Annotated in this window: 52 protein-coding genes and 1 tRNA gene (1 of these 53 only partly in view); 28 read left to right on the top strand and 25 right to left on the bottom strand. The window is 60.5% G+C overall.

Annotated elements, in window-relative coordinates; all coding sequences use genetic code 11:
- The 9 genes from B4F27_RS05370 to pyrH form a co-directional block, all read right to left on the bottom strand.
- Position 1 carries a 1-nt sliver of an OmpH family outer membrane protein gene (locus tag B4F27_RS05370; protein ID WP_037944231.1) on the bottom strand. 551 nt of this gene lie to the left of the window's left edge, so a 1-nt sliver of its 552-nt coding sequence is all that appears in the window; its start codon straddles the left edge of the window (only 1 of its three bases is visible, at position 1); the stop codon falls past the left edge of the window.
- Positions 2–8: 7 nt separating this feature from the next.
- Complete coding sequence (gene bamA, locus B4F27_RS05365) at positions 9–2,279, bottom strand: outer membrane protein assembly factor BamA (RefSeq protein WP_039912291.1); 2,271 nt, start codon at positions 2,277–2,279, stop codon at positions 9–11.
- 250 nt (positions 2,280–2,529) lie between these two features.
- On the bottom strand, positions 2,530–2,652 hold the full coding sequence (locus B4F27_RS05360) for a hypothetical protein (protein WP_005853414.1): 123 nt from the start codon (positions 2,650–2,652) through the stop codon (positions 2,530–2,532).
- Between the two features lie 120 nt (positions 2,653–2,772).
- Entirely contained in the window at positions 2,773–4,116 is a 1,344-nt protein-coding gene (gene rseP / locus B4F27_RS05355) for an RIP metalloprotease RseP (RefSeq protein ID WP_286759074.1), read from the bottom strand.
- 13 nt (positions 4,117–4,129) lie between these two features.
- Positions 4,130–5,302: a 1-deoxy-D-xylulose-5-phosphate reductoisomerase gene (gene dxr, locus B4F27_RS05350; protein ID WP_286759073.1), complete on the bottom strand. Its 1,173-nt coding sequence runs from the start codon at positions 5,300–5,302 to the stop codon at positions 4,130–4,132.
- A gap of 10 nt (positions 5,303–5,312) precedes the next feature.
- On the bottom strand, positions 5,313–6,107 hold the full coding sequence (locus B4F27_RS05345; protein WP_064216563.1) for a phosphatidate cytidylyltransferase: 795 nt from the start codon (positions 6,105–6,107) through the stop codon (positions 5,313–5,315).
- Between the two features lie 23 nt (positions 6,108–6,130).
- A complete protein-coding gene (uppS, locus tag B4F27_RS05340) occupies positions 6,131–6,871 on the bottom strand; it encodes a polyprenyl diphosphate synthase (RefSeq protein WP_286759072.1) in 741 nt (246 codons plus the stop codon).
- 66 nt (positions 6,872–6,937) lie between these two features.
- Positions 6,938–7,501, bottom strand: coding sequence for a ribosome recycling factor (gene frr / locus B4F27_RS05335; protein WP_005853404.1), 564 nt, complete (start codon positions 7,499–7,501; stop codon positions 6,938–6,940).
- A gap of 99 nt (positions 7,502–7,600) precedes the next feature.
- Complete coding sequence (gene pyrH / locus B4F27_RS05330) at positions 7,601–8,329, bottom strand: UMP kinase (protein WP_009826990.1); 729 nt, start codon at positions 8,327–8,329, stop codon at positions 7,601–7,603.
- Positions 8,330–8,428: 99 nt separating this feature from the next.
- Here pyrH and miaA point away from each other — a divergent pair, with 99 nt between their 5' ends.
- The 5 genes from miaA (at position 8,429) to B4F27_RS05305 (ending at position 15,180) form a co-directional block, all read left to right on the top strand.
- On the top strand, positions 8,429–9,319 hold the full coding sequence (miaA, locus tag B4F27_RS05325; protein ID WP_286759071.1) for a tRNA (adenosine(37)-N6)-dimethylallyltransferase MiaA: 891 nt from the start codon (positions 8,429–8,431) through the stop codon (positions 9,317–9,319).
- Between the two features lie 103 nt (positions 9,320–9,422).
- Positions 9,423–10,211, top strand: a complete 789-nt coding sequence (locus B4F27_RS05320; RefSeq protein ID WP_286759070.1) for an AraC family transcriptional regulator — start codon at positions 9,423–9,425, stop codon at positions 10,209–10,211.
- A 261-nt stretch (positions 10,212–10,472) separates the two neighbouring features.
- Positions 10,473–11,558 (top strand): ABC transporter permease, encoded by a 1,086-nt coding sequence (locus B4F27_RS05315; protein WP_074634964.1) that lies wholly within the window; start codon positions 10,473–10,475, stop codon positions 11,556–11,558.
- Positions 11,559–11,571: 13 nt separating this feature from the next.
- A complete protein-coding gene (locus B4F27_RS05310; protein ID WP_286759069.1) occupies positions 11,572–12,996 on the top strand; it encodes an ABC transporter permease in 1,425 nt (474 codons plus the stop codon).
- Positions 12,997–13,092: 96 nt separating this feature from the next.
- Entirely contained in the window at positions 13,093–15,180 is a 2,088-nt protein-coding gene (locus B4F27_RS05305; protein ID WP_286759068.1) for an ABC transporter ATP-binding protein, read from the top strand.
- A 73-nt stretch (positions 15,181–15,253) separates the two neighbouring features.
- Here B4F27_RS05305 and B4F27_RS05300 read toward each other — a convergent pair whose 3' ends face one another.
- Both B4F27_RS05300 and B4F27_RS05295 read right to left on the bottom strand, forming a co-directional pair.
- Positions 15,254–15,781, bottom strand: coding sequence for a hypothetical protein (locus tag B4F27_RS05300; protein WP_286759067.1), 528 nt, complete (start codon positions 15,779–15,781; stop codon positions 15,254–15,256).
- A gap of 173 nt (positions 15,782–15,954) precedes the next feature.
- A complete protein-coding gene (locus B4F27_RS05295; RefSeq protein ID WP_064215715.1) occupies positions 15,955–16,539 on the bottom strand; it encodes a lytic transglycosylase domain-containing protein in 585 nt (194 codons plus the stop codon).
- A 219-nt stretch (positions 16,540–16,758) separates the two neighbouring features.
- On the opposite strand from B4F27_RS05295, the gene B4F27_RS05290 reads away from it, so the two are divergent.
- Complete coding sequence (locus tag B4F27_RS05290) at positions 16,759–17,283, top strand: single-stranded DNA-binding protein (RefSeq protein WP_005853386.1); 525 nt, start codon at positions 16,759–16,761, stop codon at positions 17,281–17,283.
- An 85-nt stretch (positions 17,284–17,368) separates the two neighbouring features.
- On the opposite strand, the gene aroB is transcribed toward B4F27_RS05290, so the two are convergent.
- A complete protein-coding gene (gene aroB, locus B4F27_RS05285) occupies positions 17,369–18,484 on the bottom strand; it encodes a 3-dehydroquinate synthase (protein WP_286759066.1) in 1,116 nt (371 codons plus the stop codon).
- Positions 18,484–19,074 (bottom strand): shikimate kinase, encoded by a 591-nt coding sequence (locus B4F27_RS05280; RefSeq protein ID WP_286759065.1) that lies wholly within the window; start codon positions 19,072–19,074, stop codon positions 18,484–18,486. Before B4F27_RS05280 ends, aroB begins: the two co-directional genes overlap by 1 nt.
- 80 nt (positions 19,075–19,154) lie before the next feature.
- Between B4F27_RS05280 and B4F27_RS05275 the strand changes: the two genes are divergently transcribed.
- Genes B4F27_RS05275 through B4F27_RS05265 form a run of 3 tightly spaced genes read left to right on the top strand, consistent with a single transcriptional unit; the run spans position 19,155 to position 21,843 of the window.
- Complete coding sequence (locus B4F27_RS05275) at positions 19,155–19,304, top strand: hypothetical protein (RefSeq protein WP_005853380.1); 150 nt, start codon at positions 19,155–19,157, stop codon at positions 19,302–19,304.
- The gene (locus B4F27_RS05270; protein WP_286759064.1) at positions 19,301–20,869 is read left to right on the top strand and encodes a hypothetical protein; all 1,569 of its coding nucleotides are present in this window, start codon (positions 19,301–19,303) and stop codon (positions 20,867–20,869) included. The genes B4F27_RS05275 and B4F27_RS05270 overlap by 4 nt, the downstream gene beginning before the upstream one ends.
- A complete protein-coding gene (locus tag B4F27_RS05265) occupies positions 20,869–21,843 on the top strand; it encodes a site-specific tyrosine recombinase XerD (protein WP_286759063.1) in 975 nt (324 codons plus the stop codon). The genes B4F27_RS05270 and B4F27_RS05265 overlap by 1 nt, the downstream gene beginning before the upstream one ends.
- Here B4F27_RS05265 and B4F27_RS05260 read toward each other — a convergent pair.
- Entirely contained in the window at positions 21,780–22,607 is an 828-nt protein-coding gene (locus B4F27_RS05260) for a metallophosphoesterase family protein (protein WP_286759062.1), read from the bottom strand. The two genes, B4F27_RS05265 and B4F27_RS05260, sit on opposite strands and share 64 nt — an antisense overlap.
- Before the next feature lie 64 nt (positions 22,608–22,671).
- Between B4F27_RS05260 and B4F27_RS05255 the strand changes: the two genes are divergently transcribed.
- Positions 22,672–23,976 carry an HlyC/CorC family transporter gene (locus tag B4F27_RS05255; protein ID WP_064215721.1) on the top strand — a complete coding sequence of 435 codons (1,305 nt, stop codon included), beginning with the start codon at positions 22,672–22,674 and terminating at the stop codon, positions 23,974–23,976.
- Positions 23,977–23,985: 9 nt separating this feature from the next.
- Here B4F27_RS05255 and B4F27_RS05250 read toward each other — a convergent pair whose 3' ends face one another.
- On the bottom strand, positions 23,986–25,353 hold the full coding sequence (locus B4F27_RS05250) for a DUF2254 domain-containing protein (RefSeq protein ID WP_286759061.1): 1,368 nt from the start codon (positions 25,351–25,353) through the stop codon (positions 23,986–23,988).
- 173 nt (positions 25,354–25,526) lie between these two features.
- Here B4F27_RS05250 and B4F27_RS05245 point away from each other — a divergent pair, with 173 nt between their 5' ends.
- The gene (locus B4F27_RS05245) at positions 25,527–26,129 is read left to right on the top strand and encodes a nucleotidyltransferase family protein (protein WP_286759060.1); all 603 of its coding nucleotides are present in this window, start codon (positions 25,527–25,529) and stop codon (positions 26,127–26,129) included.
- A 116-nt stretch (positions 26,130–26,245) separates the two neighbouring features.
- Here B4F27_RS05245 and B4F27_RS05240 read toward each other — a convergent pair whose 3' ends face one another.
- Positions 26,246–31,936, bottom strand: coding sequence for a Hint domain-containing protein (locus B4F27_RS05240; protein WP_414717684.1), 5,691 nt, complete (start codon positions 31,934–31,936; stop codon positions 26,246–26,248).
- Between the two features lie 1,262 nt (positions 31,937–33,198).
- Here B4F27_RS05240 and B4F27_RS05235 point away from each other — a divergent pair.
- From B4F27_RS05235 to B4F27_RS05205, 7 genes are all read left to right on the top strand, one after another.
- A complete protein-coding gene (locus B4F27_RS05235; protein WP_286759058.1) occupies positions 33,199–34,230 on the top strand; it encodes a LacI family DNA-binding transcriptional regulator in 1,032 nt (343 codons plus the stop codon).
- 114 nt (positions 34,231–34,344) lie between these two features.
- Entirely contained in the window at positions 34,345–35,646 is a 1,302-nt protein-coding gene (locus B4F27_RS05230; RefSeq protein WP_037944212.1) for an ABC transporter substrate-binding protein, read from the top strand.
- 117 nt (positions 35,647–35,763) lie between these two features.
- Positions 35,764–36,630 (top strand): carbohydrate ABC transporter permease, encoded by an 867-nt coding sequence (locus tag B4F27_RS05225; protein WP_005853360.1) that lies wholly within the window; start codon positions 35,764–35,766, stop codon positions 36,628–36,630.
- A gap of 10 nt (positions 36,631–36,640) precedes the next feature.
- Entirely contained in the window at positions 36,641–37,471 is an 831-nt protein-coding gene (locus B4F27_RS05220) for a carbohydrate ABC transporter permease (RefSeq protein WP_286759057.1), read from the top strand.
- 12 nt (positions 37,472–37,483) lie between these two features.
- Entirely contained in the window at positions 37,484–38,488 is a 1,005-nt protein-coding gene (locus B4F27_RS05215; protein WP_286759056.1) for an ABC transporter ATP-binding protein, read from the top strand.
- A 50-nt stretch (positions 38,489–38,538) separates the two neighbouring features.
- Positions 38,539–40,095, top strand: coding sequence for a mannitol dehydrogenase family protein (locus B4F27_RS05210; RefSeq protein ID WP_286759055.1), 1,557 nt, complete (start codon positions 38,539–38,541; stop codon positions 40,093–40,095).
- Positions 40,092–41,018 (top strand): carbohydrate kinase family protein, encoded by a 927-nt coding sequence (locus B4F27_RS05205; protein ID WP_286759054.1) that lies wholly within the window; start codon positions 40,092–40,094, stop codon positions 41,016–41,018. Before B4F27_RS05210 ends, B4F27_RS05205 begins: the two co-directional genes overlap by 4 nt.
- Before the next feature lie 171 nt (positions 41,019–41,189).
- Here the strand turns inward: B4F27_RS05205 and B4F27_RS05200 are convergent.
- A tRNA-Leu gene (locus tag B4F27_RS05200) sits at positions 41,190–41,273 on the bottom strand.
- A gap of 123 nt (positions 41,274–41,396) precedes the next feature.
- Between B4F27_RS05200 and B4F27_RS05195 the strand changes: the two genes are divergently transcribed.
- Both B4F27_RS05195 and B4F27_RS05190 read left to right on the top strand, forming a co-directional pair.
- Positions 41,397–41,975, top strand: coding sequence for a YqaA family protein (locus B4F27_RS05195; RefSeq protein WP_132996653.1), 579 nt, complete (start codon positions 41,397–41,399; stop codon positions 41,973–41,975).
- On the top strand, positions 41,975–42,442 hold the full coding sequence (locus tag B4F27_RS05190) for a disulfide bond formation protein B (RefSeq protein ID WP_286759053.1): 468 nt from the start codon (positions 41,975–41,977) through the stop codon (positions 42,440–42,442). Before B4F27_RS05195 ends, B4F27_RS05190 begins: the two co-directional genes overlap by 1 nt.
- Positions 42,443–42,460: 18 nt before the next feature.
- On the opposite strand, the gene B4F27_RS05185 is transcribed toward B4F27_RS05190, so the two are convergent.
- The gene (locus tag B4F27_RS05185; protein ID WP_286759052.1) at positions 42,461–42,898 is read right to left on the bottom strand and encodes an Lrp/AsnC family transcriptional regulator; all 438 of its coding nucleotides are present in this window, start codon (positions 42,896–42,898) and stop codon (positions 42,461–42,463) included.
- Between the two features lie 111 nt (positions 42,899–43,009).
- Here B4F27_RS05185 and rocF point away from each other — a divergent pair, with 111 nt between their 5' ends.
- Positions 43,010–43,930, top strand: coding sequence for an arginase (gene rocF / locus B4F27_RS05180; RefSeq protein WP_286759051.1), 921 nt, complete (start codon positions 43,010–43,012; stop codon positions 43,928–43,930).
- 21 nt (positions 43,931–43,951) lie between these two features.
- Entirely contained in the window at positions 43,952–45,001 is a 1,050-nt protein-coding gene (locus B4F27_RS05175; protein WP_286759050.1) for an ornithine cyclodeaminase, read from the top strand.
- A 13-nt stretch (positions 45,002–45,014) separates the two neighbouring features.
- Here the strand turns inward: B4F27_RS05175 and B4F27_RS05170 are convergent, their stop codons facing one another.
- Both B4F27_RS05170 and dksA read right to left on the bottom strand, forming a co-directional pair.
- Complete coding sequence (locus tag B4F27_RS05170) at positions 45,015–46,184, bottom strand: FAD-dependent monooxygenase (RefSeq protein WP_286759049.1); 1,170 nt, start codon at positions 46,182–46,184, stop codon at positions 45,015–45,017.
- Positions 46,185–46,297: 113 nt separating this feature from the next.
- Entirely contained in the window at positions 46,298–46,720 is a 423-nt protein-coding gene (dksA, locus tag B4F27_RS05165; protein WP_037945012.1) for an RNA polymerase-binding protein DksA, read from the bottom strand.
- A 163-nt stretch (positions 46,721–46,883) separates the two neighbouring features.
- Between dksA and B4F27_RS05160 the strand changes: the two genes are divergently transcribed.
- The 6 genes from B4F27_RS05160 (at position 46,884) to B4F27_RS05135 (ending at position 52,111) form a co-directional block, all read left to right on the top strand.
- Positions 46,884–47,723: an AAA family ATPase gene (locus B4F27_RS05160; protein WP_037945011.1), complete on the top strand. Its 840-nt coding sequence runs from the start codon at positions 46,884–46,886 to the stop codon at positions 47,721–47,723.
- Positions 47,724–48,058: 335 nt separating this feature from the next.
- Positions 48,059–49,423, top strand: a complete 1,365-nt coding sequence (locus B4F27_RS05155) for a DUF2927 domain-containing protein (protein WP_005853333.1) — start codon at positions 48,059–48,061, stop codon at positions 49,421–49,423.
- Positions 49,424–49,441: 18 nt separating this feature from the next.
- A complete protein-coding gene (locus B4F27_RS05150) occupies positions 49,442–49,615 on the top strand; it encodes a hypothetical protein (protein WP_005853331.1) in 174 nt (57 codons plus the stop codon).
- 3 nt (positions 49,616–49,618) lie between these two features.
- Positions 49,619–50,806: a vWA domain-containing protein gene (locus B4F27_RS05145; RefSeq protein WP_009826960.1), complete on the top strand. Its 1,188-nt coding sequence runs from the start codon at positions 49,619–49,621 to the stop codon at positions 50,804–50,806.
- Between the two features lie 84 nt (positions 50,807–50,890).
- On the top strand, positions 50,891–51,316 hold the full coding sequence (locus B4F27_RS05140) for an OsmC family protein (protein WP_286759048.1): 426 nt from the start codon (positions 50,891–50,893) through the stop codon (positions 51,314–51,316).
- A gap of 111 nt (positions 51,317–51,427) precedes the next feature.
- Positions 51,428–52,111 (top strand): M48 family metalloprotease, encoded by a 684-nt coding sequence (locus B4F27_RS05135; protein ID WP_286699081.1) that lies wholly within the window; start codon positions 51,428–51,430, stop codon positions 52,109–52,111.
- On the opposite strand, the gene B4F27_RS05130 is transcribed toward B4F27_RS05135, so the two are convergent.
- The 5 genes from B4F27_RS05130 to B4F27_RS05110 all read right to left on the bottom strand — a co-directional run.
- Positions 52,108–52,653, bottom strand: a complete 546-nt coding sequence (locus B4F27_RS05130) for an RSP_2648 family PIN domain-containing protein (RefSeq protein ID WP_037944182.1) — start codon at positions 52,651–52,653, stop codon at positions 52,108–52,110. The two genes, B4F27_RS05135 and B4F27_RS05130, sit on opposite strands and share 4 nt — an antisense overlap.
- Positions 52,654–53,880: an RSP_2647 family RNA methyltransferase gene (locus B4F27_RS05125; RefSeq protein ID WP_286759047.1), complete on the bottom strand. Its 1,227-nt coding sequence runs from the start codon at positions 53,878–53,880 to the stop codon at positions 52,654–52,656. It lies immediately after the preceding gene.
- A gap of 57 nt (positions 53,881–53,937) precedes the next feature.
- A complete protein-coding gene (locus tag B4F27_RS05120; protein WP_005853320.1) occupies positions 53,938–54,555 on the bottom strand; it encodes a DUF6778 family protein in 618 nt (205 codons plus the stop codon).
- Between the two features lie 148 nt (positions 54,556–54,703).
- Positions 54,704–54,976 (bottom strand): hypothetical protein, encoded by a 273-nt coding sequence (locus tag B4F27_RS05115; RefSeq protein WP_286759046.1) that lies wholly within the window; start codon positions 54,974–54,976, stop codon positions 54,704–54,706.
- Positions 54,973–57,671: bifunctional [glutamine synthetase] adenylyltransferase/[glutamine synthetase]-adenylyl-L-tyrosine phosphorylase (locus tag B4F27_RS05110; protein WP_286759045.1), on the bottom strand; the 2,699-nt coding region annotated here is incomplete at its 5' end. The genes B4F27_RS05115 and B4F27_RS05110, both read right to left, overlap by 4 nt.

The raw sequence follows: 57,671 nt of genomic DNA, 5'->3' as shown, positions 1-57,671 counted from the left end.
TAACGGCCTCAGAAATCGGTCCGCAGGGTCACTTCGAACTTCTGTTCTTCGTCGTAGTCCTCTTTTTTCAACGCTTTAGAGACGTTGAACTGCAAAGGACCAACCGGCGTATCCCAGAAGAGCGATACACCGATCACGTGGCGGAACGAACCGGATTCACCAACGATAGACGAGCCCGTAGGGATCTCTACATCGTCGAGGTTCCAGACGTTGCCGACATCATAGAAGACGCCGCCGCTGATGCCGTATTCTTCGGGCAGGCCAAGCGGGAATTCCGCCTCAAGACTACCCACCACAAAGAGGTTACCCCCAAGGGAGTCGTCAGACCCGTTGCTTTGATCGCGCGGGCCGATCCCGCCGGTTTCAAAGCCGCGCATGATCGACGGGCCGATCAAGAAGCGGTCGGAAACGCGGTTGTTGCCCTCGCTCCAAGCCAATGCCCCACCTTGCAAGGTGGCACGCAGGGTAACTTCCTCGTTGAAGATACGCTTTTCACCGATGGCTTTGGCGGTGGTTTTCACGAACTTGGTGTCGCCCCCTAGACCTGCGAAATCCTGCCCGAATTGCAGCAGCACACCCGATGTCGGGTCCAGACCGGCGCGGCGGGTGTCGTAGCTGTAGTTATACCCGATCGAAGAGGTCACCTGACGGCCCGCGGCGATGTCATTAGCAACGACGAAACCGGTTGTGGTATCGTCCCGCTCTGACATCTCAAGATCGTCATAGGTATAGTTGAGGCTCAACCGCCCGTTTTCGCTGACAGGGAACGACAGGGTCGGCTGGAAGACGATACGTTCGGTGTCGAAGGAGTTATAGGACGAGCTTGTTTCGGCATAATCGAGGTTCAGGCCGAACGCCACATCACGCCCCAAGAGGCTCGGCTCGATAAAGTTGAAGCCATAGCGCTGTGCATCTTCAGCCGTGCTGACGGTCAGCTTGAGCTTCTGGCCGCGTCCCAGGAAGTTATCCTCGGCAAAGCTGACCGCGACGCCGATCCCGTCACTGGACGAGAACGACCCACCGAAGTTGAGCGAGCCTGTCGGCTGTTCCACAACATTCACGTCTACGACGACCTGCTCGGGGGAAGACCCCTCGCGGGCGTTGACTTCGGCGCTTTCAAAATAACCAAGGGCGCGGATACGCTCGGCGCTTTCACGGATCTCGCGCGGGTTGAACGGGTCACCCTCTACGCTGTCGAACTGGCGGCGCACAACGCGGTCAAGCGTGGTGGTGTTCCCTTCGATGTCGATCCGTTCGACAAAGACACGTGGACCACGAGAGATACGATATTCGACGTTCAGCGTCAGGTCGCGATCATTGCGCGTGACAACCGGTTCTACCCGCAGAAAATCAACGCCGTCACGGATGGCTTTGCGTTCCATCCGAGCGATATCCGTCTCGACCAGCGACGGTGAATAGACGGCACCGGATTTGGTCTTGATCACGCCACGATAATCGTCAGCGTTCACCCCGTTGATGGTCGAGGTCACGGTCAGTTCGCCGAACTTGAACTGTTGCCCCTCTTGCACGTTAAACTGCACAAAATAGCCGTCGCGTTCTTCGGTCAGCTGAGCGTTCGCCGCCGAAATGCGCATGTCGACATAGCCGCGCGACAGGTAGAAATCGCGCAGCATCTGCTGGTCGGCCTCGATGCGTTCGGGCACAAAAGTGTCGCGTTTGATCAGACGGCGGAACAGGCCCGCTTGCTTGGTCCCCAGCACGCGGCGCAGACGACGGTCCGAATATTGGCGGTTGCCGACAAAGCTCAGGCGTTCAATCTCGACGTTGTCGCCTTCGAAGACTTCAAACACCAGATCAACGCGGTTCTGGTCGCGGCGGATGACCTTGGGCTGGACGCGGGCGGCGATACGGCCGTCGTTGCTATAGGCCTGCGCGATGGCATTGGCGTCTTTTTCGGCTTGGGTCGGGTTAAAGACGCGGCGTTCGTCTGAATCAACGACCGAAGCCAGCGCTTCGTCGTCGATGCGCGCGTTGCCTTCAAAGCTGATGCGGTTGATCGTGGGGAATTCTACGACCGTGATCACCAATGTCCCGCCGCGCGGTTCAAGTGCTACGCTTTCAAACAGGCCGGACGCCTGAAGGTTCTGGTAAGCATCGTTCAATTCGCCCGCGCTGATCGCCCGACCACGCGCGATTCCTGCGCGGCTTAGGATGGCGCTGTCGCCGATCCGTTCGTTGCCGTCGATCTGAACTGTGTTGAACTGATAGCTTTGCGCGTCAGCATGTGGCGCTGGCACCAGCCAAGCGACTGATAACATTACGCAAAAAGAAGCGCTGCGCAAGGATTTCGCAAAAGGAGTGAAAACCGCTGTTTCGGTGGGCTTATTCCACCTGTCGTTGTGCATCATTTGCCCTACCCGCTGTCAAAAAACTCTTTCGTCCTGACTAGACAGGTTAGCGGCCTTTGTCAAAACGAAGAGACCGCCATACACCTATATAGTGTGTATGACGGCCAGTTGGATCACGATAGAGTGCGGGAGGGCACTTGGGTAGGGAGAGAGAGCGGCGTTATGCGCCGATCCACGCGCCGGCGGTCAGCGCGATGATCAGGAAGCCGAAGTACAAAGCGCGGTCCCAGTTCAGATCAACCAAAAGGCTCAAACCGCGATAACTTGTCTTGAACGTCTGCATACTCGTATCCTTTGTAACTTGGATCGACTATCGCAGGCGATTGCGGCGCTCGTTTGACCAATTAAGGCAGCAATAAGACTTTTGTAACTTTTTACCCCCTTTTAGGCGGCAAAATATCGCCTAAGGGCAGAATAAATCGTTACCCAAGGCAAAGACCATTAACCCCAGTACCAAGGTCAGACCAATGGTCATCAGGATGCGCAGCGCGCCATCGCTGGGTGGTTTGCCGGTCACGGCCTCATATGCGTAGAACACCAGATGCCCGCCATCCAGCGCCGGAATCGGGAAGAGGTTCAGCAGACCGACCGCCGTCGACAGCACCGCGATAAAATAGATGAAGCTTTGCGCACCCTGCGACGCCATCGCGCCAGAGGTTTGCGCGATCCCCACCGGACCGCTCAGGTTACAGGTGCTGATATTGCCGACGATCATATGCTTGAGACCCGACAGCGACCCGCTGATGATCCGGCCTGTGTTCTCTACCCCACCCCAAAGCGCTGTCAGTACGCCAGGGTTCGTCGTGGCGGTGTCAAAGGCGGTGCCGCCCACGATGCCAATGCGCATCTGCGACTTGAAGCTGCCGTCTGGCTGCGGTTCGTCCGTCACTTTGGGGCGCAGGGTGATGTCCAGCATTTGCCCGTCGCGCCAGATATCAAGTTCAAGCGGTGTGCCTTCAGACGCTTCAACAGCGGTCTTCAACTGGCGGAAGGCGAAAATCTCTGCCCCGTCAACCGAGGTGATCACATCGCCGCTTTTCAGACCGGCCTCATAGGCCGCCGATTGCGGCATCACCTGCTTGACCAGCGATGGCATGACGTAAGGCCCATCCACGGTCACGACGTCCCCGCCACGGTTCACCTCATAGGGCAGCGGTTGGTCCAGCGGAATACTGGCGAAAGCATCGGCATAGGCGGTGGCATCGGACACCGGCGGCAGGGTCACCCCGCCGATAGAGACGATCTCGTCCCCTTCCACCAGTTCATTCTGTTCAAACGGCAGCGGGTGCATTTCCCCGACGGTCATCGGGTCACGCGGAACGCCGACCGACAGGCCGATGGCCGCGAAGACCAGAATGGACAGGGCAAAGTTGAACACCGGCCCCGCAGCGACTGTGGCCGCACGCGCCCATAGCGGCGCCCCATGCATGGTGGCACGCAACCGCTTCGGGTCCGCCTCGGCCGCTTCCATCGCGGCCACATCCTTGCCCGAGGCCGCATCCGCATCGCCCGCGAATTTTACGTAGCCGCCAAAGGGCAGCGCCGCGATCTGCCACTTGGTGCCGCGTTTGTCGTAGCGGCTGTAGATCACAGGGCCAAACCCGAGAGAGAAGACATCGGCATGGATGCCGGACCAGCGTCCGACGATATAATGACCGTATTCATGGATCGCGACGATCACCGACAGGGCAATCACAAAAGCCAGAAGCGTCCAGATCAGCCCGCCAAACTGCGGGATTAATGCCATAATATCCAAAACTCTACCCTGCCCTCTTTGTTATTGCGGCCCATGCGGCCTGCCTTGCCAGATGGTCCACCTGTGCGACGTTATCAAGTGTGATGGCCGCATCGATCACCCCATTGTCAGGGAAAAGCGCTTCCATCGTGTCTTCGACGATCTCGGCCATCTGGGGAAAGCGCAGCTTGCCGCCGATAAACCCGTCAAGCGCGACCTCTTTGGCGGCATTGAACACCGCACCGGCCATGCCACCACGCGCCATCACCTCGCCCGCGAGGCGCAGGGCGGGCCAACGGATGTCATCGGGGGCGCGGAAATCAAAGCTGCTGATCTTTGCCAGATCCAGCCGCTCTACCGGCAAATGCGTTCGGTTGGGGTGATGCAGGGCAAAGCCGATGGCGTGGCGCATGTCGGGCGGGCCGATATGCGCCATCAAGGCACCGTCATTGAACCCCACCAGCGCGTGGATCATAGATTGCGGATGCACCAACACTTCGATCTGGTCGGGGTTCACGCGAAAATATTCGCGCGTTTCGATTACTTCCATCGCCTTGTTGAACATCGACGCGCTGTCGATGGTGATGCGCTGGCCCATGTCCCAGTTCGGATGGCTCGACGCCTGCTCTAGCGTGGCATCGGCGAGCTTTTCCAGCGGCCAATCGCGAAACGCCCCGCCGCTGGCAGTGATGATGATCCGTTCCACCGCCGAGATATCCTCGCCGATCAGAGCCTGAAACACGGCGGAATGTTCGCTATCGACCGGCAGCATGGTGGCCCTATGTGCCGCGGCGGTGTCCAGCATCAGCTGACCGGCGCAGACCAGCGACTCCTTATTGGCAAGAGCCAGCGTCGCCCCTTGCTTCAACGCCTCCACCCCCGGTGCCAGACCCGCGGCGCCGATGATGGCGGACATGACCCAATCGGCAGGGCGTGCGGCGGCTTCGTTGATGGCTTGGGGTCCGGCGGCGGCCTCCACGCCCGTGCCCGATAGCGCGTCGCGCAGGTCGTCCAGCAGGTGCTCATGGGCCGTGACGGCAAGCTGCGCGTTCAACCGCTGCGCATCTTCCGCCAGCTGCGCTATATTGCTGGCACCGGTCAGCGCGACGACATCATAGGCGTCGGGTGCGCGCGCGATCAGATCAATAGTGTTCTGCCCGATAGAGCCCGTGGCCCCGAAAATACTGATTTTCTTCATAGGGTTGGGATCAGCTTAGCGCGGGGGTGATGGTCAGGAAACGACCAATGATCAGCAGGAACAGCGCTGCTCCCAGCATACCGTCGAACCGATCCAGCAAGCCGCCATGACCGGGGATCAGGTTAGAGCTGTCCTTGACCCCCAAGCGACGCTTCATCCCGGATTCTGCCATATCACCCATCTGCGACGCCATCGACATGGCGACAGAGACACCGACCAGCTGCAAGCCTACACCGGTGTTGATCGAGAACAGGAAACCGACAGCCGCGGCCCCGATCCAGCCCGCCGCCGTGCCGGACCATGTTTTCTTGGGGCTGACCTTGGGCCAGAACTTCGGCCCACCGATGGCACGTCCGGCGAAATAGCCAACGACATCGGTGATCACCACAACCAGCACCAACCACATCAGCCAGCCAAAGCCGAAATCATCGCGCACCTGCGTCAGCCCGAAACCGGCCAGCATGATCATCACGGTGAAACACATGAATATGGTGCGGTGCTTTTCCAACTGGCCAAAGCCCACCAAAGCGGGGGCCAGCAGCACCGGCAGGGCAAAGCCCACGGGCAGGTAGATCGCGGCGAGCGTCGCCGCGCCCACCAGCAAGCCCATCTGCCTCCGTGCGCTGCGGTTTGACGGGTTCAACATCCCCACCAGTTCCCACGCCATGACGCCGCAAATGATCGCGACGAGAACGTGGAACACGGGCCCGCCCAGATAGATCCCGCCCAGACCAACCACAATCATCGCCAGCGCCGAACCGACGCGCGCCGTGAGGTCGGACCAGCGTTCCGAAGAAGGTGTCATAGTGCTTTCCTTTCGTCGTACGATCAGGAGGACACGGCACCAAAGCGCCGGTCGCGATTGCCAAAGGCCGCACAAAGATTGCCAAACTCGGCCTTGGTGAAGTCGGGCCAGAGCGTATCAATGAATTCATATTCGGCATAGGCTGATTGCCACAGCAGAAAGTTCGATATCCGCGCCTCGCCACTGGTGCGGATCACCAGATCGGGGTCCGGCAGAACATGGGTATCCAGATAGCGCGGCAGGGTCTCTTCGTCGACGTCCTCAGGGCTGAGCAGACCCGCTGCAACGTCCTGCGCCAGCCGCTGCGTCGCGCGCGCGACCTCGTCGCGACCGCCGTAGTTCAGCGCAATCGTCAGATGGGTACGGGTGTTTTCCGCCGTCTCTGCCTCTAGCACATTCATCAGCTTGACCAGTTTCGCATCCAGCCGGACACGGTCACCGATAAACCGGACGCGCACGCCCTTGGCTTTCAGTGCCTTGGTCTCTTTGGTGATATAGCGGCGGAACAGGCTCATGAGCCCCGCCACCTCGACCTGAGTACGTTTCCAGTTCTCGGTCGAGAAGGCAAAGATCGTCAGATACTCGACGCCGAAATCGGGGCATGCCTCGACGATTTCGCGCACACGCTTGGCACCGGCATGATGCCCGAACAGACGCGGACGCCCCCGCTGGGTCGCCCAACGGCCGTTTCCGTCCATGATGATCGCAACATGGCGCGGTGCCCCTGGGACAAGCTGGAAGGTCTGGTCGGTCGCAGCAGGCATCGTCTATCCTTATCGAACTGCAGGCCGATGCGCGGACCTTGGGGTCGCGCGCATCGAATAAGGTACTTAAACCTGCATGATCTCGGCTTGTTTGCTTTCAAGCTGCTCGTCGATCTGGGCGATGAACTTGTTGGTCATGTCCTGAACCTCACCCTCCCAGACTTTCTGATCGTCTTCCGACATGCCGTCGGCCTTGGCTTTCTTGATCTGGTCCATACCGTCGCGGCGCACGTTGCGGATCGATACACGGGCGCTTTCGGCATATTGCCCCGCGACCTTGGTCAGCTGGGTCCGGCGTTCCTCGTTCAGCTCGGGGATCGGCAGCATGATGATCGTGCCGTTCAACTGAGGGTTTATGCCCAGACCGGATTCACGGATCGCCTTTTCGACCTTGCCGACCAGCGCCTTGTCCCAAACGTTGATGGTGACCATGCGTGGCTCGGGCACGTTGACGGTGCCCACCTGGTTGATCGGCGTGCTGCTGCCATAGGCGTCGACCATCACAGGCTCCAGCATAGAGGCGGACGCGCGGCCTGTGCGCAAAGAGGCAAATTCGGTGCGCAGCGATGCGATTGCGCCGTTCATGCGCCGCTCAAGATCGTCTGTGTCCAGCATAAAATCGTCTGACATGATGTCCCCGGTGGTTTTGTAACTATCTAGATTTGAACCGATATAACGCGATCAAGCCCCCCTTGTATAGGGAGCCCCGCATCTATCGTAGGTTGGGGCCTAGCCCTGAACCCGTGTGTATGTGCCCTCGCCCGCGAGAATCCCCTTGAAGCCGCCCGGCTCGTCCAGAGAGAAGACGATGATCGGCAGGTTGTTGTCGCGCGCCAAGGCGATGGCAGAGGCATCCATGACCCCCAAGCGCTTTTGCAGCACATCGTCATAGCTGACGGCATCATAGCGGACCGCATCGTCGAATTTGGCGGGGTCTTTGTCATAGACACCATCGACCTTGGTGCCCTTGAAGATCGCTTCGCAGGCCATTTCATTGGCGCGCAGCGTCGCGGCGGTATCGGTGGTGAAATAGGGGTTGCCGGTGCCCGCGGCAAAGATGCACACGCGCTTTTTCTCAAGGTGGCGCACGGCGCGGCGGCGGATGTAGGGTTCGGCGACCTCGTTCATCGTGATCGCGGAAATCACCCGCGTGTGAATGCCCAGTTCCTCCAGCGCGGATTGCATCGCCAGCGCGTTCATCACGGTGGCCAGCATCCCCATATAATCGGCGGTGGTGCGTTCCATCCCCTGAGCCGACCCTTGCAGCCCGCGGAAGATATTGCCGCCCCCGATGACCATGCAGATTTCGACGCCAAGATCATGCACCGATTTGACCTCGTTCGCGATGCGTTGCACGGTTGGCGGGTTCAGCCCGAACCCCTGATCGCCCATCAATGCTTCGCCTGAAATCTTCAGCATGACCCGGTTGAATGTTACTTTTGACTGGCTCTCGGGCATGGGCGCACCTTTCAGGGTGTGGGAGGGGTTTTCATTGCGCCGTAAAATGTCGCAAATAGCGCAAACATTCAATGCTCCGTCAGAGGTTCACGCAAAGAAATGCCAGATGCCCCGCTGTCCCGCGTCTCTGACGTGGTTTCCTCTATCGACCCTGCCGCGCCTGTCCTGATTGCGGGGCCCACAGCGTCGGGCAAATCGGCGCTGGCGCTGGCGATTGCGCAGGCTCAGGGCGGGGTGATTGTGAATGCAGATGCCAGTCAGGTCTACGGCTGCTGGCGCGTGATCTCGGCCCGCCCCCCGGCCGAGGAAGAGGCCTTGGCACCGCATCTGCTGTATGGCCATGTCGCGGCGCACGACCCCTATTCGGTCGGCCACTGGCTGCGCGAGGTAACCGAGGTGCTGCGCCAGCCCGCACGCCCGATCATTGTCGGTGGCACGGGCCTTTATTTCGCGGCGCTGACCAGGGGGCTGGTGGACATTCCCCCGACCCCTGACGCGGTACGCGCCGCGGGCAACACCATGAGCCGCGCGGCGATGATCGACGCGCTTGACGCAGAGACGGCGCGCCGCATCGATCTTTATAACCCCATGCGCGTCCAGCGTGCGTGGGAGGTGCAGCAAGCCACAGGGCGCGGGCTGGCCGCGTGGCAAGATGATACGCCGCCCCCCATCCTGCCGATGGAGCGCTGTCAGCCTGTCGCCGTTGCCGCGTCGAAGGACTGGCTGAACGACAGGATCATCCGTCGCTTTGACCAGATGCTGGACCAAGGCGCGCTGGACGAAGTCGCCGCCGTGCACCCCGATTACGACCCCGCCCTGCCCGCGCACCGTGCCATCGGCGTGCCCGAGCTGATGCGCTACCTTGACGGCGCAACACCGCTTGACGTGGCGCGACAGGATGCCATCATCGCGACACGGCAGTATGCCAAACGGCAGCGCACGTGGATGCGCAAGAACACCGCCGATTGGCTGCAATATGTGCCGGGGTAGCACGCGGCTGCCAAAACGGCGAAATTATCTTTTACTGCCTTTATCTTTCCGTATCTCTGTATAACGATAGTGTTTACTTGTCTTTTGCTGATAGGGTCATGCAATGACAGAGAACACGATCGAATTGCTGACGCTGGCGCAACTGTCGCAAGGGCAGGACTGGCGCGTGCAGCTTTGCCATGACCGGCCTGTGCATATGCTGATCTGGATCACCCGCGGTCAGGGGGTGCTGCAGCTTGACGGCCAGCGGCGCGGCTTGGGGGCGCATAACGCGGTGTTTATCCCTGCCCGTGCGCTCTTTGCCCTTGATATGGGGCGGCAGGGCATCGGGCAAGCGGTGGTGATCCCCGACGGCACCGAGCTGCGCCTGCCCCAAATGCCGCGCCACCTGCGTATTCGGGATGTGCAGGCCCAGACCGAACTGACCGGCCTGATCGAAGCCGCGCAGCGCGAACAACAGGCCAAGCGCCCGCTGTATCATGACGCGTTAGAGGGGCACGCGGCGCTGATGTCGGTCTGGCTGCGGCGTCAGATCATGCAGGACGAACATGTCCCCAACCGGCGCAACGCCGCCGCACGGCTCAGCGCGCGGTTCTGCCAGATGGTCTGTGAACACTACAGCAGCGGCGCGCCGATGGCGCAATACGCCGAAAGCCTGGAGGTCACGCCGACGCATCTGTCACGGGCCGTAAAATCCGCCACCGGCAAGACTGCGGCGGATATCCTGACCGAACGGGTGGTGCATGAGGCACGGCATCTGCTTGGCACGACAGAGCATTCCGCACAGGATATCGCGCGCCACCTTGGCTTTGGCTCCGCCGCCTATTTCACACGGTTCATGCAGCAACACACGGGCCTCACACCCTCGCGTCTGCGGGCAACGGCAGCCTGACACGTCAGGGCCGGTGGCTGCAAGGACGCTCGGGGTAGCGCCCATTTCCAAAGTACCGAGTTGACCTGCCACCGCGACCTGTGGCTGACTGGCATTCAAGAAAAACACATCCGCACCGCCAATGTCATGGCGGAAAGCGGACAATAAGGGAGCCGCGCAGCGCGCAACGTATCGGCAAAAGCCGGACCGCGCTGCGACAAATTCAAACGCAGCCGCGCGCCTTCAAGGTGTCGCCGTACCGCCGCGCAACAGGGTCATCACATGGGTATTTTCATATTGCGCCGTTTGGGCGTGATGGTGGTAACAGCGCTATGCCTGACCTTTATCGTGTTCTGGCTGACCAACCTCTATCCGAACCTCGAAAAGCTTGCCAAGACCCAAGGCAACTTCCGCATGTCCGACGAAGCGGTCGCAAGCTATCTGGGGGATCGCGGCTATCTTGACCCGCTGCCGGTCAAATTCGGCCAATGGCTGGGCGTCATGCCCGGATGGGTGACGCAAGAGGATGACGGCACCCGTTTCGGGCGGTGCTTTACCAAGGACACGCCCGAGGGCGACCGCCGCCGCTTTTGCGGTATCTTGCAAGGGGATTGGGGATTTTCGACTGTTTTCCAAGAGGATGTCGGCCCCACTGTCCTGACCCGATTGGCGCTGACGGGCAAGTTGATGGGCTGCGTGATCCTGCTGATGGTGCCGATGGCACTGATCGTGGGCGTGCTGGCAGGGATGCGCGAAGGGTCGCGCACTGACCGGACCCTGTCGACCTTTTCAATCCTGACAACCGCGACGCCTGAATATGTGTCTGGTGTCGTGTTCATCGCCCTGCTCGCCTCGTCGCGATTTGGGCTGTCGCCTCTGCTGGCCGACTGGGGCTGGATCGACAGCAAAACGCTGTTTCTGGGCTCCGCCGCCAGTGCGATGAAAGACGCGACCTTCTGGAATTTCTTTTTGCCGGTGCTCACCATCTCGCTTTACGGGATGGGCTATATTGCGCGCATGACCCGTGCTTCGATGACCGAGGTGATGACCGCGCAATACATCCGCACGGCGCGGCTGAAGGGGGTAAGCTTTGGCAACATCGTTCTTAAACACGCCCTACGCAACGCACTGATCGCGCCGTTCACGGTAATCATGCTGCAAATCCCGTGGCTTCTGAACGGAGTCGTCATCGTCGAGACCCTCTTTAACTACAAGGGCTTCGGCTGGCTGTTGGTCCGCGCCGCGTCGAATAACGACATCGAGCTGTTGCTGGCCGTGTCGGTCGTGTCGGTAATCGTGGTGCTGACAACGCAGCTGATCTCGGACATCGGCTATGTCGTGCTGAACCCGCGCATCCGGATCACCTGAGGAGACAATGTAGATGGACCCCTTGACATGGACAGGTGCGCTGGACTGGGTGAACCCATTGCTGGGGGGCGCGGTGTTGGTCGTGCTGCTTGGCATCGCGATGCAGATGGTCTGGCCCCTGCTGCCTACTTCCCCTGCGGGAACGCGCCGCTTGGGGCAGCTTACCTCGGCGGGGATCGCGGCGGCGACCGCGCTGCTGATGGTCTATGTCGTCGGGGGCATTTTCTTGGGCGCCGAGGCCGGCATCTTTGGCGGCATGGCGCAACGTCTGCTGCCGGTCTGGGTTGCCCTGATCGTGACCTTTGCCCTGTCGATCGCCTTCAAACGCCGGCTGGGGCTTTATGGCAAACTGTTTGACAGCACCGTTGGCATGATCGGCTTTGGGCTGGTGATGTTCTGGGTCTATACGGGGCTGTTCGGCGGGGTGTTCGACATGATCGTGACCCATGATAGCCTCAGCCAGACCTCGGGCATGAAGAACAAGCTTCCCGGCACACCGCTGGCCCGTGCTGAGGACGGCGACTACCCGTGGTTCCTGCTGGGCGGCGATAACCTTGCCCGCGATGTGTTCAGCCGCCTGATCAAAGGCGCCTGGGTGGTGATCCAGATCGCGCCGATGGCGACGGTCTTTGCCTTTATGGTGGGGATCACGCTGGGGCTGCCTGCGGGCTATTATGGCGGTAAACTGGACGTATTCCTGAGCTTTATTGCCAATCTGATCCTCGCCTTTCCGGTGATCTTGATCTTTTATCTTCTGGTCACCCCCGAGATTGTGCTGACCGGACTGCCGAATTACATGGCAATTGTGTTGTTCATCTTTCCGCTGGTGTTCCTTGGGGTGCTGCTCAACACACGTCTGCGCACGCAGCCAGGCACCCGCACGCCGGTGCTGGTCGTGGTACTGGGGCTGGTTGGCTGGCTTTACCTCGCGATGATCTCGGACGATGGGGCCTTGGTGCGGACCCAGACCTACGAGATCCCGGGCCTGCCTGCGTTTCTGGATTTCCTCGACATCGGGCCGGGGTTGCTGGTGGTCTTTGTCGCCGTGGTTTTCGTCAATGCGCCCACAGTATTCCGGATCGTGCGCGGGCTGGCACTGGACATCAAGACACGCGACTATGTGGCGGCCGCGCAGACCCGCGGCGAAGGACCGTGGTACATCATGTTGTGGGAGATCCTGCCCAATGCCCGCGGCCCCTTGATCGTCGATTTCTGCCTGCGCATCGGCTATACCACGATCCTGCTTGGCACGCTGGGGTTCTTTGGGCTGGGACTGGAATCCGAAAGCCCTGATTGGGGCACCACGATCAACGCAGGGCGGCGCCTGCTGGCGCTCTACCCCCATGCGGCAATCGCGCCGGCGCTGGCCTTGCTGAGCCTTGTGCTGGGGTTGAACCTGCTCGCGGATGGGCTGCGCGAAGAGAGTTTGCGGGATTGATTTGGGGGAACCGCCGCGGGGGCCAGCCCCCGCACCCCCGGAGTTTACTTGGCAAAATGAAATATAAGGTTGCGGTTGAAGGTAAGGGAGTTGGACATGGGCGAGGCATATGACGGGCCAATTCTGGAGATCGACGCGCTGTCGATCTCTTTCTTCACACGGCTGCGCGAAATTCCGGCGGTGATGGATTTTTCGGTCTCGGTCAAACCGGGCGAGGCTGTGGGGCTGGTTGGTGAATCCGGTTGTGGTAAATCAACTGTCGCCTTGGGTGTGATGCAGGACCTTGGGGTGAACGGGCGGGTCGTGGGCGGGTCAATCAAATTCAAGGGGCGCGATCTATCCCAGATGAGCGCGGCCGAGCTGCGTCAGATCAGGGGCAGCGAGATCGCGATGATCTATCAAGAGCCTATGGCCTCTTTGAACCCCGCCATGCGGATCGGGCAGCAGTTGATGGAAGTGCCGATGATCCACGGCGGCATGTCGAAACGCGAGGCCCATGCCCGCGCCTTGCAACTGGTGACCGACGTCAAGCTGCCGGACCCCGAACGTATCCTCAAGGCCTATCCGCATCAGCTGTCAGGCGGGCAACAGCAGCGTATCGTCATCGCTATGGCCCTGATGTCAGAGCCGTCCTTGCTGATCCTGGACGAGCCCACCACAGCATTGGATGTCACGGTCGAAGCGGCGATCATTGATCTGGTCAAAGATCTGGGGCGCAAATACGGCACCTCTATGCTGTTCATCAGCCACAACCTCGGGCTGGTGCTGGACACCTGCGATCGCATCTGTGTCATGTACTCCGGCGAGGCGGTCGAGCGCGGGTCGATTGCGGATGTGTTCGACGGCATGCGCCATCCCTATACACAGGCTCTGTTCCGGTCGATCCCGCTGCCCGGTGCCGACAAGACCGCGCGCCCGCTGGTCGCTATCCCCGGCAATTTCCCCCTGCCCCATGAACGTCCCGAAGGCTGCAACTTTGGCCCGCGCTGCGATTACTTTGTCGCGGGGCGCTGCGATCAGGGTGCCATTCCGATGCTGGACGTGCCCGAAAACACGCGACACGCGACACGCTGTATCCGCCACGATGACATCGACTGGTCCGCGCCGATGGCGCATGCGGCGACCAAGTCGAAGGGAGAGGTTGGCGACGTCGTTCTGAAAATGGACAAGCTCAAGAAATACTATCAGGTGGCGGCGCATTCCATGTTTGGCGGAACCGGTACCAAAGTGGTCAAAGCAAACGAAGAGCTGAGCTTTGAAGCGCGTGCGGGTGAAACCCTTGCCATCGTTGGGGAATCCGGTTGCGGCAAGTCCACTTTTGCCAAGGTTCTTATGGGGCTGGAGACGGCCACAGCCGGTCATCTGCTGCTGGATGGCCGTGATATCGGCACCACCGCGATCGAGGATCGGGGGACACAGACCGTCGCTGATATCCAGATGGTGTTCCAGAACCCTTTTGACACATTGAACCCGTCAATGACCGTGGGCCGCCAGATCATCCGCGCGCTTGAAGTGTTTGGCGTGGGGACATCCGCGCGTGACCGTAAGGCGCGCATGCTGGAGCTGCTGGATCTGGTCAAACTGCCGCGGGAATTCGCCAGCCGCATGCCGCGCCAACTGTCGGGCGGGCAGAAACAACGCGTGGGGATTGCCCGTGCCTTTGCCGGAGACGCGCGGATTGTGGTGGCGGATGAACCCGTCTCGGCGCTTGATGTCTCGGTTCAGGCGGCGGTGACGGATCTTTTGATGGAGATCCAGCAGGCCCAACAGACCTGCCTTTTGTTCATCAGCCATGACCTGAGCATCGTGCGATACCTTAGCGACCGGGTGATGGTGATGTATCTGGGCCATGTGGTCGAATTGGGCACCACGGATCAGGTGTTCTCTCCGCCCTATCATCCCTATACCGAAGCGCTGCTGTCGGCGGTGCCGATCGCCGACACGCGGGTGAAGAAAAAACATATTGTGCTGGAAGGCGATGTCCCCTCGGCGATGAATCCGCCGCCCGGTTGCCCGTTTCAGACGCGCTGCCGGTGGAAATCTCGGGTACCGGGAAATCTTTGCGAGACGCAGGTGCCAGAGCTGCGGGCGTTGGCGGCGGGGCATACGGTGAAATGTCATCTGGACGATGTGCAGCTTGCGGCGATGGAACCGGTGATCGAGATGGACGTTACGGCGCGCTAAGCCCTTCGCCAGGCGTAAAAAAACGGCCACCGCATGTGCGATGGCCGCTTCTGCCTGATCGAGGCAGGGTGGCTTATTTGCTGACGCCGCTACCTGCGGTGTTCAGATTGCCGACCTGTTCGGCCACCTCATCGGCAAAACCGTTGATCATGACTTCGTAAAAAACGCCCTCGGTCGGGGCCACGGCGACATAGCCCTCGGGCACGACCTGGTCGACCGAATAGGCGGCGACATTCACAGGGAAGCTGCGCGCGCCGATCGATTCATTGGGCGACGTAATATCGACTACACCTTCGATCTCGTTAAATTCCTGACTATCGCTCAGCATCGTATCCCCATCCAGCGAGATTTTGCGGATGTCGATGTTGATCGTCGGATCGCTGGCGTCATCGCTGCCCAAGACGCGGGCGGCCACGGCGGCTTTCAGATCCTCGGTGATCTGGGGGTAATATTCCATCGCGTTAGCGTCCTGCGCGGCGTTGATCGACGAGCTTACGTCAATCGCGGAGAAGGCGACCTTTTCGTCCGCAAATGCGGCAGAGGACAATGCGGCCAAGCTTACACCTGTGGCCAAGGCGATCGATTTAACTGAGTTGAACATGCGAATGCTCCTTATCTTTCTGATGCGCGCAGACCGTAGAAGACGACCTGCTGACGCTGTGGAAAGGGAACATCAGCCGTGGCGATATGGTTCCATCGCCGCGAAAAACGGCAAGCGGAAATCAGCATGCTGCGGCGAAATATACTTTATTCAGAGCCACTTATCGCGGCGCATCACAGACCCGCGATCACCTTCACATAGTTCTTGGTTTCGGCGTAGGGCGGGATGCCACCGTATTTCTTCACCGCCCCCGGCCCCGCGTTATAGGCCGCAAGCGCGAGGTTCCATGACCCGAACGCCTGATACTGACGCTTGAGGTAGCGTGCACCGCCATCAAGGTTCTCGTAGGGGTCGGTCGGGTCCACGCGCAGGATCCGCGCCGTTTCCGGCATAAGCTGCGCCAGACCAAGCGCGCCTTTATGCGACCGCGCCGCAGGGTTCCAGCCGCTTTCCTGCTGCACGAGGCGCAGGAAAAGGTCCGCCGGAATGCCGTGGCGCATCGCGGCTTCGCGCGCCATGCCAAGATAGACGCCCTTGTACTTGCCGCGATATTTGGGTGTGTCCCATTTTGTCGGGGTGACCACGCGTTGTGGCTGCAACCGGACAGAGGCCGCATATTGTTTTGATGCCCGTGTGTCCAAAATCTTGGTCTGGGACGCAAAAAGCTTGGTCCGGTTCTTGGATGAAAACACATCGGCAGCAACCGGTGCTGCGCCCACAGAAAGGCAGCACAGCGCCGCCGTTAATAAAATTCGCATATTGTCCCTGCCCCACGCAGTCTCAATTCCCGCAGACCATATCAAACTGACCCGTTGGTGCCACCCTTTATTGCCCCTGTCACATCTGCGTGGGTCGCAACGGCGATAATCCCGCCTCCCCCCTGTTTATCGCAATCCCTGCTGGGTATAACGTCGGCCAATCCAAGGTGCGTGCGGGATTCGCGCGTGGCCCGTAAACTTGCAGCAAATGGGGGCATAATGGCCGGCTCAGTGAATAAAGTGATCCTAATCGGGAATCTGGGGCGCGATCCCGAAGTGCGTTCGTTCCAGAACGGCGGCAAAGTGTGCAACCTGCGCATCGCGACATCCGAGACATGGAAAGACCGCAACACCGGCGAGCGCCGCGAAAAGACCGAATGGCATTCGGTGGCAATCTTTCAGGAAGGGCTTGTGCGCATTGCAGAGCAATACCTGAAGAAAGGTTCCAAAGTATATATCGAAGGCCAACTGCAAACCCGCAAATGGCAAGACCAGTCCGGTCAAGATAAATACAGCACCGAAGTTGTCCTGCAGGGCTTTGGCGGCACGCTGACCATGCTCGATGGCCGCGACGGTGGTGGTTCCGGTGGTGGTGGCAACTACGGCGGCGGCGGTGGCGGCTACGACAGTGGCCCGTCGGATCAGGGCGGCTACGGCGGCGGCTATGACAGTGGCCCCTCGGGCGGCGGCAACGACGGTGGTCGCGGTTCCTCGCGCGATCTGGATGATGAAATTCCATTTTGATATCAATCGGATACCAAACGTAATTAAGGCGGGGAATTCCCCGCCTTTTTCGTTGTCTTGACTTAAAACGGGTGGGCGTCGCGCCCTAGTGGCGTTCGGCCAGCGCGTCGTCCAGCAGCTGCAGCACCGCGTCCCTGGGGACATCGGCGGTGACAAATGCGTCGCCAATGCTGCGGGCCAGAATAAAGCGCAGCTTGCCGTCGATGACCTTTTTATCCTGCCCCATCAGATCAAGCAGATAGGCGGCGTCCGGCAGATCTCCGTCGATGTCGCGCAGGTCGGTTTTCATCCCCATGGCCCGCAGATGCGCGCGGACGCGGCTGGGGTCCTCTTGCGCGCAAAGCCCCAAACGGGCGGACAATTCAAACGCCATCGCACAGCCGATCGCCACACCTTCGCCATGCAGCAACCGGTCGGAATAGCCCGTCGCCGCCTCTAGCGCGTGGCAAAAGGTATGGCCAAGGTTCAAAAGCGCGCGATCGCCGTGTTCCTTTTCGTCGCGCAGCACGATATCGGCCTTCATCTGGACAGACCGGCGCACCGCCTCTACGCGCAGCGCCATATCGCCAGCGGCCATCGCGGGAGCGTTCACTTCGAGCCAGTCAAAGAAGGCCGCATCCCCCAGCAGCCCGTATTTGACGACCTCGCCATATCCGGCGAGGAAATCACGCGCCTGCAATGTGCCAAGCACGGCCGTATCGGCCAATACAAGGGACGGCTGATGAAACGCGCCGACAAGGTTCTTGCCCTGTGATACGTTGATCCCCGTCTTGCCCCCGACCGAACTGTCGACCTGTGCCAGAAGCGAGGTCGGGATTTGCACAAAGCGCACGCCACGGCGCAGGATCGCGGCGGCAAAGCCCACCAGATCACCGATGACACCGCCGCCAAAGGCAATCACGACATCGTTGCGTTCGACCTTCTGATCCATCAGCCAATCGACCGTGCGGGTCAGCTCTGCCCAGCATTTCGTCGCCTCGCCCGGCGGCAATGCCAGCGCCTCGACGTTGATGTCAGCGGCGTCCAGTCCGGCGCGTAAACTGTCCAGATGGTGCGCCGCAACCGTTTCATCACTGACCACCACAACACGTTTGCGGCGCAACAGCGGGGCAATCAACGCGCCTGCTTGCGCCAGCAGATCGGGGCCGATCACCACATCATAGGCGCGGCCCTCAAGACCGACATGAACCGTTTCTCGCATCACAGCACCTCAAGTACATCTGGACGATCCGCCAGCGCATCCACCACGCGCTGCGCCATCGCGTCAATCGACAGCGCCGGCGTGCTGGCAACCGTCATATCCGCAAGCCGGTAGATCGGCACACGTTTTTCGTAAAGCTCGGTCAGGGTCCCGCGCGGGTCGGCGGTGCGCAGCAACGGGCGCGAGGTCTTGTACCGCACACGGTTCCACAGCAGGTCAAGATCCGCATCCAGCCACACCGACAACCCGCGGGCCGAGATATTCTCGCGGTTGGCTTCCGCCAGAAAGGCACCGCCGCCGGTCGACAGGATGCCGGGCTCTTTATCCAGCAGACGCGAGATCACTTCGGTCTCGCGCTTGCGAAAGAAGGGCTCGCCGTCGCGCTCAAAGATTTCGGGCACGGTCAGATTGGCAGCGGCCTCTATCTCGTGGTCGCTGTCCACAAAGGGCACGCCGAGTTTCGCGGCCAAAGCGCGGCCCACGGCGGTTTTACCTGCGCCCATCATACCCACCATGACAACCGTCTTCTTAAGATGGTACCGAGGGGTGTTTTGGGCCGTATCGGCTGGGGATTGCTGAATTTCGCTCATTCTTGTGTGAATGACGTGATCTTGCCCAAAAGGCCATATATAGAATAGTCAAAAGATGCAGAAGAAAGCAGGCGGATTCCATGGGCAAGCTGATCAAGTTTCTGATTTACCTCGCAATTATTGGGTTCATCGGCCTTGCGGTCTATGCCTATGTGGGGCCGTTCTTCGGGGCGGACTTTGCACCACCCCAGGTCGAAATCCGCGAATCCGTGACGTTGGAGCAGCAATGATCCGATTTGTCAGGCAGCTAAGCGTTTTTTGCCTGATTGCCCTCCCCCTTGGTGTCGCCGCGCAAACCGCGGCGCAGAATGACCGCAACGCGCCTTTGTCGGTGATCGACTGGCTCGGCGAACGTCCCAAGACGCCGCAACCGACGCGCAAGGCCCCCGTCAAGCCGGACGAGGCCCCCGTGGCGCGGACCGCGCTGCCGCCTGTCGTGACCGTAGCCCCCTTGGGCAAAGGCGGGCCGCGCGCTATCGGGTTGGTGCCAACCAAGGTCACAGGGCTGCCGCAGGATCTATGGACAGGCAGCACCGCGGAAGATATCGCCCATCAGCTTGACCGTCTGCCAGAGCTTCACCTGCCCGTCGCCCATTCGCTGCTGTTCACCCTGCTGCTGGCACAAGCGACCGCGCCGCAGGGGGACGCGAAACAGGGCGATGCGCTTGCCCTCGCCCGTGTGCGCACCTTGTTGGATGCTGCGGCGCTTGACCCTGCGATGTCGCTGATCGAACAGGCGGGCGTCGAGACCTCGCCGGATCACTTTGACCTCTGGATGCAGGTGAGCCTGCTTTTGGGCACCGAAGACCGCGCCTGCCTGCGGCTGAAGGACAAGCCCTTCCTGACAACGGATTATGGCGTGCGCATCCTTTGCGCTGCGCGGTCGGGGGAATGGGACACGGCGGCGCTGACGCTGGGGTCTGCCCAAGCGCTGGCGCTGCTGCCCGAAAGCGATCTGTCGTTGCTGGACCGGTTCCTCAACCCTGACCTCTACGAAGGGGCCGCGCCCCTGCCCGGCCCGCGCGAGATGACGCCGCTCAAGTTCCGGCTTCTTGAAGCGATCGGAGAGCCGCAGCCCACGCGGAACCTGACTGCCGCCTATGCGGTGGCCGATCTGCGCGATATCGCGGGCTGGAAGGCGCAGCTGGATGCGGCGGAGCGTCTGACCCGTATCGGGGCCCTGCCCGACAACCGGTTTCTGGGCATTTATACCGACCGTGAGCCTGCGGCCTCTGGCGGGGTGTGGGACCGTGTCGAAGCGCTCCAGCGGTTCGACACGGCCATGTCCAGCGGCAATACAGAGGCAATCGCCAAAGCCCTGCGCCCCGCGTGGCGCGCCATGCAGCAGGCCGAAACCGAAGTGACCTTCGCCACCCTCTATGCCGAGGATTTACAGGGCACCGACCTTAACGGTGCCAGCGCCGCCCTGCGGGACCGTATCCTGCTGCTGTCACCGCTTTACGAGCAGGTTGCCAACGCTGATGCGACACCGGCAGAGATTACATTCCTCTCGCAGATCGCGCGCGGCGAGGCCCCGAAAACCACGCCCGACATCCCCCACGCACAGGGGATTGCCAGCGCTTTCACGACCCCGACACCGCGCAAGGGGCTGGTCGAGATGGCACAGAACGGTCAGTTGGGCAGCGCTATCCTGCATACGATTGCGCTTCTAGAGGATGGTGCCCGCGGTGACACGGCTGCCCTGCGCGATGCGATCTCTACCCTAAGGGCCTTGGGGCTGGAAGATGCCGCACGCCGGGCTGCCCTGCAAACGTCTCTGCTGGAGCGGAACTGATGCAGACCGAATTGCTGCACTGGATTTCGACCTTCCTAGAGGCGCAGGCGGCGGAACTGGGCGCGGCCACGAACACGCAACTCGCCTATGGGCGCGACCTGAAGGATTTTGACAGTTTCCTCGCCCGCCGCGCATTGGATTTCGTCTCGGTCGGTCGCGCGGATATCGAAGCCTATCTGGTCTGGTGCGACGCGCAGGGGCTTGCCAAATCCACCCGCGCACGGCGGCTGTCGGCGATCAAACAGCTGTACCGTTTCGCATTTGAAGAAGGGTGGCGCACGGATAACCCCGCGATCCAGATTGCGGGTCCGGGGCAAGACAAACGTCTGCCCAAGGTGCTGTCGGAGGACGAGGTTGACCAGCTGCTCAACGCGGCGCGCCGCTCGGGGCGCAACACCTCGGACCAGCTGCGCAACACCTGTTTGATGGAGCTGCTCTACGCCACCGGCATGCGGGTGAGCGAGTTGGTGAGCCTTCGGGTCAGCGCGGCCCGCGGCGATCCGCGCTTGCTGTTGATTATGGGCAAAGGCGGCAAGGAACGTCTGGTGCCCTTGTCCGACCCCGCGCGCGAGGCGCTGGCGGCATGGCTGGTGCAGCGAGATAGAACCGACGAGGCCGCACAGGCCAAGGGCAAACCCGCGTCGATCTACCTGTTCCCCAGTCGCGGCAGCGCCGGATATCTGACGCGCCACCGCTTCTATCTGCTGATCAAGGAATTTGCCCTGACCGCCGGTGTTGATCCGTCCAAGGTCACCCCCCACACCCTACGACACGCCTTTGCAACGCATCTGCTGGCCAACGGGGCCGATCTGCGGGCGATCCAGACGATGCTGGGGCACGCCGATGTCGCCACGACCGAAATCTACACCCATGTGCTAGAGGCACGTTTGTCCGAGCTGGTGCTGGAAAATCATCCGCTGGCCAAGGCGGGGCGGCGCAGTGCCGGCGGCAAGACATCCTCTGACGGCCAGTGACCCGTCTCTAGCGCCTTGTGGTAGCCTTGGGTCAGCCCCGCCTGCACCATCGCGCCGGCGGCGGCGGCATGGTCATAGTCAAGCCGGTGAAACAACACCTGCCCCGCATCAAGCACCGCAAAACGGGTCTGCGGTGCGCCATCGTTGGGCGGCATGCCGATGACACCGGCGTTGATCCACATCCCCCGCGCTGTCTGCCGTTCAAACGCCACCCCGCAGTGCCCGGCGATGATCCCGTCCACCGGACCGATGCTCCGCTCCACCGCCTCCCACTCCGCGTCGAAAACGGCCTTGGGCGAGACGGGCCAGATGAAGCGGGCGATATCATGGTGCCCCCCGTGGATCACGGCATAGCGCTTTCCGGCGTGGTGAAAGCTGAGGATATCCGGCACCTGCCCCATCCAGTCACGCTGCGCTTGGGTGATCTGCGCGCTGGCGTAGCCGTACCAGCCGACCGACAGCAGATCGCAGGCGCTGCCATCCTCGAACCCGCAGCCGCAATCCATCGCACCTGCGGCAAGTTGCTTTTCACAATTTCCCGCCACCACCGCGATGCCGCTGTCCTGCATCCTGTCGCTGACGGCATGGGCATCGGCGCAATAGGCTACCACGTCGCCGGTGCAAATCATCCGGTCCGACCCCACCCCTAAGGCCCGCGCGCGGTCAAACAGCGCGTCAAGCGCCTGCCGGTTGGAATATGGCCCGCCGAACAGCACAATCGGCCCGTTCAATTCTCCCAAATCTTGATGGTTCACCCTGCTCATCCCTTGAATGAAACCGCACACACGCCCATAACCCTATGAGCAAACGGATAAGGTATACTCACAAATGGACACGGCCCCCGCAATCCTAGACGGCGCATTTTGGATCAGCAGCGGTATCATCCTGTTCCTTCTGGTGCTTTCCGGCTTCTTCTCGGGGTCTGAAACGGCGCTGACGGCGGCATCGCGGGGCAAGCTGCGGGGTCAGGCGGATAAAGGGTCCAAGGGGGCGGAACGTGCGCTCAAGATCACCGAGGATAACGAGCGGCTGATCGGCTCTGTCCTGCTGGGCAACAATCTTGTGAACATTCTTGCAGCCTCGCTTGCGACGGCGCTGTTCACGCGGGTCTTTGGCGAATCCGGTGTGGCGCTGGCGACGCTGGTGATGACGCTGCTGGTTCTGATCTTTGCCGAGGTTCTGCCCAAGACCTATGCGATCACCAATGCTGAAACCGCCGCCGCAGCCGTGTCGCGGCCCATTGCGCTGGTGGTGCTGATCTTCAGCCCCGTGGTGTCAGCCGTGCGGTTTCTGGTCCGCGGCATCCTGCGTCTTTTCGGCGTGACGATCGACCCTGACAGCAACATCCTTGCCGTGCGCGAGGAAATCGCGGGGGCGCTCCAAATCGGCCGCTCCGAAGGGGTGGTAGAGAAGGAAGACCGCGACCGCATTCTAGGCGCGCTTGATCTGCGCGAACGCATGGTGGAAGAGGTCATGCTCCACCGGTCAGGGATCGAGATGATCGATGCCGCCGATGACCCTTCGCAGATCCTTGAACAGATCCTGGAAAGCAACCACACCCGCCTGCCCGTCTACCGCGACGACCCCGAGAACATCATCGGTGTGATCCATGCCAAAGACCTGCTGCGTGCCATGTACAAGCACATCAGCGGTGCCGAGGATGACAAACCGTTCAAGACGTTCAAAATCGCCGATATCGCGATGAAACCCTATTTCGTGCCCGAGACATCTACGCTGGACGAACAGATGCGCCAGTTCCTACGGCGCCGCACCCATTTTGCGCTGGTGGTGGATGAATATGGCTCGCTTCAGGGGTTGATCACGCTCGAGGATATCCTTGAAGAGATTGTGGGCGAGATCACCGATGAATTCGACCCAGATGCGGACCACGGCGTGACCAAGGCCGAGGACGGGCAATATTTCGTCGATGGGGCCATGACGATCCGCGACCTCAACCGCGCCACGGAATGGGACTTGCCCGACGAAGAGGCCAATACCGTCGCCGGTCTGGTGATCCACGAAGCGCAGATGATCCCGACGCCCAATCAGGTGTTCTCTTTCCACGGGTTCCGGTTCGAGGTCATCGCCCGCGATGGCAACCGGATCACACAGCTGAAAATCCGCCCCCTGTAAAAGCCGCCCTCAGGTGGTGTCGGTGTCATTGTCCATCTTTGGCGCGTCATCCTCGGTATCACTGTGCTTTACCGCGTCACGGACCGCATCGCGCACGTCTTGGCTGGCGCTTTCCATCAACTGCGCCCGGTCGGGTTCAAAGTCGATCTTGGCAAGCGCGCGTCTGAGGTGGCGCTCGGCAGCCTTGCGCGCGGCCATGCGTAGCCCCTCGTCAGGGTGCCGCATCAGGCCGTTCAGCGTGGCTTGAAGCCGCTGCTGCACCTCGACCACCGTACACCCGTCCCGCGCCAACGCGCCAAAAGCGTCCTGCATCAGGTCGGACGGGTCCAGCGGTGCGACATAGATGTGGTCCAGCACCTCGTCGCGGTCGTTTTCGGTCTCATCCTCGTAAAAGCTCAGGATGCGGCCAATGCGGGTGATCACGTCGATCGCGGTGCCGGGGTCATTTACGCCGGGCGACAGCGCCTTTGACGCGACCTCTCCCATCACGATGAGACCAAAGCGCGGATCTTGGTCATAGGTCCGCAAATCGCCGATGGTGATACTGGCATTGATCCCTGCATGCAGCGTTTCATCGGTGTGTTCATCGTCCTTGGGCTGCCCCACGCGGTCGATCATCATCAAAGGTTCGTTGACGAAAACAAAGCTGCCGATGTTGCGCTTGAGATAGATCTTCACCCCGTGGTTTTCCGCCACGGTATTCAACGCTTCGGGATAGATATGCTGGATATAGCCGTTTTCATCCGCGGTGAACGGCTTTGCACTGTCGGGAATATCACCCGTCAGCGGATTGGCCCCGAGGCAGGGATTATGCAGGCGTTCCTTGAAGGTGCGGCGTGTCTGATCCTCCACCTGTCGCGAGGTATCGATCAGGCTGCCAAAGGTCTGCAAATGCAGCACCCATCGGATCAGGCTGAACACGATCACCGTCAATACGATCACCGTCATCACGAACAACACGAAAGACCGCTTGTCGTCGAACACCCCAAGCTCGCGCAGGATGATGGCGATCAGCGCATAGACATAGGCCCCGATAAAGACGGCCAGCGTATTCTGGGTGGTGCGGTCCTGCACGATCAAGCGGTGAATGCGCGGCGTCCATTGGGTCGAGGTGCTGCGATATACCGTGACCATGACGCTAAGCGAAAAGGTGGTGACCGCAAGCATCGCGTTGGCGATGATCGACAGCAACCGGTCCGCCGCACTGCCGGTCAGATAGGTCGCGAGCGACTGCGGGATCCAGCGTTCGATCAACATGCTCAGCAGCAGCGACAAGACCGCCAACAACCCCATGATCAGCACCCGCACCCACAGCTTGCGGCTGTATTCACGGCCCTTGCGGAGCAGTGTCGATGGCAAAAGGAAGTCAAAGTTCATAGGGTATGTCCGCGTGATGAAGTGCCATGTTCAACAAGCTTGCGCGGAGATCACCTGGCTTACAAGCCCAACGCCCTATGCCGCCCGATGGTTCAAAAATGCAGGGCTAAATCAGCGGGCGGGACTGATGCTATGGTCTTACGGTGGTTGAACAATCTGGCTATGGTCGGTGTATGAGCCATGACATCCCCATCATCCTGCTGGCCGCGGGGCAATCCTCGCGGATGCGGGGGCGGGACAAACTGCAAGAGATCGTGGAGGGCGAACCCCTGCTGCGCCGACAGGCACGGATCGCGCGGGCGGCGACGCGAGGGGCGGTCATTGTGGCCCTGCCACCTGCGCCCCACCCTCGCTATGCGCTTGTGGCTGATATGGAGGTTGAAGCGCTCCCCGTTGCCGATGCGGCAGAGGGGATGAACGCCTCGCTCCGCGCGGGGTTTGCGACCCTTCCCGCCGGTACGCCTGCCGCGATGGTGCTGCTTGCCGACCTGCCAGAGCTGACTGAAAATGACTTGAACACCGTCTTTCACGCCGTTGATATTAAATCAAATTACACGATATGGCGCGGTGCGACGGCGGATGGAAAGCCGGGTCACCCGACGGTATTTGCAGCCTGCCATTTTGATCATTTTGCACGGATGCAAGGTGACACCGGCGGGAAAGAGATCATTGCACAGGCCCAGGACCAGACGCTGCTGATCCCCCTGCCGGACAACCGCGCGCGACTGGACCTTGATACGCCCGAAGCATGGGCCGCATGGCGCGCGGCGCGCTGACCGGCCCCTAACCACGTACCCCTCAACACGAAAAAAACGGGACAGTCGCCTGCCCCGTTCTTCGCCCTGCACCCCCACAAGGGGATGCAGGCCTGTTGCTGCATATATTGTGGCGCTTACTTCGTCAGAAGTTTCGCCTCGTGCTTTTTCAGCGTGCGGCGCGCGGCGACATAGCCGTCCACCCCTTCGCGCGTTGCCAGTTCCGGGAAAAGCTCCAGGATCTCGTTGCGTTGCGCGTTGCCGACGCCTGCAAGGCTCATATCGCCCGGCTGGAAGCTTTCGGTCCATGTGCCGTCAGACAGGATCACCTCGTGCTGGTCGAACATCACGTGGATGTAGGTCGTGCCAGAGGTTTCCACGATATCAACACCTTCCAGACCGGTCAGGTGTTTCGCCGCGACCAGAACCTCGCGCTCTTCGAAGTAGAGCGCTGTCTTGTCGTTGGCCACCAGAACGCGGTGGTTGGGGCTGACCAGCATGTCACGCTCGGGCAGATTGTTGCCCAAAGCGCCCTGACGGATCAGAACCGGCAGCAGATGCGCTTTATGCGCCAGCTCTTGTCCGGTCATCTCGCGGGCACCGACCCAGCGGATTTCCTGGATACCGTTGTCACGGGTGATGACACGGTCGCCCACCACCAGATCTTCGACCCGACGTTCCCCTTTCGGCGTAGCGATCAAGGTGCCCGGCGTGAAGCAGGGAATGATCTCTTCGATGTTGGTGAAGTCGAGACGACCGGTCTCAGTGCCGGACGCATCCGTAAAGACGATTGTACCGTCGATGCCATCGTTGGGGCTGTCGCCGTCGATTGTGTCACCGGCATCATTATCCGGCGTGACGTTTTCAAGACGATAACCGCCGCCGGGGCTCAGCGCGCCTCTCAGATCGATGACGTCGTAGTCGGAGGCATCTGTGCCGGCACCGCCGTCGATGGTGTCGCCACCGTTGACGTTGGTGAAGGTATCGCGCCCGTCGTTACCTTGCAGGCTATCATTGCCCGCGCCACCGCTGATGATGTCGTCGCCGCCACCTGCGCTGATGGTATCGTCGCCTTCACCGCCTTCGATGGTGTCGTTGCCAAAGCCACCCAGCAGGCTGTCGTCGCCGTCGCCGCCGTCGATGCTGTCGTTGTCTTCACCGCCATCGATGGTGTCGTCACCCTCGCCACCGAACAAGATGTCGTCGCCGCGCACACCGCTGATGGAATCGTCACCGGTCCCACCGTCTACGGTATCATTGTCACCGGCCGCGATGATCGTGTCGTTTCCGGCACCCCCGAGGATGGAGTCATCGCCAAAGCCCCCAAGGATGGAGTCATCGCCGTCACCGCCGTCGATGGTGTCGTTGCCCTGACCACCGTCGATGGTGTCGTTCCCGGCACCGCCTTTAACGTCGTCGTTGCCATTGCCCGCGAGGATGGAGTCGTCACCGTCCCCCCCATCAATCTCATCATGGCCCTGTGCGCCGCGGATGGTGTCGTTGCCTTGACCGCCCAAGATCGTATCGTCGCCCTGACCGCCATCCAGGCTGTCATCGTCAATGCCACCGTCGATGTAGTCGTCATCGGCACCACCGAGGATGGTGTCGTTGTCGTCTTCACCGTACAGCACGTCATTGCCGGCACCGCCTTCGATATAGTCCTTGCCGTTGTTCGGCTGCGGATCGGTGGCGTCGACTTCCTCGCCCTCGTAGCCGGCGATCGGTTCGTTACCAAAGCCACCATAGATGGTGTCATTGCCTTCGCCGCCATACAGGCTGTCGGACCCGTGGCTGCCGATGATGCTGTCGTCGCCGTCGTCGCCGTAGACCTCATCGTCATCGATACCCGCGTTGATAGAATCGTCGCCCGTACCGCCGTAGATGGTATCAGAGTCGTCGCCGGTGCGGATCGTATCGTTACCGCTGCCGCCATCGACGAAATCACGACCATCGTCCTTGTTCGGATCTCCGGAGTTGAAGAAGGGGTTGGGTCGCCCACCGACGGTCGGCTGATCATTCGCATAATCAGAGAAGGTGTCGATACCCGCTTCGATCAGATCGTCACCGTCACCGCCATAGATTTCGTCCGCACCTTGGACATCCGTGATGGTGTCGTTGCCGCTGCCGCCATAGATGGTGTCGTTGTCGATGCCGCCTTCGATGACATCATCATCGTCGCCACCGTCGATATAGTCGGCATCATCACCGCCATCGATCGTATCATTCCCTGCGCCGCCGATCAGCGTGTCTTTGTCGTCGTTGGGGTTGGTATCCTGATCAAAGGGTGTGGAGACCAAAGGAACGTCCGTGTCGGGCACGCCAATCGCACCGGGCTTGTTGCCAATCAGTACGTCGTCACCCTCACCACCGACGAGGGAGTCGTTGCCGTCACCACCGATCAGGCTGTCATCATATTTACCACCGTCGATGGTATCATTGCCGCCCTGGCCATCGATGGTATCATCACCACCGCCAGCGTTCACCACGTCGTTGCCGTCACCGGTCAAGACATTTTCATCACCGCCAGAGCCTGTGACCGTATCGTCACCGCCACCCAGTTCGAGTCTCTCGATCTCCGAGAATTCGGTGGTGCCGGACCCGTTGGTCAGTGTCCCTTCCTCTTTGTCGGTGAAAGTGACTGTCAGGTCGTCATCCACAGCCGTACTGTCGATCACATCGCCGTCGGTTTCGCCGCTTTCGCCGCCGATGATAACGTCGTTATCGACGCCATCGGTCAGCGTGAACGTGTCGTCGCCCGCGCCGCCGTCAACGGTATCGTCGCCCAAACCGCTGTCGATCGTGTCGTCGCCACCGTTACCAAAGATCGTATCGTTGATCCCGTCGGTGCCGTCGATCTGGTCGCCTTGGGCATCGGTGTAGCCCGGTGCCATATCCTCGCCAGAGTCCAGACCATCAACAGGACCGGCCATCTCTTCGCCGATGATGTTTTCGATCTCGGTGAATTTGAACGAGCCCGCGGATGTGCCGTCGGCGTTGTACAGATCAACCGTACCGTTCTGACCATTGCCGTTGCTATCTGGTTCCAGATCACGCAAGCGGAAATTGAGGCCAGTCAGATCAAGCGTGTCATCGTCGGTGTTGAGCGCAGGGTCGGCATTGAAGCCGCCTGCACCACCGTCAACCTCATCGCCATTGGTGCCGCCAAAGATAGTATCCTTGCCCGCACCGCCGCTGATGTTGTCTTTGCCTTCACCGCCAGTCAGCTGGTCATCACCGTCGCCGCCGATCAGCGTATCGTCGTCGTCACCGCCAAACAGCGTGTCATCGCCAGCGCCGCCGTCGATCAGGTCATCGCCCTCGTCGCCCATCAACAGGTCATTGCCGGCACCCCCGTCAACGCCGCCCACGGGCGCGTCAAAATAGACATCGGTGATGTTGATGCCCGCGTGATTGCCGGGCGACAGGCTTTGATCCATCGTGTGGGTAATCTCGAGGTATTCGACCGGGCCTTCGATGTTCACTAGGGCAGAGTGGTAGGGATCGGTATCGGGGCCATTACCCCCGCCGCTGATCAGGGTTTCGTAACCGCCAACGCCGTCTTGGTTGTGGGCATTGATGCCGCTGCCTGCATCGACCTTGATCGGCGTCCGTGTCCCATCGGGACCAACCGCCACGATGACGACTTTCGACGCGTTATCAATGTCATTGATGCGGAAGCTGATGTTGGTCACATCCTTGGAGAAATCCAAACGATAGGTCGCGCTCTCGCCATCCTGGTTCGCCAGCGAGGCCAAAGAGCTGTTGGCATTGGTCGCCTGACCGTCGCCAGTGATCGAATGCACCTTTTGCTGGTCCGTCGAGAATGTCGTCTCGGGTGTTTCATTGCTGCCCGTGACCGAGAAGGTCACATTGACGTTGCCCGTGTCCTGAACAAAGCCACCGCCCAGATTGTCGTTATTATCGACAGCAGAGGTATCGTGGGGGTCTGGTGCCTTGTCCCACTCAAAGCTCTCACGCTCTGTCGTGCCGCCGGGCGTAGAGGCGCCGCCGGTGTTGTTGTCGCCATAGATCGTGTCATTGCCAGTGCCACCGGAAATGGTGTCATCGCCGTGGTTGCCTTCGATCGAATCGTGGCCCGCGTTGCCTTCGATGCTGTCGTTGCCGCCTTCACCAAAGATCGTGTCGTTGCCATTCCCGCCGGTCAGCACATCGTCGCCACCAACGGTGCCATCGGTTGGGGACGTGCTGTCATCGCTCACGGTATAGGTTTTGGCGATGTGGTCGTATTTGATCGATGGCAGGTTAGAGTTGTGGCTGACGAAATCGTAGGATTTGCCGACTTCCAGCGGTTTGTCTGTCACGAAACCGACGGCATCGTCGCCGTCAAAGTTCACGACGTAGACTGTCACATCCTGCGAGGAATCTACTGCGCCTTCGGGGCGCACAATATAGGAATACTCGGGGATGATCTTGTCACCGGAGTTTTCGGTATTGTCATCCAATTTGGTGGTTTTCGCCAAGGTTTGCGAGTTGTCGTTGTCATTCAACTTATCGTCGTCATCATTGATGCCAACCGCGACAGGTGCTGAATTTTCGTTGATGGTGAACGACTTGCCAGACAGATCGCCGGAGCCCACATCGCTATTCTGGAAGGGGCTTGAACCGCCAGCCACCGTCACATTTGCCAGATCCCACGTCAGAACGGTATGATCCGCACCCGACACAGGCTCAACAGTCTTCGAGACGGGCTGCGCTTTGGTCAGGCCGGCGCTATCGCCAAAGATGATGTCATCGCCTTCGCCGCCGTGCAGCGTGTCGTTGCCGACAGTGCCGTCGTCATCCGCCAGCAAGGCCGCGGGGTTGTCAAAGAACACGTCGGTTACATTGACGCCCGAGTTGCCGCTTGTGGCACCGGTGTGGATGAACTCGATCCGCGATACGGGACCGTCGATGGACACGTTGACGGAATACTTGCTCGACGAGGGGGAATCGTCGCCGCCCTCGCTGGTGGCCGTGTCCACGCCGAACTTGCCGTCACTGTCCGTCAGCTTCACTTTGCCGGAGCTGCTGTTGGCGATCATATCGACGTCGATCATCTTGCCGGATGCGTCGTAGGCCAGCACTTTCACCGCGCCTCTGTTGTCGATGTCGTTCACGTTGAAGGACACATTGCCAACGGCCTCGTCAAACCGCAGTTCGAACTTGGTTTCACCGGTGCAGTTGGCCAGCGATTCAAAGGAGCTGTTGTCGTTCACGCCATGGGCATCGCCCTCGACATTGCCGGTGAACTGTTTGCTGTCGCTGAATTCCTGATCCGCATTGTTCTTCGGCGAAAAGCTCTTGAGCTCGAATGTGACGTTGACGGTGCCGGTATTCTGGGTGAACCCGCCCTTGAGGTTGTCATTGTCGTCGATCGCGGAGCCGTCCCCAGATGGGTCAGGTGCCTTGGACCATTCAAAGCTTTCGCGGGTGTCGCCGTAGTTGCCCTTGGTCGCGCCATCACCGATCAGGATGTCGTTGCCCTTGCCCCCGTCAACATAATCATTGCCCGACCCTGCAACGACCGTATCATTCCCCAAACCCGCGTTGACCGTATCATTGCCGCCACGTGCGAGGATGATGTCATCATTGGACCCGACGTTGCCGAATACCGCGTCGTTACCGTCAACACGGTCTCCGCTTGGGTCATCATTATAGCTGGCGTCGATCTTGTTGCCCTGCTGGTTACCGTCCACGATCCCGTTCGGTCCGTCGGCCGGAGCCTCGGTCGCGGTTTTCTCGGCTTCGGCGGTCGAGGTTTTTCCAAAGAGCCACAGTTTATTCAAAAAGATGGTCATATCGGTCGTCTCCAAAATCAGGTCAGGCACGCTACGGTTGTACCGTCAGCCGTAAAACTAGGGTGCCCAGTCATGGGCGAAGCTTATTAATTCACATGGCACCAATTCTGTGCCGGGGTACTAAGGCGGGACAAAGCAACGCCCTGCCCGCGACGCTGCTGCAATGAAACATACGGCGCGCGGACGGGTGCATCGCGTGACACGCCCAAATCTGCAGCCGTTTGGATACGGGTCATTTGTGTTCTTGTTGTGATCCGAAAACGGCGCTTCGGGGAAGAAATCAAGACGGTGTCGGCAGCGGCGGAGCAACGCAGAGTTGCAACATCACCCATACCCGAACGGTCCGGCAGTCGTGGTCTGTAGATACAGTTTCCCATCAGTTTCTCCTCCTTCCGCCAACGTGGCGGGCCGTTAAAAAACGGCGCACAATACCCCTAACAAAGCTCCGCGGTCACAGACGACACACAAAGAACTCTACCGTCCTGAAGGGAGGATCAGCCGAAGACAGCTGCCCGCTGCCGCGCAACCGGCAGTGGTATATTCATCGGCTCTTAAGAGCCAAGCGAACACATCTTCCCCGCACAACATGTGCGTTCGATGCGGTCGCCCCCGAAACCTAAAAAACTTTGCCCCCCAGTTGGGCACGTTCTTATTACCTACCCGTTGACGTTGCTGGAAGGAAAAAATGGCAAGAATTCGCAGACGCGCCTCTTTTCCGCCTTTTTTGACTCGACGGCGGCGCGGAATATGCACTCATAGGTAGCACATTGTTTCCCATCTCAGGGTGCGAATTTCGATGATGTGGGTGGTTTTTGGGATTTTTCACTTAATTTTAATGATTTCCCAAACCCAGCCCTCGGCACTGTTTCGCAGGCAGACACAATAAACCATCTTTGCGATTAAATTCGGCGTGGCGGGACTGTGGCGGCGCGTAAATTCGCGATTTGGAACCAATAGCTTGCGACCGCGCCCATTTTTTCGAAAACGCCGCCAGTTTGCCAGCGCGAAACCGAATCGCAATACCACCTAAAGGATAGCCTTCGGTACCTCAGGTGGGATGCCATATGCCGATTATTTAGGCCCGACACCATAAGTTTGACACGAGGACATGCGTTTGAGCGAACATCTGCCGCTACAACCGCAAGAGGGTATTTTGGTCAAATTCGCAGCAAAATCCCACTGTCTCATGATGTTAGGGGGTGATATTTACCGCGCGACAAGTATGCTGATCCAACAGATACAGGAACATGGCGTCGTCACTTGGCCTCTGCCACCACCAGAAGAAGCGTTTGATGAGCAGTCGGAAAATCAAGAATATGGAAGAGTTTGCCGCCGTCAGCGGGATCTCCCGTCCGACGCTTTCCAAGTTCTTCAACGACCCCACCAGCGTGCGTAGCAGCACCCGCAAACGGGTTGAGGCAGCGCTTGACCGATATGACTATCGGCCCAATCTTTACGCCATGAACCAGAACCGCCGTTTGACCAAGAACATCGGCGTCGTGGTGCCGCATCTGGCCGACCCTTTCTTTGCCAAGATTGCCCGCACGATCGAAGAGCACATCTTGCGGCAGGGCTTCCGGCCCGTTCTGCTCGGGTCGCACGGCAGCCCCGAGATGGAGCTGGAGAACTTGGAAAACCTGCGCATGTTGAAACCGGCGGGCGTATTGCTGGCCGCTTTCGGGCGCAGTTCTGATCACGCGCAGATCCAGACCTTTACCGAAGAGGTCCCTACCGTCCTGTTCGATGCGAACATCGATAAGGTCGGCAAGGCGTTCATAGGCTCCAACAATGAACAAAGCGTTGATCTGATCGTCGACTATCTGTGCCGCACGGGCGAGCCGCCTGCCTTTTTCGAGATGAAAGACCCGATGAACCCCAACGCCTACAAACGGCGGGCGGCCTATGTCAGGGCGATGGAACGTGTGGGCCAGACGCCGCATCTGATCCAGGTCGGCGGCGAGGGATGGGAATTCGAAGAGATCGGGTTTCGCGAAGGCACCCGCGTGATCCGCGACCGGAGCCTGCCGTCGAAAACAATACTGTGCAGCAACGACCGTTTGGCCATCGGGCTGTTGTCCGCCATTTTCGAGGCAGGGATGAGCGTCGGGATCGAGGCAGGCCACGACTTCCGCGTCGCGGGCCATGACGACCATCCTTTCTCGCGCTTCACCTGCCCACGTCTAACCACCGTGTCCCAAGACTACGAAGCCATTGCCGAGAAAAGCGCGACCACCCTGCTGGCGCTGATCGAGGCAGATGATTCTCTTGATTCGCGTACAGAGACGCTGTTTGACGGCAAGCTTGTGCTCAGGGGATCTGCCTAGGCAATTGAAAACAATCACCTAAATCGCAAAACTAGACGCGCGTAAAATTCAAATTGACGCGAGTTCATCAATAGCCGTAAGCTTGTCGCTAACATCTCATCAGGGAGGTAGAAGATGTTTGTTTTGAACGCGTTTCGAACGGCGACCGCCATTTCACTTTTGACGGCAGCCGCTGCTTCTGCGGATACGATCACAATCGCTACAGTCAACAACGGCGATATGATCCGGATGCAGGGTTTTACCGATGATTTTACTGCCAAAACCGGCCACGAGGTTGAATGGGTCACGCTGGAGGAGAACGTCCTGCGTCAACGTGTGACCACGGACATCACCACCAAAGGTGGGCAGTTCGACATCATGACCATCGGCATGTACGAGACCCCGATCTGGGGCAAGCAAGGCTGGCTGGTTCCGCTGGACGATCTGTCTGCAGAATATGACACCGACGACATCCTGCCCGCGATGCGCGGCGGTCTGAGCGTCGACGGCACGCTTTATGCGGCCCCGTTCTATGGCGAAAGCTCCATGATCATGTACCGCAAGGACCTGATGGAGAAAGCCGGACTGGAGATGCCCGACGCGCCCACATGGGAATTCGTCGCTGAAGCCGCCCGCGCCATGACCGACCGTGACGCCGGCATCAACGGCATCTGTCTGCGTGGCAAGGCCGGTTGGGGCGAGAATATGGCGTTCCTCACCGCGACAGCAAACGCCTTTGGGGCACGCTGGTTCGACGAAAGCTGGACTGCGCAGTTTGACCAGCCCGCATGGAAAGAAACGCTTGAGTTCTATGTGAACCTGATGAACGACGCGGGCCCTCCGGGTGCGGCGAACAACGGGTTCAACGAAAACCTGTCGCTGTTCCAGCAGGGCAAATGCGGCATGTGGATCGACGCGACTGTTGCGGCGTCCTTTGTGACCAACCCAACAGATTCCACCGTCGCGGATCAGGTCGGCTTTGCGCTGGCTCCTGACACCGGCAAAGGTAAACGCGGCAACTGGCTGTGGGCTTGGGCGCTTGGCATCCCTGCTGGCACCGATAACGAAGCCGCCGCGAAAGAATTCATCGAATGGGCCACGTCCAAAGAGTATCTTGAGCTGGTCGCCGAGAAAGACGGTTGGGCAAATGTTCCTCCCGGCACGCGGACATCGCTGTACGAAAACGCCGAATACAAAAAGGTGCCTTTCGCGCAGATGACACTGGACAGCATCCTGTCGGCTGATCCCACCGCGCCAACTGTCGATCCGGTGCCCTACGTCGGTGTGCAGTTTGCAGCTATCCCGGAGTTCGCAGGCATCGCCACACAGGTCGGACAAGAGTTCTCTGCCGCGCTGGCAGGACAGCAGTCCGTCGATGAAGCCCTGGCCAACGCCCAAGCGTTGACCACCGATGAGATGGAAGCCGCCGGCTACTGATCTGATCGCCCTCGGGGCCAGTCGGCAAAGCTCCCCCTTGCTGACTGGCCCCTTTTTTCCAACACGTGCATGATCGTCCGGGACGGCCCTAGCCCGTCAACGGAGGAGGTATATTCAATGGCAACGCAACACTCACGATCGGCCGCCCGTCTGATGATGGCCCCCGCTGTCGTGCTGCTTCTGGGATGGATGCTCGTCCCCCTGACGATGACGCTGTATTTTTCCTTTCGCAAATACCTGCCCCTGCGCGGCGGTGATCTGGGATGGGTCGGGTTTGACAACTACGTCCGCTTTGTATCGTCCAGCGCCTTCTGGCCGTCGGTTCAGGCGACACTGGTGATCGTGGGCGGCGTCCTGTTCATCACCGTCGTTCTGGGTGTGTTGCTGGCCGTGTTGCTGAACCAGCCGATGTGGGGTCAAGGGATCGTTCGGATCCTCGTGATTGCACCGTTCTTCGTGATGCCGACCGTATCGGCGCTGGTCTGGAAGAACATGTTCATGGATCCGGTTAACGGGCTGCTCGCCCACCTGTGGGGCCTGTTTGGGGCTGAACCGCTGGTGTGGCTGACCGAAGCCTCGACGCAATCCATCATTCTGATCGTCAGCTGGCAGTGGCTGCCCTTTGCGACGCTGATCCTGCTGACCGCAATCCAGTCGCTGGACAGTGAACAACTGGAGGCCGCCGAGATGGACGGCGCATCGCCCGTCAAACGCTTTGGTTTCATCACTCTGCCCCACCTGTCGCGGGCGATCACGGTGGTGGTGCTGATCCAGACGATCTTTTTGCTCTCTATCTTTGCCGAAATTTTCGTGACCACCCAAGGCGCCTTTGGCACCAAAACCCTGACCTATCTGATCTTCCAGCGTGTGCTGGAAAGCCAGAACATCGGGCTCGGCTCTGCCGGCGGTGTCTATGCCATCATCCTCGCCAATATCGTTGCCATCTTCCTGATGCGCATGGTTGGCAAGAACCTCGACGCATAAGGAGCCCGTCATGGCACGTGCAACGACCACACAACGCAAGGCTCTGAACACCGCACTCGCATGGGGCGTCGGGCTGCTGATTTTCTTCCCGATCCTCTGGACCATCCTGACCAGCTTCAAGACCGAAGCCCAGGCGATTGCAGACCCGCCGGTATTCCTGTTCTTTGACTGGACACTGGAGAACTACGCCGCGGTGCAGGAACGTTCGAACTACGGCCGGTTCTTGTGGAATTCGGTGGTGATCGCGGGGGGCTCTACCATTCTGGGCATCCTGATCGCCGTTCCCGCCGCCTGGTCGATGGCTTTTGTTCCCTCCAACCGGACCAAAGATATCCTGCTGTGGATGCTGTCCACAAAGATGCTGCCAGCGGTCGGGGTGCTTTATCCGATCTACCTGATCTTTATCCGATTGGGTCTGCTGGACAGCAAACTGGGTCTGGTGATCGTGCTGATGCTGATCAACCTGCCGATCATTATCTGGATGCTCTACACCTACTTCAAGGAAATCCCCGGAGAGATCCTAGAGGCGGCCCGTATGGATGGTGCCAGCCTGCGCGAAGAGGTGCTGTATATCCTCACGCCGATGGCGATCCCCGGCATCGCATCCACGCTGCTTCTGAACGTGATCCTCGCCTGGAACGAAGCCTTCTGGACCCTCAACCTCGCCGCCGCCAAGGCTGCCCCTCTGACGGCCTTTATTGCCAGCTACTCCAGCCCCGAAGGGTTGTTCTATGCCAAGCTTAGCGCGGCCTCGACCATGGCCATCGCGCCGATCCTCATCCTTGGCTGGTTCAGCCAGAAACAACTTGTCAGCGGCCTGACCTTTGGCGCAGTGAAATAAGGAAACAACACCATGGGACGCATCACATTAGACAAGGTTTCCAAACGCTTCGGTGACGTCGAAGTCATCCCGCCGCTGGACCTGACCATCGAAGACGGCGAATTCACCGTGTTTGTCGGCCCCTCGGGCTGCGGCAAATCCACCTTGCTGCGCCTAATTGCAGGACTCGAAGATACCTCTGGCGGGCAAATCCGCATCGACAAACAGGACGCCACCCATGTGCCCCCCGCCAAGCGCGGTCTGGCGATGGTGTTCCAGTCCTACGCGCTGTATCCGCATATGTCCGTGCGCAAGAACATCGCCTTTCCGATGCGCATGGCGGGCATACCCGTGGACGAACAGAACCGCCGCATTGATGCCGCAGCGAAAGCGCTGAACCTGACCGCCTATCTGGACCGCAAACCCGGCCAGCTGTCGGGCGGGCAACGCCAGCGTGTCGCGATTGGTCGGGCGATTGTCCGTGAACCCGCGGCCTTCCTGTTCGACGAACCGCTGTCCAACCTTGACGCTGCTTTGCGCGTGGGCATGCGGCTTGAGATCTCCGAGCTGCATAAACGGCTTGAGACGACGATGATCTACGTGACCCATGATCAGGTCGAAGCGATGACCATGGCCGACAAGATCGTGGTGCTTCAGGCCGGTGTGATCGAACAGGTCGGCTCCCCGCTTGAACTTTACCACACCCCCCGCAACACCTTTGTCGCGGGCTTTATCGGGTCGCCCAAGATGAACCTGATCTCGGGCCCCGAGGCGGCCAAACACGATGCGCATACCATCGGCATCCGCCCGGAACACATCGACGTATCGACAACCGAAGGCACCTGGAGCGGCGTCGTCAAAGTGTCTGAGCATTTGGGGTCGGACACGTTCTTCCACGTCTATGACACCGGCCTGACCGAGATGATGACCGTCCGCGCCCGCGGCGAAGTGGGCTTGCGCCACGGCGACCGAGTGTTCCTGACCCCGCGCGAGGACTCGCTTCACCGCTTCGACGCCAACGGCCTACGCATCGCATGAAGCGCCGCGCGCCCCTGCCCTTTAACTTTGCTTCCTACGAAAGCGGTCTCATGAATGAACCGACCATAACAAACACCGACGCGCCGCTTCTGGTGCCGCTGTCCCTGGATCGCCTTGGTGACCTGCCCGCCCGTATTGGTACGCCCGATTACGATCGCGCCGCGCTCTCTGCGGGGATCATCCACATCGGTCTGGGCAATTTCCACCGCGCCCATCAGGCGTGGTATCTGCACAAGCTGATGCAGCAGAATCTGGCGCAGGACTGGGCACTGATCGGTGCTGGCGTGCGGGCCTATGACAGCGCAATGCGCGACAAGCTTAAAGCGCAGGACTATCTGACCACCTTGATCGAGCTTGCCCCCGGTCGTGTCACGGCAGAGGTCGTCGGCTCTATGATCGACTACACCCCTATCGCCGAAGACAACGCGCCGCTGATTGCCGCGATGGCGGATCCCGCGATCCGCATCGTATCGTTGACCGTGACCGAGGGCGGCTATTTCATCGACCCCGAAACCGGCGGGCTTGATCTGACCCATGCCGATATCCAGCATGACCGCGCGCAGCCCGATCAGCCCAAGACGGTTTTCGGGGCGATCATTGCAGCGCTCAAGCTGCGGCGCGATGCGGGCCACGGTCCGTTTACCGTCCAAAGCTGCGACAACCTGCGCGGCAATGGCACCGCCACGCGCCAGGCGGTCGTGACCCTCGCCCGCCAAAGCGACACGGCGCTTGCCCAGTGGATCGAGCAAAACTGCAGCTTCCCGAACTCTATGGTGGATTGCATCGTGCCCGCCACCGGCCCTGACGAGATTGCGCTGGCGCAAAGCCTTGGCGTCGATGACGCGGCACCGGTAACCCACGAGAACTACCGCCAATGGGTGATCGAAGACGACTTCTGCGCCGGACGCCCCGACTGGGACAAGGCGGGGGCGATCTTTACCGACGCGGTGCATGACTATGAGGCAATGAAAATCCGCATCCTCAACGCAGGGCATCAGGTCTTGGCCAACGCCGGAGAGTTGCTGGGCTTGGAAACCATCGCCGATTGCATGGCGCACCCGTTGACCTCTGCCATGTTCCGCAAGATCGAGGCCGAAGAAATTGCGCCTTACGTCGCCCCCGTGCCCGGTCAAGAACCAGCGGCCTATGTGGATTTGATCGCCAAACGTTTCGCCAACCCCGCGATCCGCGACACCACACGGCGCGTGGCTTTTGACGGGTCATCACGGCATCCGGGGTTTGTCCTGCCGGTCCTGCGCGACGCCTTGGCGGCCAAGGGCAGTTGCTCCGGTCTGGCCTTGGTAGAGGCGCTATGGGCCCGTATGTGTGCAGGCACCCGCATGGACGGGACAGAGATCGAGCCGAACGACCCGCAGTGGGCGCGCCTCAACGCTGTGGCCCTGGCCGCGCGCGAAGCACCCCAGCTCTGGCTTGCGCAGCGTCATATCTATGGCGATCTGGCGGAGCATCAGGCTTTTGCCCAGGCGTTTGAACACTGGCTCTCGCTCATCTGGGCAGAAGGCTGCGAGGCCGCGCTTGCGGTCTATACCGATCAGCCGGATGTGGCCGCCGCATTGGCCGGTGACCGCGCGGGGATCGGGCAATGATCCTGTGTTGCGGGGAGGCATTGATCGATATGGTCGCGGCCCCGTCGCTCGACGGGCCGGACGGGTTTGTGCCCCATTCGGGCGGCGCGGTCTTTAACACCGCTATCGCGCTTGGCCGATTGGGTGCCCGCACGGGCATGCTTACCGGATTGTCGCGCGATATGTTCGGCGACCAACTCGCCGATGCGTTGAAGGCCAGTGACGTGGATACCACGCATATCATCCGCTCTGACCGTCCTAGCACATTGGCTTTTGTGAAACTTGAAGATGGGCAGGCAAGCTATTCATTCTTCGACGAAAACTCCGCCGGTCGGATGATCCGCCCCGAGGATATGCCAGCGCTGCCGAGCGATATCACCGCGCTTTTCTTTGGCGGTATCAGCCTTGCCAGCGATCCCAGTGCCAGCGCATATGCAGCCTTGCTGGAACGTCAGGGCGGGCCGCGGGCGGTGATGATCGACCCCAACATCCGCCCCCTCTTCATCACTGACGCAGAGGGCTACCGCCGCCGGATGGCGGCGATGATCAGCCAAGCGGATATCGTCAAAGTCTCGGACGAGGATCTTGACTGGCTGAACCCCGCCCCGTTGACGCAGGCCGAAAAGATCAGCGCAATGCTCGAGACCGGTCCGTCGGTCGTGATTGTCACCCAAGGGGCCGAGGGTGCCATAGCAACGCTTGCAGACGGCACATCCATCACGGTGCCCGCGGTAAAGACCAACGTCGTCGATACAATCGGTGCCGGTGATACGTTCAATGCGGGATTTCTGGCGAAGCTGTCCGAACTGGACCTGTTGACGCCCGAAGCCCTTGGCACTCTTGATCCCGACGCTTTGCGCGACGCGATGACTTATGGTGCCCGCGTTGCCGCCATCACCGTGTCGCGCGCCGGTGCCAACCCGCCTTGGGCGAACGAGCTTTAACGCAGACCACACCCCCAGACGGACCCTTTCACAAAGCCGCGTAGCAATTCCTTGCGCGGCTTTTGGCATGCAACGGACAAGATGATGTGACATCGCCAAGGCTGCAAAAGCAACCTTCACACCTATCGACGATCAAAACTGAATTTTACGGAAAGCCTTGCACGAACAAGGTGGTACCCAAGGCCGGACTCGAACCGGCACGCCTCGCGGCGGGGGATTTTGAATCCCCTGCGTCTACCATTCCGCCACTTGGGCACAATGGGGGTCTGTTACCGTGCCACGCGCCCCACGGCAAGAGCAATTTTACCGCTTTTGCTTGACCCCGTCCGATTGTTCTGGTGTTGCCATTGAACAGAAAACAATACCGGAGACCGCAGTATGATCCGACGGCTATATGACTGGGTTCTGGGCCTGGCAAACCACCCGCACGCGCTTTGGGCCCTTGCGGTTGTGGCATTCCTTGAAAGCTCTGTTTTTCCCATTCCGCCGGATGTGCTGATGATTCCGATGATCCTTGCGCGCCCGAACCGTGCATGGATGATCGCGGGGATCGCGCTGGTCGCGTCGGTCTTGGGGGGCCTGCTGGGATACGCCATTGGCGCGCTGGCATTTGAACAATTGGGCCAACCGATCCTTGCCAGCCTTGGCAAAGGCGACGCGATGGCGGCATTCTCGGACCGGTTCAACGGCGTCGGCTTCTGGGCTGTGCTGACTGCGGGCGTCACGCCCTTCCCCTACAAGGTGATCACGATCATGTCGGGGTGGACGGGGATGCCACTGGCGACCTTTATCGTGACCTCGATCCTTGCGCGCGCGCTGCGGTTCTTCATCGTGGCGGCGCTGCTGTGGAAATTTGGCGCACCTATCCGCGACTTTATTGAACGCCGTCTGCCTTTGGTATTTACGGTATTTGTCGTGCTGCTGTTCGGCAGCTTCTTCTTGCTGAGGTATCTGTGATGACGCGAAACACCTATGTCCTGATTGCTACGCTGGGGTCTGCTGCGCTGCTGTTGGGGGCCTTTGGGTTCCAACACATCGGCGGCTATGCGCCTTGCAAAATGTGCCTGTGGCAGCGGTGGCCCCATGCGGCGGCGATCCTGATCGGAGTGATCGTTCTCCTTGGTGCGCCGCGTGCGTTGATCTGGCTGGGCGCGCTGTCGGTGGCGATCACGGGGCTGATCGGGGTTTATCATGCGGGGGTGGAATGGAAATTCTGGCCCGGTCCGTCGTCCTGCACAGGCGGCGGTATGGACCTAGGCGCGATGAGCGGCAGCGATCTTCTGTCCACCAGCGCGCCCTCCGGTCTGGTCATGTGTGATGACATCGTATGGCAGCTTTTCGGCCTATCCATGGCGGGTTGGAACGCTGTCATTTGTGCCGTCCTACTGGCGTTCTGGGTCTCTGCCGCGCGCTCGCCGCGCTGAACCATCTTGCAGGCCGCTCTAGGAGGCGGCCTGCCCTGCTTTTCGCGTCTTGAGCAAAAGGCTCGTCTCGCTCGCGACCACCCCGTCGAGCTTGCGGATGCGGGCCAGAACCTCGTCGAACTCCTCAAGCGTTTTGGTGCCGATCTCGACGATCACATCCCATCTGCCATTGGTCGAATGCACGGCACGCAACGCCGCCATACCGGCCAGCGTGCGGGTGATGCGGTCAGCGCCGCGGCCCTCGATCTCGATCATCATCAATCCGCGCACCGGATCGGCACGCACGTCCGAGCGCGTCACGACGGTAAAGCCCAATATCTCTCCACTTTGTTGCAAACGGGCGAGACGCGCGCGCACGGTGGTACGTGACAGCCGCAAGGCCGCCGCCAGATCAGACAGAGACGCCCGCGCGTCGTCGCGCAGCGCTGCCAGAATTGCTTCGTCCGTTGCGTCCATTTTGACTGTCCAGTTTGGTCAAATAATCTCCGATTTGGTCACTTTAGATGATTGTTTCTGACCAGACCAGCTAGATATCGTCGCGGAAACGTTGACGAAAGGATCTCACCCATGTCTGGACAAAACTGTATTCTTCTTGGGGCCCCGCTGGATAGCGGCAAGCGCCGGTTGGGCTGTCTGATGGGCCCCGATGCCTATCGCACCGCAGGATTGGCGGGCGCGCTGACCGATCTGGGCCATAGCGTCACAGACCGTGGCAATGTCGCGCCTGCACCCTTTACCCCCGGCCAGCACCCGAAACTGCACGCGCTTGAGGAAACCATCGCCTGGACTCACAGTCTGGCCGAGGCCACCCAAGCCGCCTTGCAGGACGGTACCCCGATCATCATGGGCGGCGATCATGCGCTTGCCTCCGGCACCGTCCTGGGCGCGATGCGCCATGCGCAGGCGCAGGAACGCCCCCTGTTTGTGCTGTGGCTGGACGCGCATAGCGATTTCCACACGCCCGAAAGCACCGACAGCGGCAACCTGCACGGCACGCCTTTGGGCTATGTGACAGGGCGCGAGGGCTTTGATGCCTTCCCCGATCTGCCCTACCCGCTGCCCCACGATAATATCGCCATCATCGGCCTGCGCTCTGTCGACGCGGCAGAGCGTGCGGCCCTGCAGGAAACCACTATCCAGCGCGTCGACATGCGCGAGATTGACGAGACGGGCATCGCCACGCCGCTGAACACTTTCCTTGAAAAGGTCGCTGCGGCGAACGGGATGCTGCATGTCTCGCTCGATGTGGATTTCCTTGATCCGTCGGTTGCCCCCGCGGTTGGCACGACCGTCCCCGGCGGTGCGACCGTGCGCGAAGGCCATCTGGTAATGGAGATACTGCATGACAGCGGGCTGATGACCTCGCTTGATCTGGTAGAGCTGAACCCCTTCCTGGATGAACGGGGCCGCACCGCGCAGCTGATGGTCGATCTGGCCGCCTCTGCCTTTGGCCGCCGCGTATTCGACCGCCCCACCCGCGCCTATTGATTTGAGTAAAGGACCACGACCATGACCAATCTGACCCCCTCTGACAAGGCGCTGGTGCCCTTCGTTTCCGTCGACAATATGATGAAGCTGATCCACCACATCGGGATTGAACCCATGCTGATCGGGCTTGGGGAGTATATCGAGGCGGATTTCAAACGGTGGGAGCTGTTTGACAAGACCCCGCGCGTTGCCAGCCATTCGGAACAGGGCGTGATCGAGCTGATGCCGACCTCGGACGGCGAGGTCTACGGGTTCAAATACGTGAACGGCCACCCCTCGAACACCGCAGACGGTTTGCAGACCGTGACCGCCTTTGGCCTGCTGGCGAATGTGGCCAACGGTTATCCGGTGTTGCTGTCCGAGATGACGATGCTGACGGCGCTGCGCACGGCGGCAACCTCTGCCGTGGTGGCGCGTCTGCTGGCCCCCAAGGGCGCGCATGTCATGGCGATGATCGGCAACGGGGCGCAATCCGAATTCCAGACCCTCGCGATGAAGGCCATTGTCGGCATCGACGAGGTGCGTCTGTACGACATCGACAAAGATGCCACCGCGAAATGCGCCGCCAATCTGCAAGGTCTGGGCATCAAGGTCGTGCCCTGCGACACCGCGGAAGAAGCGATGCTGGGCGCGCAGATTGTCACCACCTGCACGGCGGACAAGCAATATGCCACCATCCTGACGGATAATATGGTCGGCAGCGGCATCCACATCAACGCCATCGGCGGCGACTGTCCGGGCAAGACCGAGCTTGCCCCCGCGATCCTGCACCGCGCAGGGATTTTTGTGGAATACCCCGAACAGACCCGGATCGAGGGCGAGATACAGCAGCTTGAACCGGATCACCCTGTGACCGAAATCTGGCAGGTGCTGACCGGTCAGGCGCAGGGGCGCACCGACGACAAGCAGATCACCCTGTTCGACAGCGTCGGCTTCGCGATCGAGGATTTCTCGGCGCTGCGCTATGTGCGCGACCAGATCAAAGCGACCGATCTGTTCGCCCCGCTTGACCTGCTGGCCGACCCCGAAGACCCGCGGGATCTGTTCGGCATGTTGCAACGGGCCAAGTAAAGACGAAGTCAGCCTATTTCGGCGCGGTCACATCATGGTGGTACAGCCAGTTGAACGCGCCGACCATCGCCCAGGGTGCAAGGGTGCTGCCCAGTTTTAGCCCCAGATGCGCGGCTGACCGCAAAGGCCCGGGGCGCAAATGATAGCGCGCGGCATTGCCTGCCGCCGCTTTGACGACGCGGGTAACACGGGGTTGGCGCAGGTTTTGATAGCGGGCGAGCGCCTGTTCTGCGGGGTGGTTCAGCACGCTGTCGGCCAGCACCCATGCATCTTCAAGCGCCATATTGGCGCCCTGCGCTAGGAACGGCAGCGTCGGATGCGCGGCATCCCCCAGCAAGACAACCCCGCCCTGATGCCACGTCTGCGCAACCGGATGCAGGTGGAGCCCCCAAAGCGTGCAGGCCTCAACCGCATTGATCATCGCGGCAGCCCGCCCGCCAAAATCCGCAAAAGCATTTCGCAGGTGTGCCGGATCGTCCGCATGGTTCCAGCCTTCGGCGGCCCAACTGTCACGCTCTTCCACCGCGACCAGATTGACCAGCCGCCCGCCGCGCAAAGGGTAGCTGACCAGATGCCGGCCCGGCCCCATGGTGACATGAGCCTCGTCTGGGTGGTTGAAATCATTGCGCACAACGGCGCGCCACGCGACCTGACCGGTGAACTTTGCCTGATCCGCGCCATTCAACACCGCTCGCGCGCGGCTGTGGATCCCGCTGGCATCAACGATCAGCTCTGCCCGCCGGCGCGACCCATCGGTCAGGCGCAGTTGCGGTGTGGCACCGGGGGTCACCTCTGCCACCTCGGCCCCAAGTTCGATCGTCACATTGCCCCGTTTGGCCGCGCCCAGCAGGATGTCCACCAGATCGGCGCGGTGCACGAACATATAGGGATGCGCCCCCTGCCCGCGCATCAGGTCCAACCGCGCCACCCGCGCCCCATCCTTATAATCCTGCAAGACCACCGCCTGCCCGCGCACCGCCGCGCGTTCGGTCAGCTTCGCGTCAAGCCCCATGGCCCGCAACACCGCGATACCGTTAGGGCTGATCTGGAGGCCGGCACCGACCTCGGTGATCGCCGGAGCCTGCTCCAGCAGCGTGACAGCCATGCCGCGGCGTGACAAAGCCGCTGCGGCGGCCAAGCCGCCGATACCCCCACCAATAACGATTGCGTTGCCGATACCCATTTTGCTTTAGCCTGTCTTGCCAGCTTCATACACAAAAGCGCCGGGCTCTCACCGCGGCGCTTTCATTATCATTCTCGCGCAAATGCGATCATTTGCGGCCCGTTACCGGACGATCAATCGTCGCGGTGGACTTTCTCGCGGCGCTCGTGACGTTCTTGCGCCTCAAGGCTCATCGTGGCGATTGGTCGCGCATCCAGACGCTTCAGCGAAATCGGCTCTCCGGTGACGGAGCAGTAGCCGAATTCACCCTCGTCGATGCGGCGCAGCGCCCCGTCGATCTTGCTGACCAGCTTGCGGGCGCGGTCCCGTGTGCGCAGTTCCAGCGCGCGGTCCGTTTCTTCGGAGGCGCGATCGTTCACATCGGGGATGTTGCGTGTCCCGTCTTGCAAGCCCTCGATCGTGTCCCGGCTTCCCGCCAGCAGCTCGGCTTTCCAGTTCAATAGTTTGCGTCTGAAGTATTCGACTTGCCGATCATTCATGAACGGCTCGTCTTCGGCAGGTGTATAACCATCCGCCAAAAAAACTTCCTGCTTCATATCATTCCCCATCGCGGTCTTTAATCCTGTCATGAAGGCGCGTCTCCCGACATCACTCCCGTGGCGTGCATCTAACGCAGCGTTAGCGGATTGTCACTACACAATGCTTATGTTTGTTGGTTTAAGGACCAAGAATAGCGCGTTGAAGAAGGTTGAAAACAAGATGAAATTCCAAGGTACTCAAGATTACGTCGCCACAGATGACCTCACGATTGCGGTGAATGCGGCTGTGACGCTGGAACGACCTCTGCTTGTAAAAGGTGAGCCCGGCACAGGTAAAACGGAACTTGCCCGACAAGTGTCAGCCGCCCTTGGCCTGCCCATGATCGAATGGAACATCAAATCGACCACCCGTGCGCAACAGGGTCTGTACGAATATGACGCCGTCAGCCGCCTGCGCGACAGCCAGCTTGGCGAAGAGCGTGTGCATGATGTGAAAAACTACATCCGCAAGGGCAAGCTGTGGCAGGCGTTTGAGGCCGAAGGCAAAACCGTGTTGCTGATCGACGAGATCGACAAGGCTGACATCGAATTTCCCAACGACCTTTTGCAAGAGCTCGATAAGATGGAGTTCTTCGTCTACGAGACTGGCGAGACGATCAAAGCCGAAAACCGCCCCATCGTCATCATCACCTCGAACAATGAAAAAGAGCTGCCCGACGCCTTTTTGCGCCGCTGCTTCTTCCACTACATCCAGTTCCCCGAGATGGACACGCTGCGCAAGATCGTCGAGGTCCACCACCCCGGCATCAAGGAATCCCTGTTGACCACGGCGCTGACCCAATTCTACGAAATCCGCGAACAGCAAGGGCTGAAGAAAAAACCATCCACGTCGGAAGTGCTGGATTGGCTCAAGCTGTTGCTGGCCGAAGATATGGATGCCGCCGATCTGAAAAAAGACGGCAAGTCCGCCCTGCCAAAGTTGCACGGTGCGCTGCTGAAAAACGAACAAGACGTGCATCTGTTCGAACGGCTTGCTTTCATGGCACGCGCGCAAAAGTGACCCCAAAGGGGCGCGGTGCGCCGCGCCCTGATCCCGCATAAAGCGAATATCCAACCGCCCGCGCGTTATTTCACGGCTGCAAACGCGCCCGTCCTATTTGTGACGTCTAAGCAACGATGGTCATAAGCCTGCCTTATTTGTTAACATTTTTCTCTGTTTTGACATGGTTGCTCCCTAGAATGGTCTGGATGGCGGGCGAAAAACACCTGTAATCAGCTCAAAAGGGCAGTCAGGTAGATGATGGATATGATTTTTGCACCGTTCGTGCGCCGCGTGTTGGAGACTGTTAAAGTTGTCCTTGCGGTCCCTGCACCTGCCACAACGGGGTCGCATCCATGAAGAAATACCTTTTGCTGCCCTTGATGCTGGCGATCAGCGCCTGCGTTCCGGCCTCGCATCCCGGTGTGGTGACCCGCGCCGCGATGGAACCCGCCTCAACCTCTTCTTTGCCCGCGATGAAACGGTTCACCGTGCATCAATCGCTGCCGGCACCGCGCTCCAACAACGACCTCAGCCTCGATTTTATCGAACTGTCGTTCCGCATGGAAAGCGGCAAGGAGCTGCCCGTTTTCACCCGTTTCGAAGGTCCGGTCACCGTGCGCGTCATCGGTGCGCCGCCCCCGACCCTTGGCCCCGATCTGACCGCGCTGCTCAATCGCTTGCGGCAAGAGGCCCGGATCGACATCAGCCCCACCAGCGGCCCGAATGCCAATATCACCGTCGAAGCTGTCAGCCGTCGCACCATCAGCAAGGTGCTGCCCCAGGCCGCATGTTTTGTGGCCCCGAATGTCAGCAGCCTTGATGAATATAAGAAAGTCCGCCGCACCGCGCAGACCAACTGGTCCTTGCTGAAAACCCGCAGCCGCGTGTCGATCTTCATCCCGAATGACGCCAGCCCGCAAGAGGTCCGCGATTGTCTGCACGAAGAACTGGCCCAAGCGCTTGGCCCTCTCAACGATCTGTATCGCCTGCCGGATTCCGTCTTTAACGACGACAATGTGCATACGGTGCTGACCGGATTTGATATGATGATCCTGCGCGCCTACTACGATCCGGCGCTGCGGTCGGGCATGACACGGGGTCAGGTGGCAAACGCCCTGCCGGGTATTCTGGCACGGATCAATCCGGGCGGCACATCGACCAAAGCACGCTTCCTGACCCGCACCCCCCGCGCCTGGAATGCCGCCGTTCAGGGCGCGCTCGGGCCCGGACGCTCCAGCGGGCAACGCCAGGACGCGGCCTATAGCGCCATCAAGATCGCACAAAGCCTGGGCTGGCAGGATCACCGCCGCGCGTTTGCCCATTACGCCATGGGGCGCGCATTGCAATCAGGTGATGCTGAAGCCGCGCATGAACAATACAAGATGTCCGATCTCTTCTACGCCCGCACCCCCGGCACCGATCTGCACCGCGCCTATGTGGCGACGCAGCTTGGGGCCTATTCGGTCTCAAAGGGTCAGGGTGCCGAAGCGCTACGTCTGATCGCGCCGCATATCGACACCGCACGCCGACGCGAGAACGCCGCCCTGCTCAGCACCCTGCTGTTGCTGCGTGCCGAAGCGCTCGAGCTTGAAAACCGCGCGGCCGAGGCACAGGCCGTCAGGCTGGACAGTTTGGGCTGGGCACGGTACGGATTTGGCTCTGACTGGGCTGTGCGGGCCAAAATGCGCGAGATCGCGTCGCTTAACCCGCTCAAATAACTAGCGAAATGGGTTAAAATGATCGTCATACTTCTCGCCGTGATCGGCGCTGTTATCGGGGGGCTGACCGCCCGTAAACGCAACGGCAACCGCAAGGATATCGCACAATACGCGGCCGGGTTTGCGATGGCCTTTATCATCGTCGGCATGATCCTTACAGTCGTTCTGGACCGAGTCCTAACCGGAGCGTAATTCATGTTTCTGCCGTTCTTTGACCAACTGCGCCAACACAAGGTGCCGGTGTCCATGCGCGAGTTTCTCGCCTTTCTCGACGGGATGGCAGCCGGGCTCGCGACCTATGATGTCGATGCCTTCTACTATCTCGCGCGCACCAGCATGGTCAAAGACGAACGCAACATCGATAAATTCGACCGCGCCTTTGCAGCCGCGTTCTCGGGCCTTGAAAACATCAGCCTCGACGATGTGATGGAGGCCGTGGACATCCCGCACGAGTGGCTGGAGAAAATGGCCGAAAAGCACCTCACCCCCGAGGAAAAGGCCGAGATCGAGGCCGCGGGCGGTTTTGACAAGCTGATGGAGACGCTGCGCAAACGGCTCGAGGAACAGAAAGGCCGCCATCAGGGGGGCAATAAATGGGTCGGCACCGCAGGCACCTCGCCCTTCGGCGCCTATGGCTACAACCCCGAAGGCGTGCGCATCGGCCAGAATGAATCGCGCCACCAGCGCGCGGTCAAGGTCTGGGACAAACGCGAATTCAAGAACCTCGACGACACGGTCGAACTGGGCACCCGCAACATCAAGGTCGCGCTGAAACGTCTGCGCCGGTGGGCACGCGACGGCGCCAATGACGAACTTGATCTGGGCGGCACCATCCGTGCGACGGCTGAACATGGCTACCTCGATGTCAAAACCCGACCCGAGCGGCGCAACGCGGTCAAGGTGCTGCTGTTCTTGGATGTGGGTGGTTCGATGGACCCGCATATCAAAACCGTCGAAGAACTGTTCAGCGCCGCCAAGTCCGAATTCAAACACCTCGAACACTTCTACTTCCACAACTGCCTGTATGAAGGCGTCTGGCGTGACAATCGCCGCCGCTGGACGGAACAGCTGGACACGATGGAAGTGCTGCGCACCTACGGGCCGGATTACAAATGCATTTTCGTGGGCGACGCGTCCATGTCCCCTTACGAAATCGCCTACCCCGGTGGCGCCAATGAACACTGGAACGCCGAGGCCGGATCGGTCTGGCTTTCACGCGCGCGCGAACAATGGAACAGCAACCTCTGGATCAACCCGATCCCCGAGAAATACTGGCCCTACACACAATCCATCAAGATGGTGCAGGAAATCTTTGGCGCAGAGGCAATGGTGCCCATGACCCTCGAAGGGCTGAGCCGCGGGATGAAGACGCTGACCCGGTAATCAGCCGCCACCCCACCACAGATCGGAACATTCCACCGCGCCCCCGCGTTTTCACCATGAACCCAAATGGTGAAAGGAATTCCCATGATCAAGAAATCAGGCTCCGCAAAATGGACAGGCAACCTCAAAGAGGGCAAAGGCCATGTCTCCACCCAGACCGGCGTGATCAGCGACCAGCCCTACGGCTTTAACACCCGTTTCGAAGGCAAAGACGGCACCAACCCCGAAGAGCTGATCGGCGCGGCCCATGCGTCCTGTTTCTCCATGGCGCTGTCAATGATCCTTGAAGACTACGATCTGGTCGCCGATAGCATCGAAACCAAGGCCACGGTCTTCCTTGAACAAAAAGACGGCGGCTTCCATGTGCCGAAGATTCACCTTGATGTGGAATGTGTCATCCCCAACGCCACACAAGAGCAATTTGAAGAGGCGACCAAAACCGCCAAGGAAAATTGCCCCATCTCCAAATTGATGAGCGCCGAAATCACGATGGACGCAAAACTGTCCTGATCCTGCCTCAGGGGCCGCTCGCGCTCGCGGCCCCTACCACGCCCACTTCACCCTTTTCCCAAATACTCATTCCACCCTTGCACCCCGCGCCCCCCCGTCCATATTGGATACATGATCCGCATCCTCCCCATCCTTCTCGCCGTGCTCTACGGGCTTGCCATGTATCGCTTTTCCGCTTGGCGCACCGCGAAGGAACTGGACGAAAAATCGACAGAACTGCTCGACCCTGCCCTGCGCGAGATGACATCGAAGCTGGCCAGCGCCCTCGATCTGCCGCGGATCAAGGTCCACATCTACGAAGTCGCACCCGTCAACGGTCTTGCCGCCCCCGATGGGCGTATCTTCATTACCCGCGGTTTTTACGAGAAATTCAAATCCGGTGCCGTCACCGCCGAGGAGCTCGCGAGTGTGATTGCACATGAGCTCGGCCATGTGGCCTTGGGGCATTCACGACGACGGATGATCGATTTTTCCGGCCAGAACGCCATGCGCGCGGCGCTTGGGATGATCTTGGGGCGTATCCTCCCCGGTGTCGGTATCTGGATCGCCAATATGCTGGCGACGCTCCTGGCCGCGCGCCTGTCGCGCAGCGATGAATACGAGGCGGACGCCTATGCCGCCGCCCTGCTAACCAAAGCGGGTATCGGCATCGCGCCACAAATTTCCTTGTTCGAGAAGCTGGAGGCACTGACCCAAAGCAACCACGGCACCGCCCCCGCCTGGCTGCTGAGCCACCCGAAGACGGCAGACAGGATCGGCGCGCTCACGGCGCTGCAATCCGCCTGGGACCGTTAACCAAGCGCCTTTGCCAGCCGCGGCAGCCGTGCTTTCTTCAGCAACGGTCGCATTTCCCACGGATGGCCTGACAGGCGGCGTGCCTCTTCCAGAACATGTGCGGCGACCGCTTCCATCACCTGCGGCTGCGCCAGCCAGACGCCGTGTAAGTAGCTGTCGGGATCGACCCGCGCCAACCCCTCTTCAGCCAAGGTGCCACGGGGGAAATCCTTGGCATTCAGCGTCATGATAATATCGGCATGGCCGGTGATCGCGGCGGCCAGCACGTGCACGTCGTTTTCATCCGGCAGGTACAGCCGTGCCGCCACACCGGGGCTTGGGGGCACTTCCGCCTTGGGCCAGGCGGCGCGCAGTAAGGCGATCTCTGCGCGGGCCTGTGCCTCGCCCTCGGGGCCAAGCTTGATCGCGGCGCGCGCCCATTCTTCCAACAGGCGCGCGGACCACAGCGGTTCAAACACCCCCGCCCGCGCCGCGCCCATCACCATCTCGCGCATAACGGTGGGATAGAGCACGCAGGCGTCAATCAGGATGCGCAGCGCCATTTACAGGCGGAAGAACAACGACTTGAGGTATCCCGTCTCGGCCAGTTGCGGCAGCTGCGGGTGGTCAGGTCCGGCGAAACCGGTGTGCAGCAGCGCCGCGCGCCGTCCCGCACGACCGATACCGCGCACAGATGCGGTGCGGAACTGCGTCAGATCCGCCGCATGGGAACAGGAACACAGACCCAGCACGCCGTTTTCGGCCACCAGTTGCGCCGCCAGACGCGCCACACGTTCATAGGCGCGCAGACCGGCTTCAAGCGCGGGTTTACCGGGGGCAAAGGCGGGCGGATCGCAGATCACCACGTCGAACTCTTTGCCCTCGGCCCGCAGTGCTGTCAGGATGTCAAAGGCGTCGCCTTGGCGCGTGGCAAAACGGTCTGTGACGCCCATAGCCTCTGCGCCCTGCTGCGCCAGCTCAAGCGCGGGTGCCGATCCGTCGACCGCAACCGCAGAAGACGCGCCATGTGCCAGCGCGGCGAGTGAGAAGCCGCCAACATGGGCGAAGACATCCAGCACGCGTTTGCCTTTGGACAGGTTCGCCGCGAAGGCGTGGTTCGGGCGTTGGTCGTAGAACAGGCCGGTTTTCTGGCCGCCGGTGAGGTCAGCCATATAGATAGCACCGTTCATCGGCACTTGCACAGGCGCGCTTGGGGCCTCGCCATGCAGCACACCGCTTACGTCATCCAGCCCTTCAAGGCTGCGGGTCCGGCCCGACGCGTTCTTGAGCACATGGCGCACGCCGGTTTGTTCCACCAGCGCTGCTGTCAGCGCATTGATATGCACATCGGCCCATGCGGCGTTGGCCTGAATGACGGCCGTATCGCCAAAGCGGTCGATCACCACACCGGGCAACCCATCGGCTTCGGCGTGGATCAACCGGTAAAAGGGCGCGTCATACATCTGGTCACGCAGTTGCACGGCGCGGTTGATATGGGCCTCGAACCAGTTCTGGTTCACCACGGCTTGCGCGTTCTGGTCCAGCATCCGGCAGAAGATCTTGGAGGCCGGGTTCACCGCGACCACCCCCATCACCTGACGGGCGCTGTCTTCCAGCAGCGCGAGACTGCCGGGCGCAAGCGCCTTGGTGCGGCGGTCGGTGACCATTTCATTGGCATAAACCCAGGGAAACCCGTGCCGGATGGCGCGGGCATTTGCCTTGGGCAGCAGGCGCACCACAGGCAAATCGGAAGGGTCGGTCGAAGCGGGAGGGGAAAGGGGCGTTGTCATACCGCCCCCATTAGTCGGTTCCGCGCGTTTGGGGAAGCGCAGAGTTCGACTGCTGCCTCAATAGGCGGCAAGTTTCGTGCGTTTATAGCTGCCCGGTGTGGCGAGCTGCTGTTCAATCGCACGGGCCAGATCATGGATCATCACCGCATTGTCCGGCTGCGCCTCTGCGACGGGGGGCGCAAAGCTGCTCAGCTCTACCGCGACCTGACGGGGCTCGGCCAACGGGTTGCCATTGCGGGCATCGACAACGGTCAGGATAAACTCTGCCGACGGGGCTTCCGAGGCGGGGTTATAGAACCGCAAGACCTCGACCTCCAGCGCGGCGGGCACGGGACCATAGGCGGTCACTGCCCCCTGGCGGATCGCGGCCTCGAAGATCGCGCGCACCTGATCGCGGCGGTCAGTGTCTGCTTCGCCATGCCAGACGATGTCAGCCGATTGCAGCAGGCTTGGCGCTTGTGCGACCCGCAGGTGATCGGGCACAGAGACGTTGGTGTGCTGGATATGCACCGCGTCCAGCAACGTATCGGGCTGGTAGGCGTTGAGATTGTCCAGCAAGGACATGCGGGTCGAGGATGTGTCATACATCGCATTCCGGCTGGCAATATCCGCCGGTGCACAACCGGACACGGCAGCGGCACAGGCCAAAGCGATCAACAGTTTATGATGTTTCATTTACCCCTCCAAAAGCTGCTGACGATACGGATTGTGCAGCCATGTAACGGTAATGCTGCTCAATTAAGGCAGGAATGGGGCGAGAATGTTCAAAACCTAAGGCATCATTAGGGTATTTCGGCACGTTTGCGCCTTAATGTCGGCCTGTCTAGCTGCGCGGTCGGGTGCGCCAGCCGCCGCGCCGCCGGGGCGTGGCCATGTCAATCAACCCCTCTTGCATCACTTCGGTCATGGGATGGTCTTGGTTCTCTGCTGTCACGCTGTCCAACAAGGCGCGCAGGGCGGCTTTGGTATCCGCTTCCGCTGGCAGGCTGAGCGCCCAATCCAGAAAGATTGACCGACACTCCGCCTGGGTGATCCCCTCTATGCGGTAGGATTCAAAGATCAGCCCTTTGGGATCGTTGGGGTCCCCTTTGCTCATGTCGCGCCCCCGTCCGCCTTATCTACGTAAGCGGCAAGTGCATCGGCGATGATCGTCGCGGCCTGATCGTAGCTTTGCGCGAGATGCGCGTGCAGTTCTTCGGGCGTGTCCACATCGAGGGAGCGGCACAGAAACCGCAAACCCGCCTGCCCCAGAGAATCCTCGCGCAGGACAGAGGATGACAGCAACCGCGTCGCGGATTGCAGCGCCCAACAGCTGCGGTAGACGCGGCGCAGCACCGCTGCCTGATCGGCGGTGATGACGTTCTGCGCCTCCGCATCCCCAAGCGCAGAGGTGATATCCCGCGCCGTGGTGCCCGCCAGCAAGGCCCCGGCCTGCGCCAGCAATTCGATATCCTGCAAGCGCCCCGGCCCGTTCTTGGCATCCCAGATGCCGCCGGCCACCTTGGCTGTTGCCAGACGTGCGCGCATCGCCGCGACCTCGTGCAGGGTATCGGCACGGTCGCGCGAACGGGCGAGCACCCTGTCGCACAGGCGCGCAACATCCTGCATCAGATCATCGGGGCCGGTCACACAATCGGCGCGGGTTAGGGCCAGATGCTCCCACACCCAGGCCTGCCCCATCTGATAGCTTTCAAAACTCGCTAAACTGGTCGCCACCGGCCCCTGCGTCCCAGACGGGCGCAAGCGCATGTCCACTTCGTAGAGCTTGCCTTGGGCCATCGGCGCGGTCATCGCGGTGATCATCGCCTGCGTCAACCGCGCATAATACAGCCGCGACGCCAGCGGGCGCTTGCCGTCAGAGCTTTCGACGCCAGCGGAATCGTAAACCACGATCATATCCAGATCAGAGGCAGCGGTCAGGCGGCGCGCGCCAAGTGACCCCATCCCGACCAGCACCGCACCGCGCCCGGGCGGCGGCCCGTGACGGCGCGAGAATTCGTCGATCACCACCGGCCAGAGCCCGCGCAACACCGCCCGCGCCAGATCGGCATATTGCGCCCCAACCGTCGCGGCATCAATCAGCCCGCGCAGGTGATGCACCCCGATCCGGAAATGCCATTCCTTGGCCCATCGACGACAGGTATCCAGCCGCGCCTCATAATCCTCTTCGGCCTCCAGCACCTCTGTCAGACTGTCGACCAAAGCGTCCTCTGCCGGCCATTCGCTGAAGAAATCCCCACCTATCACCGCGTCGAACACCTGCGCATTGCGCGACAGATAGGCAGCGAGCGCGGGTGACGCGCTGACAATATCAACAAGCAAATCAGAGAGTTGCGGGTTGATCTTCAACAAGGAGAATAACTGCACCCCCGCGGGCAGCCCGCCAAGAAAGCCGTCAAAGGCCAGCAATGCCTCGTCCGGTTTGGTGGCCCGTGCGAGACGCGCCAGCAATCCAGGTTTCAGCTCTGCAAAAAGCTCCGCCCCCCGGGCGCTGCGCAAGGCGGGGTAGTTCAGCCAACGGTCCACAATCGCGGCGTCAAAGACATGTTCCTCGGGCGGGGCAGCCGCTTCAGGGCTTGAGGTCGAGCCCGCAAAGAACCCTTCGGTCAGTTGGTGGACCTCTTCCAGCCGCCGTTCAAGGTCACTGCGCAGCGCGGGGACATCCATATCCATCATCGCGGCCAGCCGGTCGAACCCCTCTTCCGTTTGGGGCAACGTATGGGTCTGGGCGTCTCGGATCATCTGGACGCGGTGTTCCACGGTACGATGCGCACGGTAGTGATCGCACAGCGTCTCGGCCACTTCTGAGGGGATCCATTCCTTTTCCGCCAGCACGGCCATGCCTTCGCAGGTGCCGCGCACGCGCAGATCTGCGTCGCGCCCACCGGCGATCAGCTGACGGGTCTGGGTGAAGAATTCGATCTCGCGGATACCGCCGCGCCCCAGCTTCATATTGTGCCCCGAAAGCGAGACACTGCCCCCCAACCCTTTGTGCTCGCGGATCGCAAGGCGCATGTCATGGGCGTCCTGTATCGCGGCAAAATCCAGATGCTTGCGCCAGACGAAGGGCCGCAGCACCGAAAGGAACTGATCACCCGCCGCCAGATCGCCCGCCGCAGGGCGTGCCTTGATATAGGCGGCACGCTCCCATGTGCGGCCCAGACTTTCGTAATACCGTTCTGCCGCTTCCATCGCGATGCACACGGGCGTCACACCGGAATCGGGTCGCAACCGCAGGTCTGTGCGAAAGACATAGCCCTCGCCCGTGAGATCATTGAGCGTCCCGCTCATCGCGCGGGTGGCGCGGACAAAGGCTGTGCGGGCGTCGTGAAAATCGCTGGCGTCAAAACGCGTTTCGTCGAACAGGCAGATCAGATCGATATCGGACGAATAATTCAGCTCGCGTGCGCCCATCTTGCCCATAGCCAGCACGACCATGCCTGCGCCGCTGTCGGCGTCCTCTTCCGTCATGCCGGGCAGCTTGCCGCGTTTGATCTGCGCTTTCAGCCCTGCGGTCAGCGCGGCTTGGGCGGCGGCGTCGGCAAAATCGGTCAGCGCGCCGGTCACCTCCTCCAGCGACCAAGCCCCCGCCAGATCAGCCAGCCCCGTCATCAGCGCCACGCGCCGCTTGCCCTGCCGTAGATGACTGGACAACTGGTCCGGGGGCACCGCGCCCGCGCTGTCGATCACCTGCTGCACCGCCCCTGCGGGATCATCGAAAGCCGCATGACACCAGTCGGTTTCCTTTTGCATCAACCCCAGAAGATAGGGCGACGTCGATCCCGCCCCTG

This window comes from Sulfitobacter sp. UBA1132 (assembly GCF_002311545.1).
GTDB lineage: Bacteria > Pseudomonadota > Alphaproteobacteria > Rhodobacterales > Rhodobacteraceae > Sulfitobacter > Sulfitobacter pontiacus.
This window is presented reverse-complemented; position numbering and strand designations above follow the sequence as displayed.

Coding starts and splice junctions, on each gene's coding strand:
- B4F27_RS05120 (WP_005853320.1), bottom strand. CDS start 54,555: ATGAAACATCATAAACTGTTGATCGCTTTGGCCTGTGCCGCTGCCGTG.
- B4F27_RS05235 (WP_286759058.1), top strand. CDS start 33,199: ATGAGCAGTCGGAAAATCAAGAATATGGAAGAGTTTGCCGCCGTCAGC.
- B4F27_RS05135 (WP_286699081.1), top strand. CDS start 51,428: ATGATCCGCATCCTCCCCATCCTTCTCGCCGTGCTCTACGGGCTTGCC.
- pyrH (WP_009826990.1), bottom strand. CDS start 8,329: ATGCCCGAGAGCCAGTCAAAAGTAACATTCAACCGGGTCATGCTGAAG.
- B4F27_RS05315 (WP_074634964.1), top strand. CDS start 10,473: ATGGGTATTTTCATATTGCGCCGTTTGGGCGTGATGGTGGTAACAGCG.
- B4F27_RS05230 (WP_037944212.1), top strand. CDS start 34,345: ATGTTTGTTTTGAACGCGTTTCGAACGGCGACCGCCATTTCACTTTTG.
- frr (WP_005853404.1), bottom strand. CDS start 7,501: ATGTCAGACGATTTTATGCTGGACACAGACGATCTTGAGCGGCGCATG.
- B4F27_RS05170 (WP_286759049.1), bottom strand. CDS start 46,184: ATGGGTATCGGCAACGCAATCGTTATTGGTGGGGGTATCGGCGGCTTG.
- B4F27_RS05360 (WP_005853414.1), bottom strand. CDS start 2,652: ATGCAGACGTTCAAGACAAGTTATCGCGGTTTGAGCCTTTTGGTTGAT.
- B4F27_RS05290 (WP_005853386.1), top strand. CDS start 16,759: ATGGCCGGCTCAGTGAATAAAGTGATCCTAATCGGGAATCTGGGGCGC.
- B4F27_RS05210 (WP_286759055.1), top strand. CDS start 38,539: ATGAATGAACCGACCATAACAAACACCGACGCGCCGCTTCTGGTGCCG.
- B4F27_RS05260 (WP_286759062.1), bottom strand. CDS start 22,607: ATGAGCAGGGTGAACCATCAAGATTTGGGAGAATTGAACGGGCCGATT.
- B4F27_RS05345 (WP_064216563.1), bottom strand. CDS start 6,107: ATGACACCTTCTTCGGAACGCTGGTCCGACCTCACGGCGCGCGTCGGT.
- aroB (WP_286759066.1), bottom strand. CDS start 18,484: ATGCGAGAAACGGTTCATGTCGGTCTTGAGGGCCGCGCCTATGATGTG.
- B4F27_RS05220 (WP_286759057.1), top strand. CDS start 36,641: ATGGCACGTGCAACGACCACACAACGCAAGGCTCTGAACACCGCACTC.
- B4F27_RS05270 (WP_286759064.1), top strand. CDS start 19,301: ATGATCCGATTTGTCAGGCAGCTAAGCGTTTTTTGCCTGATTGCCCTC.
- B4F27_RS05205 (WP_286759054.1), top strand. CDS start 40,092: ATGATCCTGTGTTGCGGGGAGGCATTGATCGATATGGTCGCGGCCCCG.
- B4F27_RS05115 (WP_286759046.1), bottom strand. CDS start 54,976: ATGAGCAAAGGGGACCCCAACGATCCCAAAGGGCTGATCTTTGAATCC.
- miaA (WP_286759071.1), top strand. CDS start 8,429: ATGCCAGATGCCCCGCTGTCCCGCGTCTCTGACGTGGTTTCCTCTATC.
- B4F27_RS05125 (WP_286759047.1), bottom strand. CDS start 53,880: ATGACAACGCCCCTTTCCCCTCCCGCTTCGACCGACCCTTCCGATTTG.
- B4F27_RS05195 (WP_132996653.1), top strand. CDS start 41,397: ATGATCCGACGGCTATATGACTGGGTTCTGGGCCTGGCAAACCACCCG.
- B4F27_RS05215 (WP_286759056.1), top strand. CDS start 37,484: ATGGGACGCATCACATTAGACAAGGTTTCCAAACGCTTCGGTGACGTC.
- B4F27_RS05175 (WP_286759050.1), top strand. CDS start 43,952: ATGACCAATCTGACCCCCTCTGACAAGGCGCTGGTGCCCTTCGTTTCC.
- B4F27_RS05295 (WP_064215715.1), bottom strand. CDS start 16,539: ATGCGAATTTTATTAACGGCGGCGCTGTGCTGCCTTTCTGTGGGCGCA.
- B4F27_RS05255 (WP_064215721.1), top strand. CDS start 22,672: ATGGACACGGCCCCCGCAATCCTAGACGGCGCATTTTGGATCAGCAGC.
- B4F27_RS05310 (WP_286759069.1), top strand. CDS start 11,572: ATGGACCCCTTGACATGGACAGGTGCGCTGGACTGGGTGAACCCATTG.
- B4F27_RS05150 (WP_005853331.1), top strand. CDS start 49,442: ATGATCGTCATACTTCTCGCCGTGATCGGCGCTGTTATCGGGGGGCTG.
- B4F27_RS05320 (WP_286759070.1), top strand. CDS start 9,423: ATGACAGAGAACACGATCGAATTGCTGACGCTGGCGCAACTGTCGCAA.
- B4F27_RS05300 (WP_286759067.1), bottom strand. CDS start 15,781: ATGTTCAACTCAGTTAAATCGATCGCCTTGGCCACAGGTGTAAGCTTG.
- B4F27_RS05155 (WP_005853333.1), top strand. CDS start 48,059: ATGAAGAAATACCTTTTGCTGCCCTTGATGCTGGCGATCAGCGCCTGC.
- B4F27_RS05280 (WP_286759065.1), bottom strand. CDS start 19,074: ATGAGCGAAATTCAGCAATCCCCAGCCGATACGGCCCAAAACACCCCT.
- B4F27_RS05225 (WP_005853360.1), top strand. CDS start 35,764: ATGGCAACGCAACACTCACGATCGGCCGCCCGTCTGATGATGGCCCCC.
- uppS (WP_286759072.1), bottom strand. CDS start 6,871: ATGCCTGCTGCGACCGACCAGACCTTCCAGCTTGTCCCAGGGGCACCG.
- B4F27_RS05190 (WP_286759053.1), top strand. CDS start 41,975: ATGACGCGAAACACCTATGTCCTGATTGCTACGCTGGGGTCTGCTGCG.
- B4F27_RS05185 (WP_286759052.1), bottom strand. CDS start 42,898: ATGGACGCAACGGACGAAGCAATTCTGGCAGCGCTGCGCGACGACGCG.
- dxr (WP_286759073.1), bottom strand. CDS start 5,302: ATGAAGAAAATCAGTATTTTCGGGGCCACGGGCTCTATCGGGCAGAAC.
- B4F27_RS05160 (WP_037945011.1), top strand. CDS start 46,884: ATGAAATTCCAAGGTACTCAAGATTACGTCGCCACAGATGACCTCACG.
- B4F27_RS05275 (WP_005853380.1), top strand. CDS start 19,155: ATGGGCAAGCTGATCAAGTTTCTGATTTACCTCGCAATTATTGGGTTC.
- B4F27_RS05130 (WP_037944182.1), bottom strand. CDS start 52,653: ATGGCGCTGCGCATCCTGATTGACGCCTGCGTGCTCTATCCCACCGTT.
- B4F27_RS05145 (WP_009826960.1), top strand. CDS start 49,619: ATGTTTCTGCCGTTCTTTGACCAACTGCGCCAACACAAGGTGCCGGTG.
- B4F27_RS05265 (WP_286759063.1), top strand. CDS start 20,869: ATGCAGACCGAATTGCTGCACTGGATTTCGACCTTCCTAGAGGCGCAG.
- B4F27_RS05245 (WP_286759060.1), top strand. CDS start 25,527: ATGAGCCATGACATCCCCATCATCCTGCTGGCCGCGGGGCAATCCTCG.
- B4F27_RS05140 (WP_286759048.1), top strand. CDS start 50,891: ATGATCAAGAAATCAGGCTCCGCAAAATGGACAGGCAACCTCAAAGAG.
- rocF (WP_286759051.1), top strand. CDS start 43,010: ATGTCTGGACAAAACTGTATTCTTCTTGGGGCCCCGCTGGATAGCGGC.
- B4F27_RS05250 (WP_286759061.1), bottom strand. CDS start 25,353: ATGAACTTTGACTTCCTTTTGCCATCGACACTGCTCCGCAAGGGCCGT.
- dksA (WP_037945012.1), bottom strand. CDS start 46,720: ATGAAGCAGGAAGTTTTTTTGGCGGATGGTTATACACCTGCCGAAGAC.
- B4F27_RS05305 (WP_286759068.1), top strand. CDS start 13,093: ATGGGCGAGGCATATGACGGGCCAATTCTGGAGATCGACGCGCTGTCG.
- bamA (WP_039912291.1), bottom strand. CDS start 2,279: ATGTTATCAGTCGCTTGGCTGGTGCCAGCGCCACATGCTGACGCGCAA.
- rseP (WP_286759074.1), bottom strand. CDS start 4,116: ATGGCATTAATCCCGCAGTTTGGCGGGCTGATCTGGACGCTTCTGGCT.